Below are 57,671 nucleotides of genomic sequence, written 5' to 3' on the forward strand. Positions count from 1 at the left end.
CGCCGACGGGCTGAAAGTGCCGCTGAAGGAAAACACCTGGCACTTTGTCTCGAACTTCCTGAGCGACATCCACACCGCCAGCGAAGACGAGATCATCGCCGCGATGAAGATCACCTGGAAATACCTGCGCATCGTGATGGAACCCAGCAGCGCGGTGCCTTTGGCGACCATTCTGAAGAACCCCGACGCCTTCAAGGGCAAACGCGTCGGCGTGATCATCACCGGCGGCAATGTGGATCTGGACAAACTGCCCTGGGCACAGGGTTGAGGAGGACAACATGAACAAACCCATAAACATCGAGCAACTCGAAGTCGGCTACGACATCCCCGCTGCCATCGGCATGGACGCATCCGAGATCCAGACCCCGGCCCTTGTGCTGGATCTGGACGCACTGGAGCGCAACATCAAAAAAATGGGCGATTACGCAAAGGCCCACGGCATGCGCCACCGGGTGCATGGCAAGATGCACAAATCCGTCGATGTGGCGCGGCTGCAGGTCGAGATGGGCGGGGCTTGTGGTATATGCTGTCAGAAGGTCTCGGAGGCTGAGGTCTTTGCCCGTGGCGGTATCAAAGATGTGCTTGTGTCCAATCAGGTGCGTGACCCGGCCAAGATCGACCGTCTGGCGCGGATGCCCAAGCTGGGCGCGCGAACGATCTGCTGTGTCGACGATATCGACAATGTTGCCGACCTGTCCGAGGCCGCGCAGCGTCATGGCACCCAAATCGAATGTCTGGTCGAGATCGACTGCGGCGCAGGCCGTTGCGGTGTCACCACCACGCCCGAGGTCATCGCCATCGCCAAAGCCATCGACGCGGCACCGGGTCTCAAGTTCGCCGGCATTCAGGCCTATCAGGGCGCGATGCAGCACATGGACCTGTACGCGGACCGCAAAGCCAAGATCGACATCGCCGTGGCGCAGGTGAAAGACGCCGTGGATGGATTGAAGGCCGAAGGGCTGGAGTGTGACATCGTCGGCGGTGGCGGCACCGGGTCATACTACTTCGAGAGTACCTCGGGCGTGTATAACGAACTGCAATGCGGCTCTTACGCCTTTATGGATGCCGATTATGGCCGCATCCTTGATCAAAACGGCAACCGCATCGACCGGGGAGAGTGGGAGAACGCCTTCTTTATCCTGACCAGCGTCATGAGCCACGCCAAGGCAGACAAAGCCATCGTAGATGCAGGGCTAAAGGCGCAATCCGTCGACAGCGGCCTGCCGGTGATCTTTGGCCGCTCGGACGTGGAATACATCAAATGCTCGGACGAACATGGGGTCGTGTCGGACCCGGACGGGGTTCTGACGGTTAATGACAAGCTGCATCTGGTGCCCGGCCACTGTGATCCGACAGCCAATGTCCACGACTGGTATGTGGGCGTGCGGGGCGGCAAGGTCGAAACCCTCTGGCCCGTGTCCGCGCGCGGCAAGGCGTACTGAGGCGAGGGAAGGATCATGAAAGACATGACAGATAAACCCCTGCTGATCGTCGGAGAAGAGCTGTGCCAGAAACTGGTCGGCCGCTCCGAAGCCTTCGACGCCGTGCAAAACGTCTTCGCCGCCATGGCGCGAGGTGACGCCTATAACTTCCCGGTCATCCGCGAGGCCATCGGCTATGCCGACGCGCTTTACGGCTTCAAATCCGGTTTCGACCGCGCTGGTCAGGTGCTGGGCGTCAAATCCGGTGGCTACTGGCCCGGCAATATCGACAAGGGGCTGACCAACCACCAGTCCACCGTCTTTCTGTTCGACCCCGATACCGGGCGGCTGTCGGCGCTGGTCGGCGGCAACTACCTGACCGCCGTGCGTACCGCTGCGTCCTCGGCTGTATCCATCGCCCATCTGGCCCGGAAAGATGCCAAGGTTCTGGGCATGGTCGGCGCGGGTCATCAATCGACCTTCCAGCTGCGCGCCGCCGCAGAACAGCGCGACTTTGAAAAAGTCGTCGCCTGGAACCCCCACCCCGAAATGCTGCCGCGTCTGGGCGCGGTCGCGACCGAGCTCGGGTTGGAATTTGAGGCCGTCTCGCAACAGGATCTTGGCGCGCAGGCGGATGTCATCATCACCATCACCTCGGCTTTCGAGCCGCTGTTGATGAAAGACTGGATCAAACCCGGCACGCACCTGGCCTGCATGGGCACAGACACCAAAGGCAAGCAAGAGGTCGACGCGGCCCTAGTCACCGAAGCCACTGTATTCACCGATGAGGTCGCCCAATCCATCTCGATCGGCGAGGCGCAGCACGCCGTTGAAGCAGGTACCCTGACCGAGGATCAGATCACGCCCATCGGGGCCGTGATTAACAGAACCCATCCGGGTCGCAGCAGCGATGACCAGATCACCCTGTTCGACGGCACCGGAGTCGGCCTGCAAGATCTGGCAGTGGCCTCTGTAGCGGCCCGGCTGGCACAAGAGGCGGGGTTGGCAGAGCAAGCCACGTTGTAACGCCCCGCTGACGCGTCACTCGGCACTGATTTCTCCCGTCGGTGCCGGGTGCTTGCTGATCTGCCCTCCGGATAAAACCAGCCGCTATACAAACAGCGAAACCTGCGCCACTAATAGCCTCCGGACGACCTGAGCCAAGAAGGAGCGCAGTATGAAGCTTTTACGTCACGGGCCAAAAGGCGCTGAAAAGCCCGGTCTTCTGGATGCCAATGGCACAATCCGCGACCTCAGCGGTCATGTCGATGACATTGCCGGGGCCACGCTTGGCGACGCGGAACTGAACCGGGTGCGCACTATCGATCCGACCAGTTTGCCCGCGGTGGACGCAGGCACACGTATCGGCCCCTGCGTCGGACAGGTTGGCAAGTTCATCTGTATCGGCCTCAACTACGCCGACCACGCCGCCGAAGCCGGAATGGACCTGCCCGCCGAGCCTGTGATCTTCTTCAAGGCAACCTCGGCCATTGCAGGACCGAATGACGACATCGAAATCCCCCGCGGATCAGAGAAATCGGATTGGGAGGTCGAACTGGGCGTCGTGATCGGCAAAGAAACCAAATACATCTCCGAAGCCGACGCCTTGAATTACGTGGCGGGTTATTGCGTGGTGAACGACCTGTCCGAACGCAACTTTCAACTGCATCGCTCGGGCCAGTGGGTCAAAGGCAAATCGGCGGATACGTTTGGCCCCATCGGCCCCTGGCTGGTGACACGGGATGAGGTGCCGGACCCTCAGAACCTGCCGATGTATCTTGAGGTCAATGGCCATCGCTATCAGGACGGCTCGACCCGGACGATGCATTTCGGTGTGGCCACGGTGATCGCACACCTGTCGCAATTCATGTCCCTGCAGCCCGGCGATATCATCTCGACCGGCACGCCTCCGGGTGTGGGCATGGGTCAGACGCCACCGACCTACCTGAAACCCGGCGATCGTTTAGAGGCCGGGATTGTCGGGCTGGGTGTGCAAAGACAAGTCACTGTTGCGGGATAAGGGCTACGACAACAGTTAGGCATCGTGAAGACAGGCCAAAAAGAGTACGCTGCCAACACGCCTTGATCTCAGCTTGCAGGGACCGACCGTGACAATCCGAATGCTGCGCACCCTTGTGGCGATTGCAGACACAAAAACCTTCAGCGCGGCGGCGGACGTTGTGCATGTCACCCATGCCGCTGTCAGCCAACAGATGCAGACGCTTGAGGCGGATCTGGGCGTGGCACTGTTTGATCGCAGCACAAGAACGCCGGAACTGACCCCTGTTGCCCATCAGATCGTCGAAAAAGCCCGCAAGATCATCGCGGATTACGACAATCTGGTGCCGTCAGTGATGCAGGAAGGCGAATTGCACAGCGTGATCCGGCTGGGCGTTCTGCGTACAACGCTGACCGGGTTGGCGCCTCAGGCCCTGGCGCAGCTGAAAGCGCATCATCCCGGTATGGGATTACACCTGAAACCCGGATTGACCGGCGCTTTGTTGGCAGACCTGGCTCGCGGAAATCTGGATGCGGCTTTGGTGACCAAGCCCGCCGTCATGCCGCCCGGCGTCATCTTCCGGACGCTGGTCGAAGAACCGATGCAACTGATCGCCTCGCTGGAAGAACCCGAACTAGACCCGATCACCCTGTTGAAAACCCGACCCTTTATCCGCTTCAACCGCAGCGCGGTGGTCGGGGCCCTGATCGACAACTGGATCCTGTCGAAACGCATCCGCGTCAATGAGGCGATGGAGCTGGACGGGCTTGAGGCCATAGCCAGCATGGTTCAGGCCAATCTGGGCGTCTCGATCGTGCCGGACCTTGCCGTTCCGCCGATGGATCCGTTGCCGCTCAACCGGTTAAACCTTGGTCCCGATGCGCCCCGCCGGACGCTGGGTCTGATCTATCCCGAGACCCAAAGCAAGATGCGGGCCATGGATGCGCTTTTCAATGCGCTGGCCGGCGTGATAGCTGCATCCAAAAGCACCGGACACACGCCTGCGCATGACATTTGAAACGGTTTTCTATCTGATCCTCGGCGCGGCGGCGGGTGGCTTTATCAACGGGCTTGCAGGCACCGGAACCGCGTTGTTTGCGCTTGGGTTTTATCTTGTTGTCCTGCCACCGGTAACAGCCGTGGCGATTGTTGCCCTCATGTCGGTTCTGGCCGGGCTGCAAGGGTTGTGGATCGTTCGGGCCGACATTCTGGCGCAGCCCCGAAGGTTGCTGCGCTTTCTCGTGCCCGGCCTGCTTGGGGTGCCCATTGGCCTTGCGCTGCTGAACCAGATCGACGCCAGCACGTTGCGGATCGGTGTTGCGGGTTTTCTGATCCTCTATGGTGGCTATTTCGGTTTTCGCGCAACCCTTCCCGCGTTCGAGCGTCGAACGCCCTGGCTGGATACCGGGGTTGGCCTGACCGGAGGCATTCTGGGCGGGGCCGCCGCCGTCTCGGGCGCGATCCCGGCCATGTGGCTGTCGCTGCGGCCCTGGACCAAATCCGAGACGCGCGCGGTTTTGCAGCCGTTCAACGTGACCATTCTCAGCACCACGATCTTCCTGCTGTTCTTGAAAGCCGCTTATGACAGCGTGGCTGTGAAAGCACTGCTGGTGACTGTCCCTTGCGGTCTGATCGCGGCGCAAATCGGCATCATGGTGTTTCGCCGCCTCAGCGACACTAGCTTCCGACGGCTTTTGATCTTGTTGACGCTGCTGGTGGGGCTGGGCGTAATGGCAAGCGAGGTTCTATAGTCCAATCGCAAGACCAATAGAAAGGGCCGACCGGGATGCTTGTATTCTACTATTCCAAAGGCTCCTCCGCGCTTGCTGCGCACATCCTTTTGGTCGAGGCCGGGGCGGACTTCACGGCGGTCGAAATCTCAATCCCCGACGGGGCGCATCGCAGCCCGGATTTCTTGCGGAAAACCCCAAAGGGACGCATCCCGGTTCTGGAAACGCCCGAGGGGCTTCTGACCGAAAACCCAGCCATTCTGGAGTATATTGCGGCCACCCATCCAAGGGCGGGTCTGATGCCCAAAGGCGACTTTGCGCAGGCACAGGCGCGGTCACTCTGCGCCTATCTCTGTTCGACCGTACATGTCGGATTTGCCCATCTCAAACGCGGCAGCCGGTGGGCTGATCAGAACGCCTCACTGCAGGATATGTGCGGTGTCGCGCCACGCAACCTTGCGGCCTCAGCGAAACTGTTGGAACAGCAATTGGAGATGACCCCTTGGGCGATGGGGCCGCAATTCAGCTTTTGCGACCCGTATCTGTTCATGCTGCAGCACTGGATGGCGGCAGCCGATCTGTCACTGGACCCTTATCCCAAACTGGCCGCACATAACAAAGCCATGCGCGCCCGACCGGCAACGCAAACTGTTCTGGCCCTGTACGGGTCACCGTAAAGCGGCCTTAGATCACTTCATCCCGTCGATCATCGCTTTCGCCGTAGCGCTTCATGACGGCAGGTTTCGTGCCCTCATAGACCTGTTCGATAGTCTCGGCGATCTTGGCGTTTTCGCGTTCGAACAGACAGTCTCCGTTCAGGTCCGAGGCCACGATGAATGGCCCCATCCGCTTGCACCGGATCACCCACATCGCCTGTGCCAGACCGAGTTCTTCGTTCCAATGCACAGCCTCGACGTTTTCCACGCCGCGCCCCAGCAATGCGCCTGTACCGTAGCCCACGGTGGACAGGTACACGGCACCGTTCGGCACGAAATACTTTTTGTAATCCTTCGAGGACATACCGCCCTTGCCAACGATCAGTCGCGCCCCGGTCTTGGCAATCCATTCCGGCAACCATTTGGCAAAGCGAAACGACGCTGTCGCCGTCACTGCCCCCATGTCAAACGATCCATCCGCATTGATCCGCGCCGCGGGTGAGCAATGAAAATTGGCAGCACTGTCCGAAGGTAATTCCATCGGGATATTCGCCTTATCCTCCAGCGCGCGCATATAGACACCTTCGCGGGCGGTATACATCAGCCCAGTCAGGTAAACGATATCCCCAAGCCGAAGATCGGCGATGTCTTCGGCATTTGGCGTCGTGGACAGCTCAATCTCGCGCAAACTCATTCCGCGGCCTCCTGCACCGGGTCCCAGTCCACTGTTTCGCGGCGCTGATACGGCGTGAACCAATCCGGGTCGGTGCGGTGCTCGACCCGGCCATCCGCGTGGATGCGCGCGACGGCCCGGCGCGACGACAGGCAGAACGCGTGGACCGACATGGGCATGCCCCCCGTGTGGCAATAGCCGACCTCGATATTGCAATCTATCACCATGTTCTTGCCCACAAACCCCATGGCCCCCATGCCGATGGAGTTGCCCAGTTCCTTGAACTCCTCCTCCATCTCGGCAATGCGCGGGTCCGAATTGCGGCTGCCCACCACACGCAGGGTCGAGGCGCGTTTGCCCAGCGTCATGCAGATATCCTTGGACCCACCCAGCCCGATCCCGATAATCGCAGGCTGACAGGCCAGACCGCGTTTCCCGAAGGCCATCAGGCTGTCGAGGTAGAAGCGTTTGATCCCCTGTATCCCGTCCGAGGGGAACAGCATCCGGTAATCGGTACCGAACAGCCCGCCTTTATGCACGGTGATCAGATCGATCCACGCGCCTTCGGGCTCGAACCCGTATTCAATCTCGGGCGCGCCGATACCGACATTGTTGTCGTGATCCGTGCGCCACAAAGGATGCACCCTATTGGGGCGCAAAGGTACGCCATTTGTGGCATTTGCCGTTGCCCGCCTGAGAGCCGCTTCCAATGCAACCATGCCGCCTTCGACCTGCGCCTCATTGCCCAGTTTGACAAACCAGCGCGGCACGCCTGTGTCGCCGCACATGGCCCGGCGGTCCTCTTTCGCGGCTTCGTAGTTCTCAAGCATGGCTTTCAGGACAAATGACGACAGATCGCCATCCTCGGTCTTTGCCGCCGCTTTCAGCCCATCGAGGTAATCTTGCGGGATCTCAATCGCTGCTTTGTCCATCAGCGTTTCGGCCGTGGATTGGATAACAGAAATGGGGATCATGTCTTCTTCACCAATCGATGTGTGTTCTTTTCAAGCAACCCCCAGCGTTCCAGTTTATCCGGGTTTTCCCTATGGGGGTCGTTGGCGTCGCGTTCGGACGGGGATTGTTGGAATGCGATGGCACCGGATCGCACAAGCAGTCGGCGCAGCTCGTCATCCTCGAACCCCCGGATATGCGACTTGATGGTGTAAAAGCTTCGCAACTCCCAGCCCTGGCGATCCAGCAAATGGATGATCGCCGCCTCGGTCGAGGTTTCAAGCTTCAACTCTTCGCGTATTCTGACATGCTCGTGCCGCGATTGGTAATGCGCGGTGAGATAGGCAACGACGATCGAAGCAAGGATCGCGACGAACCATTGATTTTTCGAAAGCCACTCCCAAACGGTGTTTAGCAAATCCATGTGTTCACCTTCTGCTACTGCGCCACCAAAGTCTCAGGCTCGCCCTTTGGCAGGATCGTTTCTCCGGGCTTCACAATTGTGAATTGAACAGGCTCCTGCGAAACTTCCACAGCCCCATCGACCTGTTTGGCAACCGTGAATGCGCTGTCTTCCATCGCGCCCGGCTCGGGGAAATCTTCGCGGTAATGCGCCCCGCGAGAGTTTTCGCGCGCCAGCCCGGCCCGGGTGATGACCTCGGATATATCACAAAGCGAGCGCAGGTTCAGCCAGTCATGCCAGGTCAGGTTGAAGGCCAGATTGCTGCCCTCGACCCCCACATCCATCAGCGCGTCGGACACCTGCGCAATCCCTTGCAGGCCGCGCGACATACCCTCCTCGGTGCGCATCACGCCCACATCTTCCCACATCAGGTTCTGCAATTGTTTGCGCAGCGGCAGAACAAGGTCGGGTTTGCGTGACAGAGGATGGATGGCGCGGTCAAGCTCGGTTGTCAGGGCTGCCTCGTCCGGGTCGCGCAGGGACATGGCCCTTACATCCGCGCCCATCACATCCCCCGCAATACCGCCATAAACCGTTGAATTTGCAACGCCATTGCCGCCCAATCGGTTCGACCCATGCGCGCCCCCGGCATCCTCACCCGCAACATACAAGCCTTCCATCGCCGTGCGTGTGTCCACATCGACAACCACGCCGCCCATGAAATAATGCGCAGTTGGCACAACCTGGACCTTGCCCGCCGCCAGATCGAAGCCGCTGTCAGCACAGCGTTTCACCATGCCTTTGAACTTCTGGCGCACAGTCTCGGGGCCCAGATGGGACATCGAGATAAACACCCCCTTCTGCCCCGGATCGTTGGTCTTGCGCATCTCGGCATAGATGCCGCGGCTGACCACATCCCGCGTGGCCCGCTCACCCTTAGGGTCATAGTCGAACATGAACCGCTGACCCGCGTGGTTCAGCAATTGCCCGCCCGCGCCCCGCAAGCCTTCCTCTAGCACTGTGCCGGTCATCCGCGTATGATCCCCCGCCAGCAGGCCGGTTGGGTGAAACTGCACCATTTCCATATCGCGCAGCGGGAGGCCCGCGCGCAGCGCCATGGCCAGCCCGTCCATTGTCTTATCCCCGGATGGGGTGTGATAGCGGTACATGGTCGGCCCGCCACCGGTGGCCATCAACACGCATTTGGCGCGGACAAAACGGAAGCGACCCGTGCGCATGTCGATCATCAGAACACCCGACAAGGCGCCGCCGTCCTTGCTGGGAACCAGCCCGATTGCGCGATGTTCCTGCAGTTTTTCGACGCCGCTTGCCAGCACCTTCTCCATCAGCCGGTTGATGATCTCGATCCCGGTCAGATCACCCTTGTGCACCGTTCGGTCCGCAGTCTGACCGGCGAAGGCTTTCTGGTGCAGCGAGCCGTCGGGGTTGCGGTCAAAGAAACACCCGACCTCGTTTTCCAATTCCCGAATGCGCACCACCGCCTGTTCGCACAAACGCCAGGCCATGTCCTGATTGGGCAGCCATTTACCGCCATGGATGGTGTCCATAAAATGCCGCTCGACCGTATCGCCGCCACCCAAGGCGACATTGTAGCCACCCTGCACCATCCGCGTGCAGCCGCATTTCCCGATCAAGCCTTTGACGGCGATGGTGATCCTGGTGCCCTCGGGCGCGGTTTGTTGGGCATGCAGCGCGGCAAACAGCCCCGCGCCCCCGCTGCCGAGGATCAGAATGTCGGTATCGTGCCGGTCGATCTCGGAGTGCCGCATCGCTAAATCGCCCGCATGAAAAACAGCCCGGCCACGAGGAACGACATCGCTGCCGCCCCGGCTGCCAGCGTCTTCTGCGATGGGCGCCAAGGCAGCCATTCCAGCGCCATCAGGCGCAGGCCGCCGAACATATGCACGGCCAGCAGGAATACGAGGCCGAATTCGACCAGCTTCACCGCGCCGGACTCGGTCATTGCCAGGGCCGCATCCAACCGCGCGGGACCTGTCAAAGCCATGGCCAGAACCCAGAAATGGATCGGCAGAAACAGCGCCAGGGCAAGCCCGGATAAACGATGCAGAACATAGGCCAGCCACAGCGGATGGGTACGAGGGGGAATCACGCGGGAGGCCCTCATCCGCCCTGCCCCATGGCAAATGTGACGGTCCATACCGCGCGTGCACCTAAAGCGAACAGCGCCAGCCCGGTCGCCCACATAAAGACGTCCAGTGCCCGACCCGTCAGGCCACCCCATTCAAAGGCAATGACCCGCAGACCAATGGCCCCGTGAATGGATACCGCAACAACAAAAAGCCCGTAGAACAGGAACCAGATCAGTGAACCCTGCGTTCGCCCCAAAATCTCGGCAGCGGTCAACCCGCCCTGAATGGCGTAGATCATCACCGCCAGATGCCCCAGCACCAGCGGGGCCATTACCAGCGCCGTCACCCGTTGCAGCATGTAAAGGCGCAAATCCAGCATCAGCGCCCCTTTCGAAACAGGGATCTCAGCGTCTCGCGTTTCAGACCGGCGATTGCTGACATCGGGTCCAGCTCGTTCGGGCAGTAGGCCGTGCAGGATCCCATCGAGTGGCAATTGTGGCACCCGCCCTGCCCTGAGGCTGCCTGCAGTATCTCGGTACGCCCGGCATCCCGGCTGTCATTCACAAGGGTCCAGGCCCGTTGCAGCGCGGCGGGTCCCAGATAATCCGGATGCGCCGACACCGTATCGCAGGCCGCATAGCAGACCGCGCAGTTGATACACTCGATCCCTGCATTGGCCGTGACCCGTTCGGGGGTGGTTTCGTAGACCGGAGTAATCGGATCGTCTCGCGTCGATACGCCATGGTGAACGCCTTCGGCCGCGATCCATTTGTCAAAGAACGGATCCATGTCCACGACCAGATCCTTGATGACCGGAAGGTTGCGCAGCGGGCCGATGGTCACGCCATCCCCGTCCAGCACCTTTGAGATATGGGTCCGGCACGTCCAGCGCGGCACACCGTTGACCATCATGGCACAGGACCCGCACATCCCCACGCGGCAGGCAAAGCGATAGCTGAGCGTTGGGTCGGCGTTCTGCTGAATCCACGAGACAACGTCCAGCACGGTCTGATTGTCGTAGGCCGGGACCTTGAACGCCTCAACGCGATCCGCGCCCCGTTCGATCCGAATGTTTAGCTGTGCCGCTGAATTCATACTCAAGCGTGTCCAGATGCTGTATGGCTGGATCAAAGCTTAACCGACAGTTTGCCTTAATGAACGCGAAAAAATCTTAAGCTTTGTGTAAGACAGAGTTTCGAAAGAGGTACCGCCGTGGCCGATCTCCCAACTTCCGATCTGCAAGCCGCCCTGCGCGCCCGGTTCTCGGATGCGCCTGAAACGGTGCCCGACGCGGCAGCGCCGTTGTACCCCATGGCGGCCCGAGGGTCGTGCCGCAGTTTCCGCGATCAGGACATTCCCGCTGACCTGCTGGAAACACTCTGCGCCATTGCCTTGGCCGCGCCGACCAAAAGCGACCTGCAACAGCGGGATATCATCCTGCTGCGCTCACCCTCTCAGCGCCGGAAACTGGCCGATCTGATCCCCGGTCAGGATTGGATTGCAAGTGCCCCGATGATCCTGATCTTCTGCGGCAACAATCGACGTCAGAGGCTGCTGCATGATTGGTCAGAGACCCCCTTTGCCAATGATCATCTGGATGCGTTCTTCAACGCGGTCGCGGACGCCGCCATCGCGCTTGGGGCCTTTGTCACAGCGGCCGAGGCCACAGGGTTGGGCTGCTGCCCGATCAGCGCGGTGCGCAATCAGGCCCGTGCGGTCAGCGACCTGCTGAACCTGCCGCAGCATGTGTTCCCGTTGGCCGGTCTGGCACTGGGCTATCCGGCATTCCCTGCCCCCATTTCCCAGCGACTGCCCTTGCGCGTGACATGTCATGAGGATGAATACCGCGAAACCAACCTGCGGGAGGCGGTTGAAACCTACGCGCAGGAACGCGCGGTTGCGCAGCCCTATACCAGCCAAAGGGACCCGGATCACCAAAGTACGAAACCGGGCTATACGTGGATCGACGACAAGACCCGGCAGCACAGCAAGCCGGAACGCGAAGAATTTGGCGACTATGTCCGCGCGCAGGGGTTTCGACTGACCTAGGTGCAATCCGTTTTCCCGTGTTTGTGGGCCATTGGGCCTCAGGCGGTTCAACACCTCATCCAAGCATCGACAAACCGCTCAGGGCGGGCCAAGCTTGGGCACAGCGTTCGGGCCGAAGCAGGGGGAAGGGATGACCGAATATCGCCAGACATGCAGGATCACGGCACTTTGCGCCCTTCTGTTTGTGCTGCTCAGCCTGCCTTTGCACGCCCAGACTGCCCCGAACCCGCAAGAGGTGAAACGCATCGTCGATCACCGCTGCGTTGTCTGCCATAGCTGCTATGACGCCCCCTGCCAGTTGAAACTCACCTCGCCCGAGGGGTTGGCACGCGGTGGCAGCAAGCTGGCGGTTTATCACACCGAACGGCTGAAAGATGCGCAACCCACACGCCTTGGCATCGATGCCCAGACGGTGCCCGAATGGCGTGCGCTGGGGTTTCACCCGGTCATGGATGACCCGTCAGGACCAGCAGATGATCCAAGCCTGTTGGAGCGATACCTCGAACTCGGTCGCCAGAACCCGCTGCCTGCCGATGGGCCGGTGCCCGAGGTTCTGGACCTCGCGCTGGATCGCGCTTTGGCTTGTCCGACGCCCGGTGAGTTCGACCAATACCGGGACACAAACCCGCTTGCCGGTATGCCTTACGCCGCCGCAGCGCTAAGCGACGCCGAATACGCAACGCTGATCACCTGGGCGCGCAGCGGTGATGCCCTGCCAGCCGAAGCCACCGAAATCCCTGACGCTATTGCGGACCAGATTACCGCGTGGGAGGCGTTTCTGAACTCCGACGATCTGCGCCACCAATTGATGAGCCGGTATCTCTATGAACATCTCTTTCTGGCGCGGCTGCATTTCAGCGACGGGCCGGACAGGCTGTTTTTTCAGATGGTACGATCCACCACGCCTTCGGGGCAAGAGATCGACGTAATTGCCACCCGACGTCCTTTCGACGATCCGGGCAGCGACCGGTTTTATTACCGCCTCCAGCAAATCTCCGAAACCATCGTGCACAAAGAGCATCTGGTCTACGCGTTAAGCCCCGCACGAATGGAGCGGTACAGCCAACTGTTTCTGACGCCCGACTGGACGCTGGACAGCCTGCCCCCGTTCGGAGATGTCGAAGGCGGCGACCCGTTCAGCACTTTCGCCCGGATACCCGCCCGCAGCCGCTATCAGTTTCTGCTGGACGAGGCGCTGTTCTTCGTTCGCAGTTTCATTCGCGGCCCGGTCTGTCACGGCGAAACCGCTGTGGACGTGATCGAAGACCGGTTCTGGGTCAGCTTTCTGGACCCCGACGCGGATCTGTCTGTCACCGACCCCAGCTACTTGCAGGACAGTGCCGCCGCGCTCGATCTGCCGGTGTCAAAGGTGGACGATGGCGCGTTTGGCGATCTGCAAGGTTTCTCGCACCAAAACCAGATCAGATATCTTGAGTTCCGAGACGCCCGATACCGCAGCAGCCCGGCGCATCAGACCGGGTTCGGGTACGACGCCATCTGGGACGGGGACGGGACCAACCCCAATGCGCTGATCACGGTGTTTCGTCACTTCGACAATGCCTCGGCCATGACGGGCCTGCATGGTGACATACCGGAAACGGCCTGGGTGATCGACTACCCCATTTTTGAACGTATCTATTATGACCTCGTTGCAGGCTATGACGTGTTTGGCCGGGTCGAACACCAACTCGCCACCCGGCTGTATATGGATGAATTGCGGATGGAGGGTGAAGATACGTTTCTGGCCTTCATGCCCAAAGACGACCGGCGGCAGATGCACGACACTTGGTACCGGGGCGCGTTGGCCAAGGTGCACACCTATTGGCACCAGCGCCGGGTCGATGACAGCTTTCCAACGGGTATCGCGTATAAGACCGACACCCCGAAGCAGGAGTTCTTCGACACCTTATTGGCCCGCGGCAACGGGTTGTGGCCCCTGCAGGATCCGATCAATCGGTGCACTGATGACACCTGCGCGCAGGGAACGGGCGGCGCGCTGCGTGCGCTGGCAAGTCAGCGCGGCGACTGGGTCCGCTACCTGCCCGACCTGTCCGTGCTTGCGGTGGAAGGCCCGGATGACAAGGTCGCGTATTTCACCCTCGCCCATGACAAGGCCCACGACAACGTGGCCTTCCTGTTTCACGAGGCCGCCCGGCGCGACCCTGCCGCCGATGTACTGACGATCATTCCGGGGTTCTTCGGCAGCTATCCGAACTTCTTTTTCCGCGTCAAATCAGACAACCTGTCTGCATTCATCGACGGCATGACCGACATCCGGTCCCAGTCGGATTATATCGCGTTTGTCACCCAATTCGGCATCCGCAGAACCAGCCCCGAATTCTGGGCACTCAGCGACAGGATGAGTGCCGAGTTTCTGCGGCAGGCTCCGATTCAGGCCGGACTCTTTGACCTTAATCGCTACAAGGATCCCCGGTCTGATCAGGACCCGACCTGACCGCTGAAATGCAAAGACCCGGTGATCTGCCTCACCGGGTCTTTTTCATTCAGCGTGATGTTTGAATTCAGGCAGCCTCGGGTTCCGGCTGACCCGCGTGAATATTCACTTCGCGCAGGATCAGCGACACCTGCGCTTTCAGCGCATCCGCGACGTCCTCCATCGCGTAGTGCCGGGCGCCTTCTTCCCACCGCTGGTCCTCGGGCTTTTCCGGCTTCGATGTTTTGGGCCGGTAAGCCGACAGCCCACCATGCAGGTCCTGCAGATGCTTTTGCACATCCTTGGCAAATTGCGGCTTCTCCTGCTCGGGCAGGGTGTCAATGATCTCTTCAAACTTGAATGGATCGGATTTGCACAGGCCGTGCAACGCTTTCATCGGGGTATCGATGTCCGGTGTCAGGCAACTGTCCTTGGACAGGCGCGGATAGGCCTTGGTTGCGGCGGCGCGTTTGAACTTCAGCCACGAAGTCAGCGTCAGATCCGGGGTTCCGGGATGCCAGTCCGACACTTTGGGCACACTGCGCAGGACCACGGGGTCTTCGCTGTAAAGCGTCTCGAAATACTTCACCACCTTCAGACACACATCCTTGTCCGAGGCCAGGATTTCCGGCGTCAGGCCACAATTCCGCCCGACCTGAGCGGCCACGGGGTCCCCGACAATGGCGATGCCATAGGCCAGAACACATTTGGCCAGGGTCGAGTTCCACGCAATCGCGGTTCTGGCCGCCTTGCGGTTTCCGGGGTTGTTGCGGGCATCGACATACAGCTTCCAGCCGCGCAGGATTTTGGCCTGATCATACATCTTGTAGCCATAATCCGTCAGCGCCTTGGCCATCGAGGTTCCCGCCGCAATGCCCGTTGCTGCGCCCGTTACATCCCCAAGACGTGTGCCCTGAGACACAACCCCCAGAACCGAGAAGAACGCATTGAAGGATTTCTGGCTGAGTTGAACGCTGGAGTTTTCCAGCCGTTCCTTCACCGCAGCCTCGTAGACTGATCCGCTGGCCGAGGCTAGGGCCGCGTTCTTGCGCCATGTGTTCAGCTCATCGCCTTTCCGCAACAGGGCAACAGCATCGACGCTGAGTTGGCGCAGTGAATCCGCCAGACCGGTTACCGGGAACAGCCGGGTCAGGACCTTGGTGCCACCGGCCGCAATGGTCTCGATCAGCTTGATCTTCATCTCCGACGCCTTGATTTCGGCGACCAGCGCATCCACCGCCTTCTTCGATTTTTCAACTGCCGCCTCATCCTTCGGGTCTGCAGGTGGGGTGGCGGCGGCAATGACGTCTTTCAAATGCTGAAATTCGGCATCGGCCTCTTCTTCGATGCTGGCCAGAAACTCTTCACGGCTGCCCTTGTCGGCCAGTTTCGCTTTCAGCGCATCCAGTTCCTTGCCGGTCTTTTCCGCTTCAAGCTTCTCGGTGGCCTCTTTGGTCTTGCGGGCGATGGCTTCATTGGCCCCCGGTTTGGCATGGTTTTCATTCAGCGCCTCAACCATCGATTTGATCGACGAATTGACGTCGGCGAAATAGCTGGCATAGCTGAAGGGCGCAAAGCCCGCCTCGCCTGGCGAAAGCTGGAAGGCCGAGCCGGACACATCCAGCCGCTGTTGCAAAAGTTTCTCGATTGACTTGTCCTGCAAATCCTCGGCTTCCGAGTCCGACAGCAAGGCCTTTTCCGGGTAAAGCGCCATCTCGCCATTCACAGTTGCGGACGAGGCCCCGATATGCGCCAGACCGGCGGTCAGATGACCTGCGAGCATTTTGAAATCCGGGTTCGGCTTGGCCAGTTCCTTGCACGCGCCGCCGACATTTGCGGTCATGATGAAAAAGGCACGGATGCTTTCGGAAACAACCCCGGACAGATAGGGGCGTTCGTCAAATTCCTTGTCTACTTCATGGCTGCCGATGCTTTCGTCGCGGTGCTTGGTCAGATCTGAATCCGCCAGTCCCGAATTTACCTCGCCGCCCACCTGGTTCGTGGCGGCGGCGGCCTCGGCCAGAGTGTCACCCAGCGACGACAGGATGCTCATGACCGCCTTTTCGCGCGCCTCGGGCGTCTTGGCCTGTGCGGCCAGAAGGATTTTATCCGCCAGCTTGTTTCCATTGATCAGTGCGGCCAATGCACCCTGACCGGCGCTGAACCCCTGACGGTGATCATGAGTATTGCCGCCGTCTTCATTCTGCGACCGGTCCGCAGTGGCCGCCGCGCTGAGTGCGGCGGTGACAACACCGCTCAGCACGTCATTTGCAGCGTCGGATGCGAAATGCAGGGTCTTGCCCACGTCTTTCTCGGGCTTTTCGGCAAAGCGAACGCCCTTTTCCGCAACCGTTAGACTGGTCGTTGCAAGGCTGGTGGCGGCCACGCGCAGCAACTGTTTCCCGGCGACCCAGCGCGGATCGGAAAATTGTTCTGCGGACAGCGCGGCGCGGGCGGCGTCTATGTCGTTGAACTCGGTCACGACGCTGGCAAGTTCGGGGTTTTCCTTTGCCTTTTCCAACACGGTCAACGTGCCTGCGTCGTCCGGCAGTTCCAGCTTGGTGCGTGTTTCGTCGATCAGCGCGTTTTGCTTTGCGCCCAGAACGGCGTTCTTGGCTTCCAACTCACGCCCGTCCGCCCGGCTTCGGCCGGTGATATCGAAATCGGCAAATGTCATTGAGGATGCGGCAATGGTCGAGGCCATCGTGATCGTGTCCTTGGCAATGCCCATGACCCTGAAAACGTCCTCGAATTTCGAGGCGGTGTCGGAATACTCATCCAGCTTGGCATCGTAAATTTCCGAGGCACCGTCGAACATCTTTTTGAATTCGCTGTAGGCGTCGGGTACGATGTTCGACGGGATGATCCCTTCGCGCACCAGGGGGGCCCATAATTCGCGGGCGATGTCTTCGTCGCTGAACAGGCCGCTGTCCTGCATCTCGTGCTGGCGGTCCAGAATCTTGGCCAGCGATTCACTTGCCGCCTTCATCACCTCGGGGGTGACACCGGTTGCTTCGGGCAGGTCGGCATAGCTGTCCACCTCGGACGTCATCTTGCCGTTCAGCCAGTCCATCTTGCCCTTGCCCGGCAGTTTGAACACGCCCGCATGACGCGCCATCGAGACCTTGAAATCCTGTGCCTCTTTGATGCCCTGCTTGTCCGCATCCAGTTTCGTCAGGATATCGGTCAAGACCGCCGCTTTCTGGGCCGTCGCCTCGGCGCTTTTTTCAAAGTCTTCGGCCTTGCCCTGTGCGGTTTCCAGCCATTTGATCTGAGTGTCTGTAAAAGCCATGTCTATTCCTTGTTCCGGTCTTTACGCCGGTCTCATCAAATTCAGGACGCCAGTTGCAGCAGCCGGACTTCCAGTTGGGTCAGTTCGTCAACGGCGATGTGAAGTTTGTTCTGAACGCTGGTGAACGGGTGGTTGAGGTAATGCTGGATGCCCGCATTGCCCCGGATCTGAGCCAGCAGCGGGCGCACCTGCCGCAGGGCTTGTTCGCGCGCCTGTTTCCGGGCGGCAAGATCCTGATCCCGATCCGCGATGATGTCCGTGTGGGTCTTCAGACCCTGTAGGACCAGTTGCGAAGAAATGTTGTTTGCAAACCGCTGCAAGGCCGCCTGATCCACCACATTCTGCCCGTCGCCTTTCAGCGCATCGACCTGAGTGACAAAATCGTTCCGCACGAAATCGGCCGCATCCTGAAGGGTTCCGATGCACCGTTCGGCATAGGTGGTCAGACCCTGCGCCAGATCGTCCCGGAAACCGGTGATCTCGCTGCGGATGAAGTCCATGCTTTGTTGCAGGTCGTTGAAACGCTCTTTGTTCTTGGCGAACTCATCCTTGGTGATCGAACGCTTTTCCAGAACCGTCAACTCATCCCGAAGATCCCGCAGCCGGGACAGATCAAAGGTTTCGGGATCGACACGGGAATGGCCCTTGAACTTGTCCAGAATACGCTTGAGGCTGACCTTGTCGCGCAGCATGGCGTCCAGTTCGTCTTTCAGCGGTTTGGCCATGGCCGCAAATTCCTTGGCCCTGTCCTTGTTGTTCCGCCGGTCTTCCTGATCCTTGAGATAATCAGATGTGATCTGATCCAGCTTCTGCTGATCGTGGTAGTTCAAATCAGACGTCTGCTTCAACTTCGCAAGATCATAGAGGATTTCAGCCTGCCGGGCGGTCTTTTTCTTAAGGTCGCCCATCTTTGAAAGGGCGTCGGACATATCCTCTTTGGTCAGCGCGTTTTTTGCCAGTTCAAGCAGGTCTTCATGCTCGATCTTCAGCGGTCCTGCACCTTTGGACTTTGCGAGCCGTTCGAAGAACGGGATTTTGTCATGCGGAAGAACCGCCCGGATCTTTGAAACCAGATCATCATTCACAAGCGCCGCGACCCTGTCCAAATCCTTGATCACCGCCGCGCTTTTGGCTTCAAAATCCTTCCCGGTCTTCTCAGCCTCTTTGGCGTTTGTGTGCAGCTCTTCGAAATCGGTGCGCAGCAGCTGCGAAAACTCGGTTTTCGCAGTTTCGATTGGCATCGTGGTGTAGCCCGCGCTCAGCTTGCTGACCTTTTCAGCCAGGCGCAGCCTTTCCTCGATGTAAAACCCGGCGGTCCGGCCCGAGGCCAGTTTGTCGATCTTATCCGACAGATCGGCCAGCTTTTTCTTCAGTTTGGCATAGTCACCGGCGTTGTTTGCAATCCCATCCAGAATGCCCTTGGCCTTTTCCAGCTCTTGCTTGGCGATGCTGTCCACGCCCTTGACGCCCGAGGCGTGCAATTCATCCAGAAACTCGAGCGAATCCAAAACGGCCTGCACGGTTTCCCGCGGGACCTTCTTGTTGCCCCGGCGCGGGATCTGGACGTAAACATCGTGGTCCAGATCCTTGTAGGTCCCGGCCTTGCGCTCGACATGTGTCTTGTCGTCTTTTGTTTCGATCCGGCCAAGGTCGTCGCGTTTGATCAGCTTATCGAACTGCTCACGGACTTCGGCCGTCACTTTCCCAAGCTCCGCGTCATCCCATTCCTTGCCTTTGGCTTGCTCTTCATATCTCTCGGCGCTGGATTTGAGCAAGTTGAGGTCGCTGACAGTGCCCAGAACGGTACGGCCTTCGCGCGCCTGAATGGATGCCAGTTCGGTTTCGATATTATGCGCCCACTGATCGAACCCTTCCTTGTCCAGGCTGTTGCGAATGACGCGGATCCGGTCGCTGGTCTTGGTCAGAACGCCGATGGCCTTGCCGGTTTTCTGAACCTCGTCTTCCAGCATTCCCCAATAAGCGTGTTCTTCGGGCGCGACCTCCTGCGACAGGTCTTTCAGCTTGGCCTCAAGGGATTTTGTCAACCCGACAAATTCGATCTGACGCAAGCTGCGCGCGGCCTCTTGTGTCTTGCTTGTCAGGGCTTTCAGCGCGGCCGAAGGTTCCGGCGCGGGTTGCGAAACCTGCGCCGCCAAACGAGCCGTGCGAATGTCGGACAGATCATGTTGCACATCGGTCAAGGTGGACTGCGCTTCGTCGAAACCGCCCAGTTTCGCCTGTGCCTCGGCAATCTCCAGCTTCCGGTCGCACAGGGCCAGCATCTCTGCAAGGATGCCTTGAGTCCTGTCATCAAGACCGGATGTCGGGATCAGCTTCCCTTCGGCCTCGCGCTGCTTTTTGATCAACTTCACCTGCGACTGGATAAGATCGACCTGAGATTTGTTCTGCGGCGCAGCCTGTGCATCGCCGTCCTGCGCGCGCAACTCCTCTTGCAATTCGGCCAGTTCTTCATGGGTGGACTCGGCGTGCTCAAGCTCGCTGGCGATCAGTTGAACCGTGAACTCGGCCTGCACCTGATCCACGATTTCGCGAACCGGCTGTTCGGCTTGCGTATCGGTTTCACTGGAAGTTTCCACCGACGCAGCGGGTCCGGCGTCGGGAAACGCCCATCCGCGCAATTTGTAATAATTCTGAACCCAGTCCAATTGCTTTGGGTCCATTGTCGGGAATTCCATTGTTTCCGGCATTTAGGCTCTTACCCTTTACATATCCAGATCTTTAATTTGGAACGCAATGTGAAATAGATTACACAACTTCAGAGAGTATAACCTTTTTCACCACTTTCCTTTTCAAGACCCATACGCAGTCATCAATACGTGCCTGCCCCGATTCCAAATGCGGATCGGTTTCGGCTAAATAACCCGTAGACTGTATTCCGAGGGGGATTCAACTAAAGCAATTCAAAGTTTTCGTGTGGTTTGTTACCAAGGCAGCGAAGGCTTGAACCGCATGCCACGCAGGGGTTTACGTAACCTCGAAAAAGGTAAAACAATCCCGATCAAAACGGCAGATTTGCTGTCCGTTTGGTCAAATACAAACCCAAACTTTATCAATTTTTCCGAAGCCAGCCCCGTTTCAGACCTGTTGATCAAAAAACCTGTAACCAAATACACGCAAATGTATATCAGGTTTAATTGTGCAGCATCGCCTCATATGCTCTTAGATCGAACTGTATGAGTCTCGGCACCCGAAAGTGCCGTAATTTCGTCCGGTGTGGAGTGATCACTGTGGATAAAGCGCAGATAAAAGAATTAAAGGCCAAATTGGCAATCGCGAAAACGAAACCGCTCAATTTCGCGTTTGCCCCGGCCAAGGCGGTCGCCGACAGTGCGTGTGAACTGCACGCAACAACCAAGGCAGAAAAGCTTCGCAAGACGGTCAAGGCCGACGCGGGGGTTTCAGACAATAAGGCGGTTGTGTGGGGCGTTGCCAAACTGGAAGACAAGTTTCTTGTCATCACCTGCGAGGATGAACCCAAGCGCCCGTCCGTCAAGGCGTTGCGGCAGTTTCTGAAAGCCGCCAAGCTAAGCTTCAAGGTTCGCATTCTGGATTCCAGCGGCAAGGTGCTGGATGACGAACTTGAGGATGAAGATCAGGACACCGCCGATCAGGGCGCTGTGGCTGACGCTCCAGCTGATGAGGCCGACGACACCCCGGTTTCCGATGACCTGGGCGAGTTGCAGAAGAAATTCGAAACGCTCAGCCGCATGACCAGCGCCGTTGCCGAGCAGAACCCTGATCGGGCGCAGGCCTTGCTGTCGGCGCTGCAAACCATCGGCGGTCTGGTCGAGGCCGGGGATCAGGACAAGGCCCGCGCGGGGATGGCCCGTCTGGCGGCGGCGTTGAAAAAGCAGGGTTCGGCCGACCAGCCAAAGACGGATGCCAAGGCGGTCAGCGCGACCTTCAAGAAACTTGTGCAACTTCGGTCTGACACCAACGCGAATTTCGACAAGCTGATGACCACCCTTGCCCAGCAGCCGGACCCAAGGATCAGCCGCATCGCAAATGACGACTACAAAAGCGTCTTTGGCGGGGCGACCGGCCTGCTGGACAGCATCGAAACGGATCTGTTTGCGGCGGCGGGCGTCTGGAACCAGACACAGGGCGCTGAACGAAAAGCTGCCGAGGCGGAAATCCGTCACTGCATCCAACGTCTGCGCAGCCATCTGGACGGCAATGCGCTGATCGCGCTTCTGGAGGACAACCCGTTTGTATCCAGCTTGAAGATCAAGGCCCCTTTGCTGGCCGTTCTGAATGAGCTTGACGGCCAACTTGCCGCCTGATTGCTTTGGCCAGACAAAAGCCCGCCCAATCAGGGCGGGCTTTTTTTGTGCCTGAAACTCGGGTCAGCCCGATCGCTGACCCTTCGGTTTACAGACCAATCGCGCGGGACAGGCTGATTTCAGCAGATCCAACAGCTGCAACCAACATGTCGATCTGTTGCCGCTCGACCCCTGCCAGTTCCGGATCGCTGGCCCGGATCAAAGTGATGGCCTTTCGGATTTCCGTCTGCGCAGTTTGAATGGCAGCGCGCGCCTGATTGACGGCATCGCGGCGAATGGCGTCCCGCTGGGCCGCTGTGGTGGCAAGCACCAGACGGCGGTTCGCCTCATCCCCGGCGGCGCGGATACCTGCGCTGGCGTCGCGAATGATGTCGCCGACCTCTTCCAACCCCGCCGGAAGATCATTGGCAATCGAATCCAGTTCACCGGCAAAATCGTCCAGAGCTTCGGCCAGACAGTCCAGATACTGGGTCAGGCCCTGATCCGCTGCCTCACAGCTTGCAATCGCGTCCTCAAAATCGGCCGAGACATCCTCGACAATATCGGTTGTCCTTGTGGGGCCAACACCGGGGTTTACGGCAGTTCCCCCACCGCCGGTGTCATCGGTGATATCCGTATCGACGGTTGGTGTGACATCCACGGTGGGAACCGGCGGCAATTGCGGTGGAACAACACTGCCGGGGCCGCCCGGAATGCCGATTGCGGGCGCAATCGTGGCACTACCGCCAACGGCGACAACACGAAACGCCTGTCCGTTGGCGCTGTTCAGGTTGCTGGTATCAACGGTGAATGTCGTGGGGCCCACGTTCTGGCTGGCAAATGTCAGCGACTGAAAGATCGGAGAAGTATTCAGCGTGTCAGGGTCAGGTCCAAAGCGAAACTGCGACGGCCCGCCAGAAACTGTCCCGGTTGTGGTCGCTGCCGCCGTCTGACCCGCAATTGCTGTGGTCGGATCGGGAATGGCGAACACCACTGGCGAGGTTGAATAGTTCGCAGGCAAGAACCCGGCTGATCCCGGCGCCCAGACATTGGTGAAATCCCACCCCTGTGCGGATGCCAGGTCAAAGAATCCTTGCGTGTCCTGAAACTGCGCCGTCGTCAGGGCCGTTCCGCCATCGCTTGTCGTCAGACCCGATGTGACCGCATCCCAGAACGAGGCAGTGACGATCCCTGTCGCGACCTGGTCCGTAAACGGAATGCGCGAGTTGTTTCCGATCAACCCGCCAATCTCGGCGGTGTTGGACCCTGTCGTTGTCACGGCCCCGGTCGAGTAAGAGTTGACGATGGTGCCACCCGCATTCGACCCGGCCAAACCGCCCAGAGCCGTTCGCCCGGCTCCGGCCAGCGCGGTGACATCACCCAAGGCATAGGAATCCTGTGCAAGGCCAAGGTTAAAGCCAATCAGCCCTCCGCCGACCAGCTCTCCGAACCCGGTTTCGTCTTCGACCGTGACGTTGCCGGTGCTATGCGACCGCACCACATTGCCTTCGTTTTGACCCACGACGCCGCCGGCAATTACAAACGCGCTTCCTGAATCAATCGGCAGGAAGGCGTTGACGGACGCGGTCGAGAAACTGTCGACAACGGTGCCGGTGTTGTTGCCGACCAGACCGCCGACAATCGCGCCACCAAGATTGTTGTTTGCCGTTATGCTGCCGGATACGGCGACGCCGGAAATCTCTCCGGTGTTGAAACTGGCGACAATGCCACCGGTGCCCACTGTCACGTTTGCGTTGGTCAACTGGAACTCGGTCAGCACGCCGTCGTTTGTATCTACAAAACCGCCGGATCCTGTTCCCTGATCGATCACCAGCCCGTCGATGCTATTGCGGTTGCCATCAAGCGTGCCCGAGAAGTTGCCGATGGGATCAAACCCGCCCGTCCATCCGGCGGTGACCGAAGCGTCGATGTTGTTGGCCAGCTCATAGTTCTGGGATCCGCGTCCCGCGCTGCCGATGCCCTGCAATCCGTAGACATCCGTCAACTGGAACGGGTTGGCCGCAGTGCCATCCCCGGCCAGTGCCCGCAGAAAGCTTGCCCCACTGCTGATCGAAAAATCCGCCGCCGCAAAGGACGGAAGCGTGCCCGATACCTGTTCCCACGACCCCGCCAGCAGCGAGAATGCACCCACGTCGATGGTGCCCCCTGCCCCGGTCGAGATCAGCCCGATCCCGTCCACCGCCCCAAGGGCGTTCAGGGTCAGGCTACCGTTGGGTGCATTGATCGCGCCGTTGAATGTGATGGCGTTGTCCGCATTCAGCCTCAGGTCCGAGGTCGATATCCAGTCGATATCGGCGTTGATCGTGATGTTGCCGTCATCCGTGCCAACTACGTCCGAGGTATCCAGAATGACATTGCCCAGATCCAGCTGCGCCTCCAGCCCGGCTTCGGTCAGCGTGCCGGGTATGGTGATGTTCTGCGGGTCCAGCAGAAGCGTCCCCACCTCACCCTTCGGCGCGCGCAGATCGGCAAGTCCGCGATAGCGCAGGTCAACAAGGCCGGACACCTCGGCAAAACCACCGTCACCACCATTTGCCCCACCCCGGGCCGAGATGGTGCCGTTGAAATTGGTGAAGTCATCCGACCAGACGATGACCCGACCGCCATCACCCCGGTCGCCTGCATCCGCCGACAGGGTGGTGCCTGCGTCAACAAAGGTGGTCTGCGCGGTCTGCAAATCGCCGCCGCCCTGATAATCGCCCCCTACCCGGATGGTGCCGCCGTCGCCAGCGCCAAGCCCGTCGGCCCTGAGCGTCGCGCCGGTCAGGGCAATCGCTTCACCCGTGATCGTGATGCTGCCACCCGAACCGGGCCGCGCAACAGGTCTGGGAGAGCTGGCCACCTGCGCCACCGATGCCGATGTGTCAATCGTTCCACTGACCTGCACGCCACCACCGCTGCCACCCAGCACCACCGCGCCGGACCGGCCCGAGACCGAGCGCGCCTCGATCACGCCGGACATATTGATGACCTGACGCGCCGCGTTTCTGGCGCTGGCGGCCTGAAGATGCACGCTGCCGCCATTGGCCTCGATCCGGCCCGAGTTCGACACCAGCGCCTCCATCAAGGCGTCATCCGTGTCCGAAGGCACTGCGACCTGCAAGAACCCGTCGCCGGAGACGTCCAGCGTCACCTGCTCGCCAGCGCCCAGACCGACCTTGCCCAATGGCACCCGGATCAGGCCCGAATTGCTGACCCGCCCACCGATCAGGGCCGCATAGCCCCCCGGCACGATCGAGATCGTCCCCGCATTCTCGACCGCTGCCGAGTTGCCGTTGCCCGTGTAGCGATAGGTGCCGTTCAGAAAATCCTCGTTCGAGATGTTCAGCGAGGATGCCACAAAACCAGCCGTGCTGACACTGCCGTTCGGGCCGATGAAAATACCGTTCGGATTGACCAGATGCACCTGCCCGTTGGCGTTCAGTTGCCCGTGGATCTGGCTGGTGGTGTCACCGGTCACACGCCCCAGAAACACACTGGCAGCGCCGGGTTGGTTGATGTCGACCCGCGCGCCTTCACCGATTGAGAAGCTGTTGAAATTGACAATGGCCGCGTTCGAATTCTGATTGATGTTCAGCTGGGTATTGCTGGGCTGGCTTAGAGTCGCGGACCCCGCAACCACCGATCCACCTGTGGGCAATGCCTGCGCCAAGGCGGTCGTCGCCCATAACAGGGCGGTTGCCGAACACCAGAAACCTGTCGTAATCTGTTTCATGACGGTGCTAGAACCTGCGATTGAAAGTGATGTTGAACCGGTTGCCGTCTTCGCCAAAGTCATCGCGTTCGCCTCTTCCATATTCCACTCGTACCGATGCCGACCGATAGGCCGAATTCTCAATTGTAAAAACGTCCAGACCGACGCCATAGGACGACGCGCGGGTTGTGCCCTGCTCAAGAACCGTGGGCTGTTCAACACCCAAAACGCCATACGCGCCGAAAACGTAGGGTTTGATGACCAGCGGCAGGGCTGCCACCGCCGTCTGCTGGCTGCGCCCCAGCTCAGCCCGCAGAACCCAGCCGTCATCCCCACGCAACTCACCCGCATCGAAGGTGGACAATTCGCTGGGCCCGGCGATGCTGAATTGTTCCGACGTCACCAGCGGATCGCCAAAGCTGGTCTGAATCCGCCCGCTCACCGAGAGGGACCAGTTGCGGTCCAGCGGACGGTCGTAGCGCGCGCCCAGAACCAGCTTGGTAAAGACCGCGCTTGCGCCCTGCCGCGACAGCGGCGTGTCATCCGGCCCGACCGAGGCGCTGGCCCCGAAGGCGTCCAGGCCCCGCGACAAGGTGGCGTTACCCGTCAAGGATGACCCGTTCTCGAACTGCCACGTGCCGTCCAGCGAGGCGCGCAGAATGCTCAGATCATCTTCAAAGATCGGCAGGGACGCCGCACCGATGACTAGATCCTGCGAATCGCTTACCCGGTCCAGAACAAGCTGCGACGACAGGTTGACCCGGCGCGAGCGTATCCACGGATAGAAAAGCCGCAGCGACAGGCGGTCAAAATTGCTGCTGCTGGGCAGAAGATCCGCGTCCGGAAGTGTGTCGCTTGTCGTCACCTCGGCGTTGAAGGTCAGACCATTGATCCCGATTGGGATAACCGCCCCGGCGGCCAGAATCCGATATTGCGAGTCGGTCGAGAAAAACCGATCCGGCGCGCCGCCCGCGCGGAAATAGAAGGTCTCGCCCAGACCCAGCAGGCCGTTAGCCTCGACCCCTGCATTCAGATTGACCGGTCCTAGCGTGTCCGATATCGAATTGTCGAACCCGAAAGACCCGGTGAAGGTGCGAAACTCACCATCCAGCGTCAGAACAGTGCCGCCCCGGCTGTCGCCTTGTGACAGGGTCGAAGACAAACGGATGCCAAAGGTATCCCCGGCCAGCAACAAGGCGCGTTCGATGTCGTTCAGCAGGATACCGCGCTGTCCGATCAGCGGGTTTGTCACCGCCTGAACCCGCGCGCGGGCGGGCTCTGGAACGCGGGATGCATCGATACGCTCGACAAAACCGTCGATCACCACGATCCGCAACGTTCCACCATCCAGCAGGGTTTGCCGCGGCAGGACCACGCGGCTAAGCGCATAACCTGCAGTTGTATAGGCGTTTTCCAAACGTCGGGTGGCACCGAATATCTCGGATACGGCAACACGCTTCCCGCGCAGGTTTTCGACGAAGGCCTCATTCGCGCCGGATAGCTGAGGCAACGCCCCTTCGATCTCAACCTGCCCAATTGTGACAAACAACTGATCCGCACCCGCCGGTGCCGGGGCTCCGGGATCGCGGGCAACGGTGACCGGCCCCGTGCTGCGATGATTCTGCGGCTGAAAAGTGGATGGGGCAAGGTTGGATGCAGTCTGCGCCAGCGCGGTACCGCCCACCCAAGCCACCATCAAACCCAGGGCCGCAGCCCCCAAAACCGAGGACCGTCGCCTGATCACCCAAAGGCGCAACGCCTGTATACTTGTTAAAAACATCATCATGAATGACCCAATCGCGCGGATCGTACACCGGTTGCAACCCTCGCAAGATCAACACGCCGAGAGCGAGTTGTCACAATTGACCCTTGCTGAAATCCAAAGACGGTAACCGCCAATCACGACCACGTCAGGCGTCTTTCATCTGATCGACAATCGACCCAAAGCTTTGGATATACGCATCCCGGTACAAGTTTCAGGAGTCCTGGTAAGGTGGAAGCTACATCGACAATGAGCCTGCGCGACAAAGCCCGTATATTTGTCGAATTGCCGGTGGTCACGAATGTCATTCTCGGCCTGATCATTTTCAACGCGATCACGCTAGGGTTGTCCACGTCTGACTGGGTCAAGGACAGTGTCGGCCCGGCGCTGGCGCTGCTGGACAAGATCGTCCTGTTCATATTCGTGGCCGAATTGGTGCTGAAACTCTTTGCCTATCGGCTGGAATTTTTCCGAAACGCCTGGAACATCTTTGACCTGGTTGTGGTCTGCGTCGGACTGCTGCCGGAACGCGAGGGCCTGTCCGCCCTGCGGGGGCTGCGCGTCATCCGGGCGATGCGTCTGCTGTCAGTCATTCCGCAGATGCGGGCCGTGGTGAAAGCCCTTTTGGACGCGCTGCCGGGTATGGGCGCGGTGATCATCATGATCTCGATTGTGTTCTATGTCTTCGCGGTCATGGCAACACTGATGTATGGACCGGATTTCCCGGAATGGTTCGGAACGTTGGGGCGGTCTCTTTACACGCTGTTCCAGATCATGACGCTGGAAAGCTGGTCCATGGGCATCGTGCGACCGGTGATGGAAGAACACCCGATCGCCTGGATTTTCTTTGTGCCCTTCATCGTCATCACCGCGTTTTCGGTTCTGAACCTGTTCATCGGTCTGCTGGTCAACACCATGCAGTCGGCGGTTGAAGACGAAGCAGGCCAGGAATTCTCGCGCCTGCGCGAGCTGGTCCGCAGTGAAACCGACATCGTCGACAGGAACGTGATCGAGCTGCTGGCTGAGGTGAAGAAACTGCGCACAGAGGTCGCGGCACTGAAAGATGACGGCAAATAGATTGGGTGACTCAGTTCGGTAATCCCGATCCCGCGAGGGAAATCCGCTTACCAGGACTTCCCGCTGTAAGGCTCGTCTTCAACATATTTTCGCAAAGCGTCGATGTCCGAGATCTCGGCGTGGTTGCGATTGATTTTTACGCCCACTGTCTTGAGCCGCGAAAAGGCGCGGCTCAGGCTTTCGGGCTTCATTCCCAGACGGCCCGCGATCAGCATTTTGTCATAGGGCAAGGACACATCACATTCGCTGGCATCGCAATCACACAGGTTCAGCAGAAATTCGGCCACGCGCTGCGCGCCGGTCTGCGCCTTCAGTTGTTCAAGCTGGGCCACCAGTGAATGCAGATGCGTAAAGGTTGACGCCAGAATCGAGATTCCGATTTCGGGATCCTCTTTCATCAATGAGATCAGGATCGGGCTGGGAATATGCATCACCTCGCAGGTCGAAACAGCCTCGGCCGAGACCGGGTACGGCACGTTGCGCAGGGCGACGGCCTCGCCAAAACTGTCGCCGCGTTTGAAGACGCTCACGACCGCCTCGGCGCCGGTGGGGGTCATGCGGAACAGTTTGACCCATCCGGCCAGTACCACGTGAACGGCCTGCGCCGTCTCTTCCTGCAAAAATATCGTCTCACCCCGATCATACTGACGCCAGATCGCGTGGCTCAGCAGTGTTTCCACATGCTGATCCGGTAAACTGCGCAGCAGCAGCGACTGGCGCGCGATTGCCTTTTGTGGCTCATGCGACATGAATATACCCCGTGTCTTTCCCGCCGCCCTTCAAGCACGGCCAGATCACCCTGTCCTTAAGCTATATCAAACTGGGCGCGGGTCTGCTCTGTTAAAGCCTGCGCCACTTGACAATTGTCATGTTGCGGTACGCGACGCTGCCTTACGCTTGATCCAAAGCCAGTAATCCGGGGAGCCCGCAACATGGACTACGAGCGATTCTTTACCCAGAGCCTTGATGACCTTCGGGACGAAGGCAACTATCGCGTCTTCATCGATTTGCAACGCCGCTGCGGGTCTTTCCCGAATGCGCGCCAAACCGATGGGCCGGTCCAGCGGGACGTACGGATCTGGTGTTCGAACGATTATCTTGGAATGGGCCAGCACCCGGCAGTGATTTCGGCAATGCACGATGCCCTGGACCGCTGCGGCGCGGGCGCGGGCGGGACGCGGAACATATCCGGCACCACCCATGATCATGTGCTGCTTGAGGCCGAACTGGCCGATCTGCACGGCAAGGAAGCCGCGCTGCTGTTTACCTCGGGCTATGTGTCAAACTGGGCCGCGCTGGGGACGCTGGCGGCGAAAATCCCCGGTCTGATCGTGTTTTCGGACGCGTTGAACCACGCTTCGATGATCGAAGGCATCCGCCATTCACGGGCGCAAAAGGTGATTTGGAAACATAACGATCTGGAGGATCTCGAGGCGAAACTGGCCGCCGCTGATCCGGATGCGCCAAAGATGATTGCCTTTGAGTCGGTGTATTCGATGGATGGCGACATCGCCCCGATCAAAGAGATTTGCGATCTGGCCGACAAATACGGCGCGATGACCTATCTGGACGAGGTGCACGCCGTTGGTTTGTACGGTCCGCGCGGCGGTGGAATCGCTGAACGCGAAGGCCTGATGGATCGCCTGACCGTGATCGAAGGGACGCTGGGCAAAGCCTTTGGTGTGGTCGGCGGGTACATTGCGGCCTCAGCCGCGCTGTGCGATTTCGTGCGCAGTTTTGCCAGCGGATTCATCTTTACAACCGCTTTGCCCCCCTCGATTGCCGCCGGGGCTGCGGCCTCGATCCGGCATTTGAAACAATCGAATGCCGAACGTGACATGCAAAAGGCCCGCGTGGCGCAGGTCCGCGCGCGGCTGGATGCCGAGGGCATTCCACATCTTCCCAACCCCAGCCACATCATCCCGGTGATGGTGGGCGATCCGGTGAAGTGCAAGTTCATCTCGGACACGCTGCTGGAGGAGTTTGGCATCTATATTCAACCGATCAACTATCCCACGGTCCCGAAAGGAACCGAACGTCTGCGGATCACGCCGTCACCGGTCCATACCGATGAAGATATCGACCATCTGGTGGGGGCGTTGTCGGCCCTGTGGCAACGCTGTCAGATCGCGCGGATGCCGATGGCAGCCCAATAAACAAAGCCTCCCTTTGCTTTGCAGACTGCCGTCCCTGTCGGGGGCGGCTTTTTTCAGATCAGGTAGAGGCCGAAGATCAGTACCGAGAAGATGGTGAGAACCATGGTGAACCCGCGTAGCCAGTTTGGGCTGTGGGCCAGGTCCAGGTATTGCGCGAGGATCAGCCGCGTTTTGATCAGGGCGAGAACCAGCACACCGGCAGCCGCTATCTGGGGGGAATGCAGGAGCGTTAACAGCGCTGACGTCAGGCTGAGCGCCAGCAGGCCAAGCCAGGCGCCGGTGAGTGGGTCGGGACGCCTCCGGCGGCCGTATTTGGAACGAGAAGAAGACAGGGGCATCGCGATCATCCCAGCAGGTAGATCACGGGGAACAGCATGATCCAGACCAGATCGACCATGTGCCAGAACTGTGCCCCCGCCTCGATGTTGTTTGGATCATCGCGCCAAGCGACCAACAGCAGAATCGCGACCCCCGCCAGGACATGGGCGGCGTGAAAGCCGGTCAGCAGATAGTAGAACAGGAAGAACGGGTGGGTTTCATAGGTGATACCCTGCGCGGCCTTGCCGGTGTATTCCACGCCTTTGATGATCAGGAACACGATCCCCAGCGCCGCAGCCCCGGTCAGGGCAAGCCGGGATTTGATGCGGCGTTCGGCGCGGCGCCAGCGCAACGCCAGCGCGGCCAGATAACCTGAGGTCACAAGGACCACGGTATTGAAGGCCGCGCCAGTGCGATAGAGATGCGATTGCGCCTCGGCAAAGCCTGCCGGGTCGGTCAGGCGCACGCCCATGAAGGCAATCAGGCCCGCGCCGAACACCAGCAGTTCCGAGATAATCAGCACCCACATCAGCAACTCGCCCGGAAGCTCGTCGATCAGAGAGGCGTCGCTCATGCGCCGACCAGTTGGCGGTAGATCTGCGGCAGCGCCATGGTCAGGCGGTGCGGGTCGGGGATGACCGCGAAACCACCCTGTCCGAACATGCGTGGGAACCAGCTTTTACCGGTTTTGTCGATGGTGACGCCAAAGACCGAATGCCCGGCCCGGCGCGCCTCGCGCACGGCCATGCAGGTGTCTTCGATCCCGTGGCGGCCTTCGTAATGGTCCAGATCGTTGGGTTTGCCGTCGGTGATGACCAGCAGCAAGCGGCGTTTGCGCGACTGCGCCGCCAAATCGGCCGAGCAATGGCGGATCGCCGCGCCCAGCCTGGTGTAGTGGCCCGGGCGCAGCGACGCGATGCGCTGTTCGACCTTGGTGCCCATCGGCTCATCAAATCGTTTGCAACGCTGGACGTAGACTCGCTGGCGTTTCAGCGAGCTGAAGGCGTGGATGGCGAAATCGTCTCCGCAGGCATTCAGGCCCCAGGCAAGCGCGGCCAGTGCTTCACGCTCGATGTCGATCACGGCGCGGCCAGTGACGGCGCTTTCGGTAGATCGGCTGACATCCAGCAGGATCGACACTGCCAGATCGCGCGCCTCAGGGCGGGATTGCATCCAGACACGTTCGTTGCCTTCGCCACTGGCATGCCGGTCCGCTTGCGCGCGCACGGCAGCTTCGATGTCCAGCTGGTCGCCGTCCAGATGGCCGCGTGTCATCACGCGACCGGGGCGCAGCGCCTCGAACTGGCGTTTGACGGCGCGGATGCGGCGGGCGGTGGCGGGGTCTTTGCCGAACTCGGCGGCATCCTCGCGAATATCGGCGTCCGACAGCAGGACGTTGACGTGATCCGGCAGGTATTGCCCGGTGCGTACATCCCATTCAGGGTATAAGATACGGCCCGACAGACGCTCGCGGTTCACATCCTCCGGAGCCAAATCCAGATGCAGTTTCAACCGCGTTGGCGGCGCTTTGGAGATCTGGCCCAGCCCGATCTCTTCCTGATCGTCGGCGGCCTTTTTGGCGTTGTCGGGGTCGTCATCGTCGATGCGCCGGTTGATGTTCAGGAACTCGGCCCAGCTGAGGATCGCCTCGAACTTGTGCAGGATAAAACTGTCGCTGCGGCTCGCCTGATCGGATTTGCGGCGGCGGGCGCGGTGGGTTTTCTCGCCCGATTCCTCGGGCGGGCCTTCGGTTTCGGGGTTTTCGACTTCGTTATGTTCGGAAAAGCCGACAGCGCGCAGTTCCGGCCACAGGGGCACCGGGCGGAACGACTGGTAACCGCGCGGGGCGGTCAGATCGGCGTCCAGCGCCAGCAATTCCTTGGCCCTGTCGGACAGGGGCGCGGGATCGCCCAGCATGTTGCGGATCAGGTCTTCGACTGCGGCTTCAACAGGCGGCAGGTCGGGGACGTCGCGGTGATGCAGCAGACCTTTGCAAAGCTCGACGTATAGCGGGCGCAGGCCCGGCGCGTCCTCCAGTGTCGCCTCATTCATCTGTTGTGCAGCGGTCAATGCGCGCAGATCGGCGCGCAGCGGATCTTCCTCGTCAATGCGGGTTCCGGCATGGGCCGCCGCAGCGGCCAGCCAGACATAGAGCGCGCCATTGGCCTCGCGCGCGGGGAAAACCGACAGGCTGTCGGGCAGGCGCAGAACTTCACCGTCGAATGAGGCGCGCGGCATCATCTCGGCCTCGGTCGCCAGACGGCGGCGCCAGTTCAGACGGTGGTGTGAAATTTCGGGTGAGACCGGGCGCAATTCAACGCCCGGGCTACCCCCAAGTCCCCGAAAGAGGACGGCCAGCCGCCCCGCGACCTCTGAGAGGTCGACCGCGGCTCCAACATGCACCTGGGGTGCATCGAGGCGGCTGGCAAGGGTGTGCCACAGTTTCCCGATCGTTTCTTCGGGTTCCCATGGCTCAAAATCGATCTTGACCATCGGCCGGCCTCACCCAAAGACAGCCGTGACAAGATCGAGGAGCCCGCGTTTGATGTCCTCGTCATCAGTCAGAGGTTCAATCATGGCGGCAAGGATGGCGCGGTCGGTGGACATGCCTTGCGCAATAAGCGTCGCGGCATAAACGACCAAACGGGTGGAGACGCCTTCCTCAAGGTCCTGACCCTTCAGCCCGCGCAACTTGCCGGCCAGTCGGACCAGCGGCTTGCAGCGTTCCAGCGGCAGGCCACTTTCCTGTGCGACGACCTCGGCCTCCATCTGAGGCGAGGGGAAGTCGAACTCCAGCGAAATGAACCGCTGCCGGGTCGAGGGTTTCAGGGTTTTCAGGATATTCTGATATCCCGGGTTGTATGAGGCCACCAGCATGAAGCCGGGGGCGGCTTCAAGCTCTTCGCCGGTGCGGTCGATCGGCAGGATGCGCCGGTCGTCGGTCAGCGGGTGCAACACAACGGTCACGTCCTTGCGGGCCTCGACCACTTCATCAAGGTAGCAGATCGCGCCCTCGCGCACCGCCCGGGTCAGGGGGCCATCGACCCAGACGGTCTCGCCACCTTTCAGCAGGTAGCGCCCGATCAGGTCGGCGGCGGCAAGGTCATCGTGGCAGGCCACGGTGTAAAGCGGGCGGCCCAGACGGGCGGCCATATGGGCCACAAACCGGGTCTTGCCGCAACCTGTCGGGCCTTTCAGCAAGACCGGCAGATCATTCTTGTAAGCAGCGCAGAACACATCGCATTCATCGCCTTGAGCGAGGTAGAAGGGGGCGTTTGCCACCCCCTCGTTCATTTTCATGGAGCCGTCCATATCCATCACTCCGCAGGGGTTTCGGCCGCGCCGGGTTCAATGATCTCTTTCCGGGGGACCCAGATCGAGTAGATGAACAGCAGCGCACCCAAGACGACCACCACACCAGAGCCAAAGCGCATCCAGTAGAAGATCGCGATCTGGTCTTGGACATCCATGAAGTAATCTCCGACCACGCGCTGCATATGCGTCTGCACGGTTCCGCCGAAGGTCAGGACAAAGGTCATGAAGACCATGCCGCTGGTCATCAGCCAGAACGAGCCCATGTTCAGCACCTGATTATACGGATCACGGTTCTTGAGGATCGGCATGGCATAGCTGAAGATCGCCAGGTTGAGGCAGACATAGGCACCATAGAAGGCCAGGTGACCGTGTGCGGCAGTGATCTGCGTGCCGTGGGTATAGTAGTTCACCCCGTGCAGCGTGTGCAGGAAGCCCCAGACACCGGCCCCAAAGAAGGCGAGCGTGGCACAGCCCAGCGACCACAGCAACGCGGCCTTGTTGGGGTGGTCCCGGCGGCCCTTCCAGACCATGACGAAGGCAAAGGCCATCATCGCGAAGAACGGGATCACTTCGAGGCTTGAGAAGATGGACCCGATCCACTGCCAGTACGCAGGCGTACCGATCCAGTAGTAGTGGTGGCCCGTCCCAAGGATGCCCGAGAACAGCGCGGCGGCGACGATGACGTATAGCCATTTTTCGACCACCTCACGGTCAACACCGGTCAGTTTCAGCATCAGGTAGGCCAGGATCGAGGCCATGATCAGCTCCCACACGCCTTCGACCCACAGGTGGACGACATACCACCAGTATTGCTTGTCCAGGGACAGGTTGCCGGGGTTGTAGAAGGCAAACAGGAACAGCAGCGCCAGACCCCAAAGACCCAACAGAAGGATGTTGGTAATTGCGGTTTTCTTGCCTTTCAGAACGGTCATCGACACGTTGTAAAGGAAGATCAGCGCCGCCACGACGATACCGGCCTTGACCCATTTGGGCTGTTCAAGGAACTCGCGCCCCTCTTTGCCCAGCAGCCAGTTGCCTTCGAACAGGTTGAACACATAGGTCACAACCACACCCAGCGTACCGACCACAAGGATGATCAGCTGCAGATAGGCCAGCTTGGGCGAATGGATCTCGCGTTCGGCTTCTTCCGGGATCAGAAAGTAGGCCGCCCCGAAGAAGCCCAGGATCAACCAGACGATCAGAGAGTTGGTGTGCAGCATCCGCACGATGTTGAACGGCAGAAGCTCGCTCAGGAAGTTGGGCGACACATAGATCAGACCGGCCAGAAGGCCGCCCAGAACCTGTATCGCAAACAGGGCCATGGCTACTGCAAAGTAGGCATAGGCGATTTTTTGGGTTTCGTATTTCATTGCTCCGTTCCCTTTCTCAGCCCGCCTCGTTGGGCGGCCAGCCCTGAGCGTCGATATTGTCCGTCCAGATCAGGAAGTTGGTCAGGTCACGAAGCTCTTCGTCGCTGAGGTTGAAATTGGGCATCTGCCGACGACCGGGAATTCCGGTCGGCTGCGCCTCCATCCAGCCCTTGAGCGCCTCAAAGGCTGATTCCGGGTCGTCCAGCACGCCCCATCGGGTCATCACGTTCGCAACTTCGGGCGCAAAGTATGCGCCCTCACCCAGGATCGTGTGACAGTTGATACAGGCGTGTTTTTCCCAGACGTGCTTGCCCCGCACCACGCTTTCATCAAGCTTCGCCGCGTTTTCGGATCGCACGATATACAGGTGGGAATGGGCCGACAGGGCCAGAAAGATGAGGATGAAGAACAGGGACCCGCCATAGAAAATATTGCGGGCCATGCTCTTTGTCATGACTTCTCGCATCGCGCTCTCCTTTGCGCAGATTAGCTAGTCTGGTCACAATGGCGGTAAGGGCGCGGTGGCTCCTTAACGAAAGTCAAGACTATGGAAAGGAAGTCGGATCAGCCTGATTTGGCGGCCTTCGGGCCGGTCAGTGCGGGCCACATGGCGACAAGATACAGCGCAAAAGCCGCGACCCAGAGACCGTCGGACAAAAGCATCGCCACCAGATACCCGGCGTTCAGCTCGGCCCCGACCCAGCGCGACAAAGCAGCCACCGCCATCAGCCCATAGGCCACAACCATCGGCGCAGGCGCAACCAGCGCCCGCCCGCTATGCCCCAGCGCGGCGCGGCTCATGACCGCAAGGGTCATGCCACCGACGCAGCCGATGCCCAGAACATGCAGGGCTGCGACCTCGTTCCCAAGACCCACAACTGCCAGCCCCCAAAGGATCAGACCCAGCGCCAGCATGGCCAGCCCCAGATGCAGCGCCAGCAGAATCGGTTGCCGGGCCGCCCAGACCGCGCGCCAGCGGGCCATGCGCAGAATCTGCACAACGCCCAAAACCAGCGCCAACCCGCCCGCCACCGGCCCGACCCCCAGGATCAAGGCACAGAGCGGCACCAGCAAGGCCAAGGCCATTCCCGCCTTGTCGAATGCCGGGGCCGAGACCGGCCAGTTGACCTCGGGCACGCCTGCGCGCTTCATCGCGTTGCGCGTGAAGGCCGGCGTGATACGCCCGCCCAATATGGCGATCATCGCACACAGGGTCAGAAGCCCGGCCCGAAGCCCAGTTTGCAGCGTGTCGTTGGTGATCCCCATCCATTCCAGATGAGTCATCAGATCGGCCACCCAGATCAGGCTGAGCAAAACCAGAAAGACCATGTTCTGCGGTTTCGGACGTTTGATCAGCTGCGTCAGGATCTTGGCGGCCAGAATCGGTACAAAGACCAGATCGACCACAGCCACCAGTGCCGCAGGCAGAGCCCCCGAAAACCACATCGCCATCCGACCGGCCAGCCACAGACCTGCGGCCAGCGTTATGAACCGCGCGCGCGCGTCCGGCGCGCCGGTCCAGTTCGGGACGGCGGTCAGGAAAAACCCGCCAAGCGCCGCCGTTGCATAGCCAAAGATCATCTCATGCGCGTGCCACATGGGCGGCGTCATGCCGTATTCCGGCGCCAGATAGGGCACTGTCAGCCACAGGCCCCAGACCAGACCGACAAACAGGCCATAAAGACCGGCCGACAGAAAAAATACACGGAACCCTTCACCAAATACGCGTGTGATGATTGCGGGCATTGCTGCTCTCCTTGGTGTTTTCCAAGCCCTAGCAATGCGCACCTGACCGCGACTTAACCAAAATCAAAAGCTGCGGAAAATATGACCCTCAGACACAGGTTTTTCAAAGTGCCTGAGGGGCCCCTTTTTCCGCTTTTGTTTACGAAATGCCGGGACAGCGTTGACTTTCGTCAAGGATGACAAACGCGTGATGTCCCACCCTTGGACCTGCCTCACCAGCAAATGGAGAGTGATCATGTCACTTGGAATCAGCTACAACAAAACTGGCCGCGCCTTCGGGGTCGGTTTGGCGATGCTGCTGGGCAGCGTCGCCGCGCCAACCTTCGCTGAAGGCCCGACACTTAGCGACGAAGCCTTCGAGTCTTCCAAGCAACTTTACTTTGAACGCTGCGCCGGTTGCCACGGCGTGTTGCGCAAGGGTGCCACCGGTAAAAGCCTTGAACCGTTGGTGGAAACAAAGAATGCCGATGGTACCGTGACCGAATCCGGGACCCTGAAACTGGGTCAGGACCGGCTTGAAAAGATCATCGCATGGGGCACCGAGGGCGGGATGAACAACTTCTCGGACGTGATGTCCGAGGATGAGATCCGCGATATGGCGACCTATATCCAGATGGAGCCGCCCAAGCCGCCCGAGATGTCGCTTGAACAGATGATGGCGACCCGCAAGGTCTATGTCGAACCCGAAGATTACCCGACCGAGCCGCTGCATGGCCGCAACTGGGAAAACTTCTTCGTGGTCATCGAACGTGACGTGGGCAAGGTGGCCGTGATCGACGGCGACACCAAGGAAGTGCTGGCCCATATTCCGACCGGTTACGCGGTGCACGTGCTGAAAGCGTCCGAACACCACAAACTGGAAGAGCCGGAAAACCCGGGCCGCTTCTGGTACACCATGGGCCGCGACGGCAAGATGACCAAGATCGACCTGTGGCAGAACCCGGAAAACATGCTGGTGGCCGAAGTGACCATTGGCTATGACGCTCGCGACGTGGCCGTGTCGGGTGACGGTAAATACGTGATCGGTGGGGCCTATTGGCCGCCGCATTTCGCCATCGTCGACGCCGCTACAATGGAACCGAAAAAGGTCGTTTCGACCCGTGGTTACAACGTGGACGGGGATTATGTGGAAGAGGCCCGCGTGGCCGCAATCTACACCACCCCGAACGAGCCCACATGGATCGTGGCGGTCAAGGAACTCGGTCAGTTGTGGCAGGTGGACTATACCGACCTGGACAACCTGCGGATCGACAAGATCGACAGCGCCAAGTTCCTGCATGACGGGTTCTTCGATCCAACCGGCCGTTACTTCCAGATCGCCGCAAACGCGTCGAACAAGATGGTTGTGGTCGACACCGAGACCCACAAGCTGGAAGCTCTGATCGACACCGCGCCGCTGCCGCACCCCGGCCCGGGCGCCAACTGGGATGACCCGAACTGCGGTCCTGTTGCCGGAACAACCCACCTGGGCGAAGGCACGGTCACCGTTTGGGGCAACGACCCCGAAGGCCACCCAGATCAGGCATGGCAGACCTGTTATGAGGTCGAAACCGACGGACCCGGTCTGTTCATCCGGACGCACCCGGAATCAGATTACATCTGGGCCGACCAGACCAAGCACCCCGAGCCTGAGATCCAGCAATCGGTGCAGGTCATCGACAAGGCAACCGGTGAGATCGTGAAAACGATCCAGATCACCGAAGAGGAAGGCAACGTCGCCGTCCACTTCGAGTTCAACCAGGACGGATCCGAGGTTTGGGTTTCCAAGTGGAACCGCTCGACCTCGAAAGAACCGAACGGTGAGATCGTGATCTACGACGCCAAGACACTGGAAGAGATCGGCCGCGTGAAGGGGCTGTTTGCTCCGACCGGGAAGTTCAACGTCTACAACCGCTCGAACCACGTCACCTGACGGGTTCGCAGCCCAAATCGGAAAGGGCGGGCCCCTCGCCCGCCCTTTCTTCGTTTTCCCCATCAGCTAAACGCGCCGGCCTGACACGCCGGGCCAGTTAGAACAGCCAACGGAGCCCGGATATGACCTCCGAACCTGATAAAAAACCACCGATCTGGCGCCGGTATTTCCTGTGGGGGATGCCCGTGGCCGGTATCGCTGCGGCCTTTGCCGCTGGCATTATCTTCTGGGGCGGATTCAACACCGCCATGGAAGCGACCAACACCAAGGAATTCTGTGTCTCGTGCCACGAGATGCGCGATTTCGTCTATGAGGAATACACCGGCACGATTCACGACGTGAACCGATCCGGCGTCGGCGCGGTCTGTTCCGACTGCCACGTGCCCAAGGACTGGACCCACAAGATCATCCGCAAGATCAAGGCCTCGAAAGAGCTGTATGGCAAGATGGTCGGCACCATCAACACACGCGAAAAGTTCGAAGCCAAGCGCGTGCATCTGGCGATGAACGAATGGGAACGGATGAAGGCCACCGACTCGCGCGAGTGTCGCAACTGTCACGATTTCGAATCGATGATGCCCGAGTTCCAGAAACCCCGCGCTCGTCAGCAGCACCTGAACGCCATGACCGTTGGCCAGACCTGTATCGACTGTCACAAGGGGATCGCACATTCGGACGCCCGCGACCGGGCCGACGAAGAGTATCTGGAAGAACTCGAAGCCCCGAACCCCGCATTCATTCGCGAAATTCCGGCCGAATACCTGGCCAGCCTCGAGCGGATCGAAGCCAAGGAAGCCGCCGAAGCCGAGGCCGAAAAAGCCGCGCGTGTGGCTCAGCAAGAGGCGGTACAGGCTCAGATCGCGGCAGCGGTTGACGCGGCGGTTGCGGAAGAACGGGCCAAAGCTTCGGGCGAAGAAGCGGCTGCACCGGCCGGTGGCGGTAGCGATGTCGGCACGAATGTCGATTGGGCTGCGGTTCCAACTGCGGATATGAAGCTGTTCTATCCCGGTCAGGCCTCGTTCGAATGGGTCCAGAACGGCAGATCCCACGGCGGCGCACGGCCTCTGACCAAAGGTGGGGACAAATGCACCACCTGTCACGCCGCCGAACTGGATGCGATCGGCAACAAGATCGTGGCTGGTGGCGAGCTGGAACCAACGCCGATCCCCGGCAAACGCGGTGTGATCGACGCAACCGTTCAGGCAGCGCATGATGATGAAAATCTCTACATCCGCCTGCAATGGCCGGATGCGGGTCACAACCCGGCGCCGTTTGTCGACGGTGGCAAGATGGACCCCGACAACCAGATCAAGGTTGCCATGATGATCACCGGCACCGGGATCGAGTTGGGTGATCAGGTGGGTTGCTGGGCCTCGTGCCACGCCGACAACAGCTATATGCCCTTTGATCCGGGTGCCGAGGCGATTGCCGCTAACGGGGATGTCTCGGGTCGTCTGACCGCACAGGACACTGTGACCAAATACATCAGCGAAAGCCGGACCGAGGTCGAAATCAAAGGCCGTCGCGGCAAGGCGCTGGGTGGTTGGGACAAGCTGCAAGCGGCAGAGCAGATCGAGCAGTATCTGGCCGATGGCACCTATCTGGACCTGATGCGCGTATATGCGGACGGCAGCGCCACCAATGGCTATCTGCTGGAACAGCGCGTGGTCAATGACGGTGACATCGCCGCCTCGGCCAGCCTCGACGCTGGTATGTGGACCGTGATCTTCACCCGTCCGCTGAACTCGGGCGCAGCCGGTGATGTCCCGCTTGAGGCCGGGCAGACCTATACCGTCGGCTTTGCCATCCATGATGACTTTGCCGCCGCACGGTTCCACCACGTGACGCTGGATACCAGCCTGGCGCTGGACGACGACAGCGCCTTCATCAACGTGGTCAAACAATAATGGACAGGGGCCGGATAATCCGGCCCCTTCCGCTTAGAAGAGGAGATTTGGACGATGAAACCCCAACACCTTCTTCCCGCGCTGCTGCTTCTGGCTGCGCCCGCCTGGGCCGATGACACTGCCGAACTGTGTGCCGAGGCCGAAGACCGCTATGTCGAGCTGTTCGGTCAGCCCTCTTCCGCTGTCGAGGATGCCGAGGTGGTGCTGATGTATAAATACACGTTCTGCCCGGTCGAGTTGACGGTCAAGGCAGGCACAACGGTGCGCTGGGTGAATGTGGACAAAAGGACCAGCCACTCCGTGTTGCTCAAAGACGGCAGCGCGCCCGAAAGCGATCGTTTGTTCCCTGAGGAATCGGTTGATCTGACCTTCCTCACCCCGGGTCCGCAGGACTATCTGTGCGGCCCGCATTGGGAGACGCAGAACATGATCGGAATGATCACCGTCGAACCCTGAGGCAGGACTACAGGCAAGAGAAAGGAGCGCGGGCGCAAATCCCGCGCTCCTTAACTTTAGTCAAGGAGGTTCTTTTTTGGTTGCGGCAGTCTTGGCGCATGACACGCCCGGCTGACCCAGCAACGTCACCAGATCGCGCAGGAAAACCTGGGTTCCGAAGACATTCAGACCAAGCGAGTTTGCACATGAGCGGTAAGGTTTTTCTGATTGGCGCAGGCCCCGGCGACCCCGAACTGATGACCCTGCGTGCGCTGCGGATGCTGCAAGAGGCAGATGTGGTGGTTTATGACCGTCTGGTCTCGGCCGATATTCTCGATTTGCACGCTGACGGCGCGCGGCTGATCCCGGTCGGCAAAGCGCCCAAATGCCATACGGTGCCGCAGGACCGTATCAATGAAATCCTGGTTCAAGAAGCCCGCGCGGGCCACACGGTTGCACGGCTGAAAGGCGGCGACCCGATGATCTTCGGGCGCGGCTCGGAAGAGGCCGCCTATCTGATGGCCCATGGCATCGCGGTGGAATACGCGCCCGGCATCACGGCAGCACAGGGGGCGTCCTGTTCCACCGGTGTGCCGCTGACCCATCGCGGGCTGGCGACCTCGGTGCAATATGTCACCGGGCACCGGCAGGCCGACAAGGTGCTGGATCTGGATTGGAAACGTCTGGCCGACCCCGAGACAACGCTGGTTGTCTATATGGGCGTGGCCAATATCGGCCAGATCGCCATGGGGCTGATGACCGAGAATTTGCCCGGATCAACCCCTGTTCTGGCCGTTGGCAAAGCGACCCTGCCCGATGAACGCCGCCTTGTATCCCGGCTGGATCGGCTGGCCGCAGATGTGCGCGAGGCCGGGCTGAAAGCCCCCACGCTGTTCATCATCGGCAAGGTGGTTTCGCTCTATGCGGAACGGCCTGTGGCGGAGTTGTTGGAGCAGGCCCATGGCTAAGTTTGGACGCAGAAACGTTGCGCCCGGTGGCGCCGCCGGGCAGCGCCCGACCGCCCCCCCGGGCGGGCGCTTCTCGCCCACCCGCGGCCGGTCGCTGCCTTCAGTTCTACTTACATCTGTCGTGCTTGTGGCCACGACAGCATTCGCTGCTGACACGCTCGACCCGAACGCTCTGAAACGCCTTGTCCATCAGGATTGCGGTTCCTGCCACGGGCTGTCGCTAAAGGGCGGCCTTGGCCCGGATCTGCGTTCGGAAACGCTGGACCACTACGACCCTGAGGTCCTGACCGGAGTTATCCTCGACGGCATCCCCGACACCGCGATGCCCCCCTGGCGGCCCCTGATCAGCGAAGAAGAAGCCGAATGGATCGCCCGCTATCTGCTGGAACAGGAGGAATAATGAGACATCTGATCCTGACCCTCGCCGCCACCCTGATGATGACCACCGCGCAGGCGGAACCCACCGCAACCGGAGATCTTGGCCTCGTGATCGAACGCGCCAAAGGCTCGGTCCTGTTGGTGGATCAGTCCGACCGCGCGGCGCTGGCGCGGATCGAAGGGCTGGGCGATCTGTCCCATGCCTCGCTGGTTTATTCGCCCGATGAACGGTTTGCCTATGTGTTCGGGCGAGACGGCGGATTGACCAAAGTCGATATCGTCACTCGCCAGATTGCAAACCGTGTCGTGCAGGCCGGTAACGCCATCGGCGGCGCGATTTCGGATGATGGCAAGCTGGTCGCCGTGTCGAACTATGAACCCGGCGGCGTACGCGTGTTCGATGCCGAAACGCTCGAGATGGTCGCCGACATTCCCACAGGCAGCAAAACCATCGGTCTGGTCGATGCGCCGGGCCGCCGGTTCGTGTTCACCATGTGGGACACGGGCGAAACCTGGATTGCCGATTTTGCCAAGGGCAACCCCGCGATCACCAAGATCCCCGAAATGGGCAAGAACCCCTATGACGCCCTGATCACCGCCAATGGCCGCACCTATATCACCGGCCTGTTCGGCGAGGACGGCCTGACCGCGCTGGACCTGTGGGCCGAAACCCCGGAACCGATCCGCGTGCTGCCCGATTACGGTCGCGGGCAAGAGGAAATGCCCGTCTACAAAATGCCCCATCTGGAAGGCTGGGCCCTGACCGGGCGCGAGTTCGTTTTGCCTGCGGTCGGCCATCACGAGGTTTTGTGGATCGACGCCGACACCCTGACCGAAACCGGGCGCACCAAAACCCACGGCCAGCCGGTCTTTGCCATGGCGCGGCCTGACGGGCGGCAGGTCTGGGTGAACTTCGCCCACCCGCTGAACGACACCATTCAAGTGATCGATTCCGTGACCAAAAAGATCGTCCACGAATTCAAACCCGGCCCGGCGGTGCTGCATATGGAGTTCACACCGCGCGGGCACGAGGTCTGGCTCAGCGTGCGCGATGCGGGCAAGGTCATGGTTTACGACACGCAAACGTTTGAAAAACTGCGGGAAATCGAGGCCGACAGCCCATCCGGCATCTTCTTCACCGCCCGCGCGCACAGAACGGGGCTGTAAGCGATGCAACATATCACCGATCCGATTGATTGCCGCCTGCTGGACGATTTTCAGCGCGATTTTCCCATCGCCGAACGCCCGTTTCAGGTTCTGGCTGACGCTCTGGGGCTCGACGAGGCCGAAGTGCTCGACCGTCTGGCGCGGATGCGCAAGACCGGGCGCATCACGCGGGTTGGCGCAACCATTGCGCCGGGCGCGGTTTCGGCCAGCACCCTGGCCGCCGTCGCCGCGCCCGAGGAACGTCTGGAAGAGGTCGCCAGCCTAATCGACGCGGAACCCGGCGTGAACCACAATTATCAGCGCGAGGATGACTGGAACCTGTGGTTCGTGGCCACCGGCCCGGACCGGGCGCATGTCAACGACACGCTGGCCCGGATCAGCAACCAAACCGGATTGCGCGTTCTGGACCTGCGTCTGGTGCGGCCCTTCAACGTCGATCTTGGGTTCCGCATGTCCGGCAAAACCCGCAATGTTCCCGGCCCGCGAAAAGTGGATCGCGCGGCCATGCGCGACGGGGACCGCCCTTTGTTGCAGGCGCTTAGCTCTGGCCTGTCGCTGGTCGCTGAACCCTACGCCGCGCTGGCCCGGAGCCTGAACCGCGATATGGGCGAGGTGATGGCCCGGATTGAGGCCCTGCACGGCGCCGGAATTATCTCGCGCCTTGGGGTTATCGTGCGGCATCGGGCGCTGGGATGGTCCGCCAATGCGATGGTGGTCTGGGATATGCCGGCCGAGCAAGTCAGCACTGCAGGCCCGGCGCTGGCAGCGCATCCCGGTGTCACGCTGTGTTATGAGCGTAACCCGGTCGAGGATGTCTGGCCCTATCGCCTCTATTCCATGATCCACGCGCGCTCGCGCCCCGAAGCAATGGAAGTTTTGGCAGGGGCCGCCGCCCTGCCGGAACTGTTTGGCGCGCAACGCAAAGTGCTGTTCTCGACCCGCTGCTTCAAACAGACCGGCGCATTGATCCAACCGAAAGAGGCCGCCGCATGACGCTGGACGAAACAGACCGCGCGATCCTGAACCGGATGCAGGACGACCTGCCGTTGACCTCGCACCCCTATGCCGCCGTCGCCGACGAGTTGGGGATTGCAGAAAGCGATCTGCTGGCCCGCCTGTCGCGGATGAAAGAAGACCGCATCATTACCCGCTTTGGCCCCTTCTTCGACGCGGCTGCCATGGGTGGCGCATTCTGCCTGTGCGCCATGGCCGTCCCGCCCAAGGATTTCGAAACCGTCCTGACCAAAGTCAATGCACACCCTGAGGTGGCGCATAATTATGAACGCACGCACCGGCTGAACATGTGGTTCGTGTTGGCCACCGAAACGCCCGAGGGGATTGGGGCCGTCGCCGATGCGATTGAACGGGAAACGGGGATCGAAGTGCTCCGTTTCCCCAAATTGCAGGAATTCTTCATCGGCTTCCGGGTGGCGGCATGATCGACGCATCAGACAGAGAGATTATCGAGGCGCTGCAAGGCGGTCTGCCTCTTGTGTCCGCGCCATATGCGCAGGTCGCGGCAGATCTTGGCATCGACGAGAACGCCTTGTTGGCCCGCCTTGCCGACATGAAATCGCGCGGCGTGATCCGCCGTATCGCGGCCGCTCCGAACCACTACAAGCTGGGGATGACATCGAACGGCATGACTGTCTGGGATGTTGACGACGGCTGCATCGCTGAACTGGGCGCTCATATCGGCGCGTTGCCCTTCGTCACCCATTGCTACGAACGCCCACGCGCCCTGCCGGGCTGGCCTTATAACCTGTTTGCCATGGTCCACGGCGCCGACCGGGACGAGGTCGAGGAAAAGCGCGCGCAGATCGCCGCGATTCTGGGCGATGCCTGCCGGGCCAAAGACATCCTCTATTCCACGCGCATCCTGAAAAAGACCGGGCTGCGCCTGAAAAAGAAAGGCTGAGACATGTTCCGCCTGACCGAATACATGCACCAACTTGTAAAACCGACGCCAGTGCGCAAACGCCGCCCCGGCCCGGTGAAACCGGTGGTGATCTGGAACCTGACGCGGCGCTGTAATCTGAAATGCCGCCATTGCTATACCGTCTCGGCGGATGTGGCCTTTCCGGGCGAGCTGAGCCATGAGCAAGCCATGGTCACGCTTGAGGATCTGGGCCAGTTTCGCGTCCCGGCCCTGATCCTGTCGGGTGGAGAACCTCTAGACCGGTTCGATTTCTTCGACATCGCCAGACGCGCGCGCGAGTTGGTGCCGATGCTGGCGCTTTCGACCAACGGCACGCGGATTTACGACGAAACCGCAGATATGATCGCCGATGTGGGCTTCAGCTATGTTGGCATTTCTCTGGACGGGATCGGGGCCACGAATGACTGGTTCCGCGGGGTCGAAGGTGCCTTTGCCGACGCCCTGCGCGGCGTGCGCGAATGCAAAAAGCGCGGCATCAAGGTGGGGCTGCGGTTCTGTCTGACCGAGGGCACCCAGCATCACCTGCCCGACCTGTTGCAGCTGTGCGATGACGAAGGTGTGGACAAGTTCTATCTGTCCCATCTGGTCTATGCCGGGCGCGGTGACAAGAACCGGGGTGAAGATGCCGAACATCTGCGCACCCGAAAGGGGCTGGACCTGTTGCTGGAGCGCGCGTGGGAGGCCGCCTCGGGCGGGCGTCCTCTGGACATCGTAACTGGCAATAATGATGCCGATGCGGGGTATTTCTTGAACTGGGTGCGCGCGCATTTCGATGACGCCAAGGCCGCCCATGTGCGCGAACACCTGGCCGCCTGGGGTGGCAATTCCAGCGGGTTGGGTGTGGCCAATATCGACAATCTGGGGCGGGTGCATCCCGATACCTACTGGTCCGATTACACGGTCGGCAATGTGAAGACCCAGCCATTTTCCGAGCTTTGGACCAGCGACGATCCGATGCTGGCCATGCTGCGTACCCGCCCACGCCCGCTGAAAGGGCGGTGTGGGGCGTGTCAGTTGAAGGATGTCTGCGGCGGCAACACCCGTATCCGCGCCCTGCAACTGACCGGCGATCCCTGGGCCGAAGATCCGGCCTGCTATCTGTCAAATCAAGAAATCGGTGTGGATGATGCAGGTGAACGTCTGCAGGTCACGCCGTTCCAGGGGAAACGTCATGATCCGGCGCATCAGTTCTTTTGATACCGTTTTCTCAGCTCGCCCGGCCCCTGCGCGGGTGGTGAATGCAGGAGCCTCCGGCGGGAGTATTTTTGAAAAGATGAAGATCGGGGTTTTGTGTTCGATCCTGAGCGTGGGCGCGGCCTGGGCTGATGCGCCTGCGGATTATGCGGAACATTGTGCCTCGTGCCATGGGGAAAACAGGCTGGGCGGGGTTGGGCCTGCGCTGATCCCTGAAACGTTGAAGCGGATGCGGGGCCCACGGGTAGCGGCGGTGATCGCCGAAGGGCGCGCGGCCACGCAGATGCCGGGGTTCTCGCATGAGTTGGACGCCTTGCAGATTGAGGAACTGGCGGGCTGGTTGAAATCTCCGCTGGAGACCGACCCGGAATGGGGCGAGGCCGACATCATGGCCAGCCGGTCTCTGGACGAGGATTATGTGCCGGTCGATGCGCCCGTCTGGGACAGCGACCCGATGAACATCACTTTGGCGGTCGAGACCGGGGATCACCATGTCAGCGTACTGGACGGCGATACGTTCGAGGTTCTGGACCGGTTCGAGACCCCATTTGCCGTGCATGGCGGGCCGAAATTCAGCCCCGATGGGCGTTATGTGTTCATCATGTCCCGCGATGGCTGGGTGCAGAAATACGACATCTGGGCGCTGCAACAGGTGGGCCGCGTGCGTGCGGGCCTGAACAGCCGCAACATCGCCATGTCGGGGGATGGCAAATGGGTGGCGGTGGCGAATTACCTGCCCAACAGCCTGACCCTGCTGTCGACCGAAGACCTCTCGGTCGCCAAGGTCATCGAGGTCAAAAGCAAGAAGGGCCAGCCCAGCCGCGTCTCAGCCGTGTATCAGGCACCGCCACGCGAAAGCTTTGTGCTGGCCCTGAAGGACGTGCCCGAGATTTGGGAGGTCTTTTACGGGGCCAATCCGCCGCAATTCGGTTTGGGTCATGATTTCCGCATCGAAGGTCAGTTCAAGAACCCCGACCCCTTCCCGGTGCGCAAGATCACCACGCCCGACTATCTGGACGATTTCTTTTTCGACCAGAGCTATGAATACGTGATGGGCGCATCCCGCGACGGCAAGGGCGGGCAGGTGATCGATCTGGTGATCGGACACAAGGTGGCGGATCTGGACCTGCCGGGGATGCCGCATCTGGGCTCGGGCATCACGTGGAAACATGGTGATACGACCGTGATGGCAACACCGCATCTGACCGATGGCACCGTGTCGGTGATCGATATGGAAAGCTGGGAAACTGTTAAACGGATCAAGACGGAAGGGCCGGGTTTCTTCATGCGCAGTCATGAGAATTCGCCTTATGTCTGGGCCGATGTGTTCTTTGGCCCGAACAAGGACGCGATGCATGTGATCGACAAGCAAAGCCTTGAAATCGTAAAGACTCTGCGCCCTGCCCCCGGCAAGACCGTGGCCCATGTGGAGTTCACCAAAGATGGCAGTCACGCGCTGGTGTCGATCTGGGAAGATGACGGCGCGGTGATCGTTTATGACGCGCAGACGCTGGAAGAGGTTCGCCGCCTGCCGATGCGCAAACCGTCTGGGAAATACAATGTCTGGAACAAAATCACCTTCTCGGAAGGCACCAGCCACTGACGGGCGATGGCCGGTCTGGAAACTGGCCATTCTGCTTTACCCGGCCACGATGCTGACCGTGGCCATCAACCTGTTTCTGTTGGGCCTGATCCTGCACAGCGCGGGCTTCAGCGCAATCGAACCGGTGCCTGCGATCCTGTGGTCGATTCCGCTTGGTATTCCGGCAACTTGGCTGGCCGGGCGCTGGGTGCGCGGGTTGATGGATGAGGCGGATGGGTAGGTCAGAATTTTTCAGACACCTGACCTAAGTCAAGTGTCGGCCTGAGAGAATCTCATAGGTTTTGGGAACGAACGCCGAGTTGGATTCTCAATGCTCATCTGCCGCCCCCCGCATACCTTTCTTGATCGCGTGTCCCGTGCGGCGTGCGGTGTGGTGGGCATTTTCCTGTTGCTTTTGCAAATGCTTGGCCCGGCGCTGGCGAGCGCCGGGGACAGCACATGGATCGAAATCTGCTCGGAGGGCGGCGCGGTTTGGGTTGAGGTGGATCTTGAAGAAACCGATGACCCGACCGCGCCCTGCCCGAAATGCGCTGACTGCGCCCTGTGCGCCGTCACCTCGGCGGCTCCTGTGCCCGAACTGCCTGCCGTGACACGGTTCGGATTTGTTCAAACCGCGCGCTGCGAATACCGTGATCAGGTCTATGTATACGATGTGAAACGATTGTGGCCCGAAACCCGCGGCCCCCCGTTGGCGCCCAAAGACACAACTGAACGCGCCCTGCGCGCGTCCATGGCGTTCACCCAAGTTACCGGAGGTGCGCCGTGGTCGTAAGTCGCGCAATCCATGCCCTGCTGGCCTTTACCCTGTCCTGCCTGATGGCGATCAGCGCCCATGCCGACAGCCTTGCCAGTTTCCTGCCCGATGTCACGCCTGCCGATCTGGTTCCCGGTGCCGATGCCTTTGGCCCGGTGCGCGATGACGTACCCGTTGCCCCGGTTCTGAAGGGCGGTGAAACGGTTGCCTGGGCTTTTCTGACATCCGATTTCGTGGGTACCACCGGATATTCCGGCAAGCCCATCCATGTGGTCGCCGCCATCGACAGTGACGCGGTTTTGACCGGTGTGAAACTGGTCAAGCATTCGGAACCCATCGTTCTGATCGGCATCCCCAATTCGCGCATGGTTGAGCTGACCGAAGGCTATGCCGGTCTGGATCTCAAGGTTGAGGCCGAGACCGGAGGTGAGGGGCATGACCTCGACATCATCTCGGGCGCGACCGTCACGATCATGGTGATCGACGACAGCCTTGTGCGCGGCGGGATCAAAGTGGCCCGTACGTTGGGTCTGGGTGGATTGTCCCCCGTGCTGGCCGATGGGCCGAAGCGCGAAGTCGATATGGCGCAGGATGCGGTCTATGACTGGACCACGCTGTCCGGCGACGGCTCGGTCCGGCGGCTGACGCTGGATATCGGGCAGGTCAACGCGGCGTTCGAGGCCACGGGCGATCAGCGCGCCATCAAACGCCCCGAACCCGGCGAACCGGATGACACCTTTATCGACATGCTTATGGCGTTGGTCTCGGTCCCGTCGATCGGCAAATCGCTGCTGGGTGAGGCCGAATACCAGAACCTTGTGAACTGGCTGGGCGAAGGCGAACAGGCCATTCTGGTGCTGGGGCGCGGGGCGTACAGCTTCAAAGGCTCGGGCTATGTGCGGGGCGGGATTTTCGACCGGATTCAGCTGATCCAGGGCGACAGTTCGGTGCGGTTCTTTGACCGCCAGCAGCGTCGTCTGGGTGAAGTGGCCGCGCCGGATGCGCCCAGCTTTACCGAACTCGACATCTTCAAAATCCCCGCTGATGCCGAGTTTGACCCGGCTGAACCCTTCCGCCTGCAACTGCTGGTGCAACGGGCCGTAGGCGCGGTTGAAAAGACCTTTCTGACCTTCGATCTGGGCTACAAACTGCCGGAACAGTATCTTCTGCCGGTCGCCACCCCTGTCGTGGTCGACGACGCCACCGGCGAGGCGGCCGCCAAAGCCGCCCTGTGGCAGCGTATCTGGAAGGACCGCACGGTCGAGATCGTGGTTCTGGGCGTCATGCTGCTGGTGCTGACCGCCACGTTCTTCTTCCAGTTCCACGCGACCATGAATGCACGGGTCTTCTACTGGTTCCGCATCGGATACCTGACCATGACCCTGTTCTTCATCGGCTGGTACGCCAATGCCCAGCTGAGCGTGGTCAACCTGATGGCGCTGGCAGGCAGCCTGCGCACAGGGTTCTCGTGGGACGCCTTCCTGCTGGACCCGCTGGTCTTTATCCAATGGTTCGCTGTCGCCGCCGCCCTGCTGTTCTGGGGCCGGGGTGCCTATTGCGGCTGGCTGTGCCCGTTCGGCGCGTTGCAGGAACTGACCAACAAGATCGCACGTGCGCTGAAGGTGCCGCAATGGACCCTGCCGTGGGGCCTGAACGAGCGTCTTTGGCCTGCGAAATACATGATCTTCCTCGGTCTCTTCGGTCTCAGCTTTGTCTCGATCCCGCTGGCCGAGAAATATGCCGAGATCGAGCCGTTCAAGACCGCGATCATCCTGAAATTCATGCGCGACTGGCCCTTTGTCGTCTTTGCGCTGCTGCTGCTGGGGATCGGGCTGTTCATCGAACGGTTCTACTGCCGCTACCTCTGCCCGCTGGGCGGGGCGCTGGCGATCCCCGCCCGTATCCGCATGTTCGACTGGCTGCGCCGCTATCCCGATTGCGGCAGCCCCTGTCAGACCTGCGCCAACGAATGCCCCGTTCAGGCGATCCACCCCACTGGTGAGATCAATCCGAACGAGTGCGTCACCTGCCTGCATTGTCAGGTGCTCTACCAGTCCGAGGACAAATGTCCCGTCGTTATCCGCCAGTTGAAACGGCGGGCCAAGACAGGGTCGGTCAACCTCAAGACCCCCCTCGGACAACCACCGGCGAACCATCCGAACGCCAAACCGCAATCCGTTTCCTAAAAGGAGGAACGATCATGTCGGAACATGATAAGAAACTGAATATCACACGCCGTGGAATGCTGGGGGCAACCGCCACCGGCGCGGTGATTGCCGGGACCGGTCTGGGCTCAACCCTGATGACCGCGCGCGAGGCAAGTGCTGCTGCGAATGCGCATCTGGAACCGGGTGAACTGGACGAATATTACGGCTTCTGGTCCTCGGGCCAGACCGGTGAGCTGCGTATTCTCGGTGTGCCGTCCATGCGCGAACTGATGCGCGTTCCGGTGTTCAACCGCTGCTCGGCCACCGGTTGGGGCCAGACCAATGAATCGCTGAAAATCCTGACCGAGGGCCTGCTGCCCGAAACCAAGGACTATCTGGCCGCAAACGGCAAGGTCACTTACGACAACGGCGACCTGCACCACCCGCATATGTCCTTCACCGATGGCACCTATGATGGCCGCTATCTGTTCATGAACGACAAGGCCAACACCCGCGTGGCCCGCGTGCGCTGCGACGTGATGAAATGCGACAAGATCATCGAGATCCCGAACGCGCATGACATCCACGGTCTGCGCCCGCAGAAATACCCGCGCACCGGTTACATCTTCGCCAATGGCGAACATGAGGCGCCGCTGGTCAATGATGGTCAGATCCTCGACGATCCGTCGCAATACGTGAACATCTTCACCGCCATCGACGGCGACACGATGGAAATCGCGTGGCAGGTGATGGTGTCGGGCAACCTCGACAACACCGATTGCGACTATCAGGGCAAATACGCCTTCTCGACGTCCTATAACTCGGAAATGGGCATGAACCTGGCCGAGATGACCGAGAATGAGCTGGACCATGTGGTCGTGTTCAACCTCAAAGGCATCGAAGAGGCTGTGGCTGCCGGGAACTATCAGGAACTGAACGGCGTCAAGGTCGTAGACGGTCGCAAAGAGGCCGGTGGCAACCTGACCCGCTATATCCCGATCCCCAACTCGCCACACGGTGTGAACGCAGCACCCGACAAGAAACACATCATGATCAACGGCAAGCTGTCGCCGACCGTTTCGGTGATTGATGTGGAAAAAGTCGATGCGCTGTTTGCCGACAACGCCGATCCGCGTTCCGCCATCGTTGCCGAACCACAGCTGGGTCTTGGCCCGCTTCACACCGCGTTCGACGGCAAAGGCAACGCCTACACCACCCTGTTCCTGGACAGCCAGGTGGTGAAATGGGACATCGCCAAGGCCATCGAAGCCTACGCAGGTGCCGATGTTGATCCGATCCTCGACAAAGTGGACGTGCAGTATCAGCCGGGCCACAACTCGACCTCGATGGGTGAGACTGCTGAGGCCGATGGCAAGTGGCTGATTTCGATGAACAAGTTCTCGAAAGACCGCTTCCTGAACGTAGGTCCGCTGAAGCCTGAAAACGAGCAGTTGATCGATATCTCGGGCGACAAGATGAAGGTGGTCCATGACGGCCCGACCTTTGCAGAACCGCATGACTCGATCCTTGTGCACCGGTCCAAAGTGAACCCGGTCAATGTCTGGGATCGCAACGACCCGATGTGGGAAGACGCGCGCAAACAGGCCGAGGCAGATGGTGTCGATCTGGATTACGGCGCGGAAGAGCCGATCCGGGATGGCAACAAGGTCCGCGTCTACATGACTTCGGTCGCGCCCGTGTTCAGCATGGAGAAATTCACCGTCAAACAGGGTGACGAGGTTACGATCTATGTCACCAACCTGGATGATGTGGACGATGTGACCCACGGGCTGTGCCTGTCGAACTTTGGCATCGCGATGGAGATCGGGCCGCAGGCCACCGCCTCGGTCACCTTCATTGCCGACCGTCCGGGCGTGCACTGGTACTATTGCCAGTGGTTCTGCCACGCGCTGCACATGGAAATGCGCGGCCGGATGTTTGTTGAACCCCGGAGTGCATAAAATGCGTTGGTCCCTGCTCATACCGTTCCTGCTCGGCTCGCCCCTTTGGGCGGCAGACTGGGATGTGCCCAACCGGGCGGGGGCCATCAATGAAATACTGGCGCAGGCGGCGGATGGAGATACCCTCCGCCTGAGCCCCGGTGTTTACACCGAAACACTGGTTCTGGACCGGCCCATCACAATCGATGGGCAGGGCTTGGCCACCATTGACGGACAAGGCGAAGGTAGCGTCATCACCGTAACCGGGCCGGGCGTGACCGTGCGCGGGCTGACGGTGATCGGGTCCGGCTTGGACCATGACGGTATCGACAGCGGTATCCAACTGACCAAGACGGCCCATGCGCCGGTGGTCGAGGACAATGTGCTGCTGGGCAATCTCTACGGCATCGACATCCATGGTGCGAAAGACAGCATTGTGCGCCGCAACCGGATCGAGGGGCGGCAGGACCGCCACATGAACGCGCGCGGCAATGGTGTCTATGTCTGGAACGCGCCGGGTGCGCGGGTTGAATCGAATGATATTCGCTATGGCCGCGACGGGATCTTTGTGAACTCGTCCAAGAAGAACACTTTCACCGGCAACCTGTTCCGCGATCTGCGTTTTGCGGTTCACTATATGTATGCCGACAACTCGGTCGTCAGTGACAATGTCTCAATCGGCAACGATCTGGGCTATGCGGTGATGTTTACGACCAATGTGACCGTGGCCAACAATGTCTCGATCGGCGACCGTGAACATGGCGTGATGCTGAACTACGCCAACAAAAGCACCATCACCGGCAATGTGGTGAAAGGTGCGAAAGAGAAATGCACATTCCTGTATAACTCGAACAAAAACGAATTCACCGACAACTGGTTCCAGGGCTGCGGCATCGGCATCCACTTCACGGCGGGTTCCGAGCGCAATCGCATCCTTGGCAACGCCTTTGTCGGCAACCGGACCCAGGTGAAATACGTCTCGACCAAATGGGTCGAGTGGTCCGAAGACGGGCGCGGCAATTACTGGTCCGATTTCGCCGCCTTTGATGTTGATGGCAATGGCATTGCCGATGCCCCCTATCGCCCCAACGACTCGATGGATCATGTGCTGTGGACCCAACCCGCAGCCAAATTGCTGCTCGGCTCCCCCGCCGTGCAGCTGGTGCGCTGGTCGCAATCGGCCTTCCCGGCGTTGTTGCCGGGCGGCGTGATGGACAGCAACCCATTGATGCAAGCCCCTGAACCCCCAGCAATGAAAAAGGTGCCTCATGACGGATAAGGCCCTGTCAATCGACCATGTTCTCAAGGATCGGGGTAAAACCCGCGTTCTTGACGATATCACCCTGTCTCTTGCCCCCGGCCAGCGCGTTGCGCTGCTGGGCCATAACGGCGCGGGCAAGTCGACCCTGATCAAATCCATCCTCGGCCTGACGCCGATCCATGGCGGAGCCATCCGGATCGGAAACGCCACCCCCGGCAGCGCGCAGGCGCGGCGGGAAACGGCGTATTTGCCCGAGGCGGTGTCGTTTCATTCGGCGCTGACAGGCCGCGAGCAACTGACCTTGTTCGCACAGCTATCGGGCGCGAAGGCGGATGTGCCGGGCCTGCTGGAACGCGTTGGCCTCAGCGATGCACTGGATCGCCGGATCGGCACCTATTCCAAAGGAATGCGGCAAAGACTGGGTCTGGCACAGGTTCTGCTGGGCCAGCCGAAAGTGGCGCTGCTGGATGAGCCGACCTCCGGCCTTGATCCGATTTCGCGACAGGACCTCTATGCCATTATCGACGAGTTGGCCGCACAGGGCACCGCCGTCCTGATCGCGTCCCACGCACTGACCGAGGTCGAGGCCCGTACCGACCGCATAGCGATCATGCGCAAGGGCCGGATGGTGGCCGATGACACGCTGAACAACCTGTCGGCGCTGGCCGGTCTGCCGATCCGCCTGAAGGTGCGCGCCAGCAACAACCCGGATGCCTTGGCCGCCGAACTGGGCGGCAACCGGATCAATGGCGCGTCGGTCGAACTGCTCTGCACCCCCGACGACAAGATGAAAGCCCTGCGCCGGATCGCCGGTCTGGGCGACGCGGTAGCGGATGTCGAGATGACTCCGCCCAAGCTGGAAGACCTCTATCGCCATTACGCACAGGAGGATTTGCAATGACCCGCTTCCTCGCCATCACCCGCACCGAAATGCTGATCCTGCGCCGCAACCGCTGGCTGCTGGTCGCCACGCTGATCATGGTGCTGTTCGCTTTGGCGCTGACCTTTGCAGGCAGCGCCCCAACCGGCACGCTGGGCGTCGATATGCTGACCGTCTCGGTCGCCTCGATGACCACGCTGTCGGTCTACCTTGCGCCGTTGCTGGCGCTGATGATTTCCTTCGACGCCATCGCCGGAGACGTAGACCGGGGCAGCCTGTCCCTGCTGCTGTCTTACCCTGCGGGACGCGGAGAAATCCTGTTGGGCAAATTCACCGCCCATCTGGCCGCATTGGCCTTTGCCATGACCATCGGCTTCGGCACCGCAGGCGCGGTGGCAGCCTTCTTTGGTGGCGCCGGGCCGGAAAGCCTGATGGCGCTGGTGCGCCTGATCCTTACTTCCATCCTGCTGGGCGCTGTCTTTCTGGCGCTGGGATACCTGCTGTCCGCCCTGGCAAAGGGGGCCACGGCGGCGGCGGGTCTGTCGGCCGGGCTCTGGCTAGTCTTTGTCGTCCTCTATGATCTGGGCCTGTTGGGGGCCGTCGTCATGGACAAGGGCGGCAGCTTTACCCAATCCGTCTTTCCCTGGGTGATGGTAGCCAACCCGGCCGACGCTTTCCGTCTGTGGAACATCGCCGCGACCGAGGGCGTCGCCATGGCATCTGGCATGACCGGGGCCGCGCAGGCCTTGCCGGTCTGGGCCGCACCTGCATCCTTGCTGATCTGGCCGGTGATCACCTTCGCCCTCGCCCGCCTTGCCTTCCGGAGGGTTGAGCCATGAAACACCTTGCCCTAATCGCCCTGATCGCGCTGACCGCCTGCAAGGAAGAGGTGGCCGAGGCCCCCGACCCGGTCGATCTGGCCCCGGACGCGCTGAGCTTTTTCTGCCAGATGAACATCGCCGAACATGGCGGCCCCAAGGGGCAGATCCATCTGGAAGGCTACCCCACACCGCTGTTTTTTGCCCAGGTGCGCGACATGGTGGCCTATCTCAAAAGCCCTGAACGGGACGCCAGAATCACCGCCGTCTATGTCAGCGACATGAGCGTCGCCCCCAGCTGGCGGCAACCCGGAATTTCCAACTGGATCGACGCCGAGGGTGCCAGCTTTGTGGTCGGGGCCAACGTCGCCGGCGGCATGGGCGCGCGCGAAGTGGTGCCCTTTGGCGATCCCGCCGCGGCCGAGGGCTTTATTGCAGAATATGGCGGTACTGCGCTCCCGCTGTCTGACATTCCTGACACCGAAGTTCTGGGGCCTGTCGATCTGGACCTCGCGCTGGAGACACCCGCATGACCACCCTGACCCGTCGCCGCTTTCTGACCATCTCAGCCGCTTGCGCCGCGTTTCCGGCAAAGGCTGCGACCGATCGCTTCGCCGAATGGCGCGGCATCGCTTTGGGGGCGCAGGCCAGTATGCGCCTGAATGGGCTGGACAAGGCCGACGCCGCCCCCATCTTCGACGCTGTCACCGCCGAAGTGGCCCGGCTTGAAAATATCTTCAGCCTGTACCGCCCCGAGTCAGAGCTGTGCCGTCTGAACAAGGACGGGCGCCTTTCGGCCCCGTCGCCCGAGATGCTGCAATTGCTCGGCTTGTGTACGGCCCTGCACACTGCGTCCGACGGCGCATTTGACCCCACCGTTCAACCGCTGTGGGTGGCCTTGGCCAAC

General features: G+C 60.4%; 51 protein-coding genes (2 of these 51 running past the window's edge). 32 read left to right on the forward strand and 19 right to left on the reverse strand.

Features of this window, described 5'->3' with window-relative positions:
* The 7 genes from bhcB to ACR0LW_RS05215 all read left to right on the forward strand — a co-directional run.
* Nucleotides 1-268: the final stretch of a beta-hydroxyaspartate dehydratase BhcB gene (bhcB, locus tag ACR0LW_RS05185; RefSeq protein WP_480881794.1), read on the forward strand. Its footprint begins 707 nt before the window's first position; 268 of the gene's 975 nt are visible here — the last part of the coding sequence; its start codon lies beyond the left edge, outside the window; its stop codon occupies nt 266-268.
* A 10-nt stretch (nt 269-278) separates the two neighbouring features.
* Nucleotides 279-1,442: a 3-hydroxy-D-aspartate aldolase BhcC gene (gene bhcC / locus ACR0LW_RS05190; RefSeq protein WP_480584395.1), complete on the forward strand. Its 1,164-nt coding sequence runs from the start codon at nt 279-281 to the stop codon at nt 1,440-1,442.
* A 15-nt stretch (nt 1,443-1,457) separates the two neighbouring features.
* Entirely contained in the window at nt 1,458-2,447 is a 990-nt protein-coding gene (bhcD, locus tag ACR0LW_RS05195; protein ID WP_480881795.1) for an iminosuccinate reductase BhcD, read from the forward strand.
* Nucleotides 2,448-2,598: 151 nt separating this feature from the next.
* Nucleotides 2,599-3,441: a fumarylacetoacetate hydrolase family protein gene (locus tag ACR0LW_RS05200; protein ID WP_480881796.1), complete on the forward strand. Its 843-nt coding sequence runs from the start codon at nt 2,599-2,601 to the stop codon at nt 3,439-3,441.
* Nucleotides 3,442-3,541: 100 nt separating this feature from the next.
* Complete coding sequence (locus tag ACR0LW_RS05205; protein WP_480881797.1) at nt 3,542-4,438, forward strand: LysR family transcriptional regulator; 897 nt, start codon at nt 3,542-3,544, stop codon at nt 4,436-4,438.
* Entirely contained in the window at nt 4,428-5,171 is a 744-nt protein-coding gene (locus ACR0LW_RS05210) for a sulfite exporter TauE/SafE family protein (RefSeq protein ID WP_480881798.1), read from the forward strand. The genes ACR0LW_RS05205 and ACR0LW_RS05210 overlap by 11 nt, the downstream gene beginning before the upstream one ends.
* Before the next feature lie 35 nt (nt 5,172-5,206).
* Nucleotides 5,207-5,827 carry a glutathione S-transferase family protein gene (locus tag ACR0LW_RS05215; protein WP_480881799.1) on the forward strand — a complete coding sequence of 207 codons (621 nt, stop codon included), beginning with the start codon at nt 5,207-5,209 and terminating at the stop codon, nt 5,825-5,827.
* Nucleotides 5,828-5,834: 7 nt separating this feature from the next.
* Here ACR0LW_RS05215 and ACR0LW_RS05220 read toward each other — a convergent pair whose 3' ends face one another.
* The 7 genes from ACR0LW_RS05220 to ACR0LW_RS05250 are packed head-to-tail and all read right to left on the reverse strand — an operon-like array spanning nt 5,835 to nt 11,039.
* Entirely contained in the window at nt 5,835-6,500 is a 666-nt protein-coding gene (locus tag ACR0LW_RS05220) for a fumarate hydratase C-terminal domain-containing protein (RefSeq protein WP_480881800.1), read from the reverse strand.
* Entirely contained in the window at nt 6,497-7,453 is a 957-nt protein-coding gene (locus ACR0LW_RS05225) for a fumarate hydratase (protein WP_480881801.1), read from the reverse strand. The genes ACR0LW_RS05220 and ACR0LW_RS05225 overlap by 4 nt, the downstream gene beginning before the upstream one ends.
* On the reverse strand, nt 7,450-7,854 hold the full coding sequence (locus ACR0LW_RS05230; RefSeq protein ID WP_170622447.1) for a hypothetical protein: 405 nt from the start codon (nt 7,852-7,854) through the stop codon (nt 7,450-7,452). The genes ACR0LW_RS05225 and ACR0LW_RS05230 overlap by 4 nt, the downstream gene beginning before the upstream one ends.
* A 14-nt stretch (nt 7,855-7,868) precedes the next feature.
* Nucleotides 7,869-9,623, reverse strand: a complete 1,755-nt coding sequence (locus tag ACR0LW_RS05235) for an L-aspartate oxidase (RefSeq protein WP_480881802.1) — start codon at nt 9,621-9,623, stop codon at nt 7,869-7,871.
* A 2-nt stretch (nt 9,624-9,625) separates the two neighbouring features.
* Nucleotides 9,626-9,964, reverse strand: a complete 339-nt coding sequence (sdhC, locus tag ACR0LW_RS05240; protein WP_480881803.1) for a succinate dehydrogenase, cytochrome b556 subunit — start codon at nt 9,962-9,964, stop codon at nt 9,626-9,628.
* 11 nt (nt 9,965-9,975) lie between these two features.
* Nucleotides 9,976-10,323 (reverse strand): succinate dehydrogenase, encoded by a 348-nt coding sequence (locus ACR0LW_RS05245; RefSeq protein ID WP_480881804.1) that lies wholly within the window; start codon nt 10,321-10,323, stop codon nt 9,976-9,978.
* Nucleotides 10,323-11,039 (reverse strand): succinate dehydrogenase/fumarate reductase iron-sulfur subunit, encoded by a 717-nt coding sequence (locus ACR0LW_RS05250; protein WP_480881805.1) that lies wholly within the window; start codon nt 11,037-11,039, stop codon nt 10,323-10,325. Before ACR0LW_RS05250 ends, ACR0LW_RS05245 begins: the two co-directional genes overlap by 1 nt.
* Nucleotides 11,040-11,156: 117 nt before the next feature.
* On the opposite strand from ACR0LW_RS05250, the gene ACR0LW_RS05255 reads away from it, so the two are divergent.
* Both ACR0LW_RS05255 and ACR0LW_RS05260 read left to right on the forward strand, forming a co-directional pair.
* The gene (locus ACR0LW_RS05255) at nt 11,157-11,993 is read left to right on the forward strand and encodes a nitroreductase family protein (RefSeq protein WP_480881806.1); all 837 of its coding nucleotides are present in this window, start codon (nt 11,157-11,159) and stop codon (nt 11,991-11,993) included.
* Between the two features lie 130 nt (nt 11,994-12,123).
* On the forward strand, nt 12,124-14,448 hold the full coding sequence (locus tag ACR0LW_RS05260) for a fatty acid cis/trans isomerase (protein WP_480881807.1): 2,325 nt from the start codon (nt 12,124-12,126) through the stop codon (nt 14,446-14,448).
* Between the two features lie 67 nt (nt 14,449-14,515).
* On the opposite strand, the gene ACR0LW_RS05265 is transcribed toward ACR0LW_RS05260, so the two are convergent.
* Together ACR0LW_RS05265 and ACR0LW_RS05270 are read right to left on the reverse strand one after the other, a co-directional pair.
* Nucleotides 14,516-17,719 carry a hypothetical protein gene (locus tag ACR0LW_RS05265; protein WP_480881808.1) on the reverse strand — a complete coding sequence of 1,068 codons (3,204 nt, stop codon included), beginning with the start codon at nt 17,717-17,719 and terminating at the stop codon, nt 14,516-14,518.
* A 41-nt stretch (nt 17,720-17,760) separates the two neighbouring features.
* Nucleotides 17,761-20,427, reverse strand: coding sequence for a DUF2408 domain-containing protein (locus tag ACR0LW_RS05270; protein WP_480881809.1), 2,667 nt, complete (start codon nt 20,425-20,427; stop codon nt 17,761-17,763).
* Nucleotides 20,428-21,003: 576 nt separating this feature from the next.
* Here ACR0LW_RS05270 and ACR0LW_RS05275 point away from each other — a divergent pair.
* Nucleotides 21,004-22,023 carry a hypothetical protein gene (locus ACR0LW_RS05275; RefSeq protein WP_480881810.1) on the forward strand — a complete coding sequence of 340 codons (1,020 nt, stop codon included), beginning with the start codon at nt 21,004-21,006 and terminating at the stop codon, nt 22,021-22,023.
* Nucleotides 22,024-22,111: 88 nt separating this feature from the next.
* On the opposite strand, the gene ACR0LW_RS05280 is transcribed toward ACR0LW_RS05275, so the two are convergent.
* Both ACR0LW_RS05280 and ACR0LW_RS05285 read right to left on the reverse strand, forming a co-directional pair.
* On the reverse strand, nt 22,112-25,738 hold the full coding sequence (locus ACR0LW_RS05280; protein WP_480881811.1) for a two-partner secretion domain-containing protein: 3,627 nt from the start codon (nt 25,736-25,738) through the stop codon (nt 22,112-22,114).
* 7 nt (nt 25,739-25,745) lie between these two features.
* Nucleotides 25,746-27,500, reverse strand: coding sequence for a ShlB/FhaC/HecB family hemolysin secretion/activation protein (locus tag ACR0LW_RS05285; protein WP_480881812.1), 1,755 nt, complete (start codon nt 27,498-27,500; stop codon nt 25,746-25,748).
* Nucleotides 27,501-27,728: 228 nt separating this feature from the next.
* Between ACR0LW_RS05285 and ACR0LW_RS05290 the strand changes: the two genes are divergently transcribed.
* On the forward strand, nt 27,729-28,556 hold the full coding sequence (locus ACR0LW_RS05290) for an ion transporter (protein ID WP_480584358.1): 828 nt from the start codon (nt 27,729-27,731) through the stop codon (nt 28,554-28,556).
* A gap of 47 nt (nt 28,557-28,603) precedes the next feature.
* On the opposite strand, the gene ACR0LW_RS05295 is transcribed toward ACR0LW_RS05290, so the two are convergent.
* A complete protein-coding gene (locus ACR0LW_RS05295) occupies nt 28,604-29,305 on the reverse strand; it encodes a Crp/Fnr family transcriptional regulator (RefSeq protein WP_170622458.1) in 702 nt (233 codons plus the stop codon).
* Between the two features lie 183 nt (nt 29,306-29,488).
* Between ACR0LW_RS05295 and hemA the strand changes: the two genes are divergently transcribed.
* Entirely contained in the window at nt 29,489-30,712 is a 1,224-nt protein-coding gene (hemA, locus tag ACR0LW_RS05300) for a 5-aminolevulinate synthase (RefSeq protein WP_480881813.1), read from the forward strand.
* A gap of 53 nt (nt 30,713-30,765) precedes the next feature.
* On the opposite strand, the gene ACR0LW_RS05305 is transcribed toward hemA, so the two are convergent.
* From ACR0LW_RS05305 to ACR0LW_RS05335, 7 genes are all read right to left on the reverse strand, one after another.
* The gene (locus ACR0LW_RS05305) at nt 30,766-31,059 is read right to left on the reverse strand and encodes a cytochrome C oxidase subunit IV family protein (protein WP_480881814.1); all 294 of its coding nucleotides are present in this window, start codon (nt 31,057-31,059) and stop codon (nt 30,766-30,768) included.
* Nucleotides 31,056-31,604, reverse strand: a complete 549-nt coding sequence (locus ACR0LW_RS05310) for a cytochrome c oxidase subunit 3 (protein WP_480881815.1) — start codon at nt 31,602-31,604, stop codon at nt 31,056-31,058. The genes ACR0LW_RS05305 and ACR0LW_RS05310 overlap by 4 nt, the downstream gene beginning before the upstream one ends.
* A complete protein-coding gene (locus ACR0LW_RS05315) occupies nt 31,601-33,523 on the reverse strand; it encodes a nitric oxide reductase activation protein NorD (RefSeq protein ID WP_480881816.1) in 1,923 nt (640 codons plus the stop codon). The genes ACR0LW_RS05310 and ACR0LW_RS05315 overlap by 4 nt, the downstream gene beginning before the upstream one ends.
* Nucleotides 33,524-33,532: 9 nt before the next feature.
* Nucleotides 33,533-34,342: a CbbQ/NirQ/NorQ/GpvN family protein gene (locus ACR0LW_RS05320; protein ID WP_170622463.1), complete on the reverse strand. Its 810-nt coding sequence runs from the start codon at nt 34,340-34,342 to the stop codon at nt 33,533-33,535.
* Between the two features lie 5 nt (nt 34,343-34,347).
* Nucleotides 34,348-35,715 carry a cbb3-type cytochrome c oxidase subunit I gene (locus tag ACR0LW_RS05325; RefSeq protein ID WP_170630743.1) on the reverse strand — a complete coding sequence of 456 codons (1,368 nt, stop codon included), beginning with the start codon at nt 35,713-35,715 and terminating at the stop codon, nt 34,348-34,350.
* Between the two features lie 16 nt (nt 35,716-35,731).
* Entirely contained in the window at nt 35,732-36,181 is a 450-nt protein-coding gene (locus tag ACR0LW_RS05330) for a c-type cytochrome (protein ID WP_170622465.1), read from the reverse strand.
* A gap of 98 nt (nt 36,182-36,279) precedes the next feature.
* Nucleotides 36,280-37,461: an NnrS family protein gene (locus tag ACR0LW_RS05335; RefSeq protein ID WP_480881817.1), complete on the reverse strand. Its 1,182-nt coding sequence runs from the start codon at nt 37,459-37,461 to the stop codon at nt 36,280-36,282.
* Nucleotides 37,462-37,696: 235 nt separating this feature from the next.
* Here ACR0LW_RS05335 and ACR0LW_RS05340 point away from each other — a divergent pair, with 235 nt between their 5' ends.
* The 20 genes from ACR0LW_RS05340 to ACR0LW_RS05435 all read left to right on the forward strand — a co-directional run.
* Nucleotides 37,697-39,373 (forward strand): cytochrome D1 domain-containing protein, encoded by a 1,677-nt coding sequence (locus ACR0LW_RS05340; RefSeq protein ID WP_480881818.1) that lies wholly within the window; start codon nt 37,697-37,699, stop codon nt 39,371-39,373.
* A gap of 122 nt (nt 39,374-39,495) precedes the next feature.
* Nucleotides 39,496-41,280: a NapC/NirT family cytochrome c gene (locus ACR0LW_RS05345; RefSeq protein WP_480881819.1), complete on the forward strand. Its 1,785-nt coding sequence runs from the start codon at nt 39,496-39,498 to the stop codon at nt 41,278-41,280.
* Nucleotides 41,281-41,334: 54 nt separating this feature from the next.
* Complete coding sequence (locus tag ACR0LW_RS05350) at nt 41,335-41,736, forward strand: cupredoxin domain-containing protein (protein WP_480881820.1); 402 nt, start codon at nt 41,335-41,337, stop codon at nt 41,734-41,736.
* Between the two features lie 185 nt (nt 41,737-41,921).
* Entirely contained in the window at nt 41,922-42,683 is a 762-nt protein-coding gene (cobA, locus tag ACR0LW_RS05355) for a uroporphyrinogen-III C-methyltransferase (protein ID WP_480881821.1), read from the forward strand.
* 121 nt (nt 42,684-42,804) lie between these two features.
* The gene (locus ACR0LW_RS05360) at nt 42,805-43,083 is read left to right on the forward strand and encodes a c-type cytochrome (protein ID WP_480584498.1); all 279 of its coding nucleotides are present in this window, start codon (nt 42,805-42,807) and stop codon (nt 43,081-43,083) included.
* Nucleotides 43,083-44,228, forward strand: a complete 1,146-nt coding sequence (locus ACR0LW_RS05365; protein WP_480881822.1) for a cytochrome D1 domain-containing protein — start codon at nt 43,083-43,085, stop codon at nt 44,226-44,228. The genes ACR0LW_RS05360 and ACR0LW_RS05365 overlap by 1 nt, the downstream gene beginning before the upstream one ends.
* 3 nt (nt 44,229-44,231) lie before the next feature.
* Entirely contained in the window at nt 44,232-45,221 is a 990-nt protein-coding gene (gene ahbB / locus ACR0LW_RS05370; protein WP_480881823.1) for a siroheme decarboxylase subunit beta, read from the forward strand.
* Nucleotides 45,218-45,667, forward strand: coding sequence for an Lrp/AsnC family transcriptional regulator (locus ACR0LW_RS05375; protein WP_170622473.1), 450 nt, complete (start codon nt 45,218-45,220; stop codon nt 45,665-45,667). Before ahbB (ACR0LW_RS05370) ends, ACR0LW_RS05375 begins: the two co-directional genes overlap by 4 nt.
* On the forward strand, nt 45,664-46,146 hold the full coding sequence (gene ahbB, locus ACR0LW_RS05380) for a siroheme decarboxylase subunit beta (protein WP_170622474.1): 483 nt from the start codon (nt 45,664-45,666) through the stop codon (nt 46,144-46,146). The genes ACR0LW_RS05375 and ahbB (ACR0LW_RS05380) overlap by 4 nt, the downstream gene beginning before the upstream one ends.
* A gap of 3 nt (nt 46,147-46,149) precedes the next feature.
* The gene (gene nirJ / locus ACR0LW_RS05385) at nt 46,150-47,364 is read left to right on the forward strand and encodes a heme d1 biosynthesis radical SAM protein NirJ (protein WP_480881824.1); all 1,215 of its coding nucleotides are present in this window, start codon (nt 46,150-46,152) and stop codon (nt 47,362-47,364) included.
* 76 nt (nt 47,365-47,440) lie between these two features.
* Nucleotides 47,441-48,964, forward strand: a complete 1,524-nt coding sequence (locus tag ACR0LW_RS05390; protein WP_480881825.1) for a cytochrome D1 domain-containing protein — start codon at nt 47,441-47,443, stop codon at nt 48,962-48,964.
* Nucleotides 48,921-49,184, forward strand: a complete 264-nt coding sequence (locus tag ACR0LW_RS05395; protein ID WP_170630722.1) for a hypothetical protein — start codon at nt 48,921-48,923, stop codon at nt 49,182-49,184. The genes ACR0LW_RS05390 and ACR0LW_RS05395 overlap by 44 nt, the downstream gene beginning before the upstream one ends.
* A gap of 129 nt (nt 49,185-49,313) precedes the next feature.
* A complete protein-coding gene (locus tag ACR0LW_RS05400) occupies nt 49,314-49,736 on the forward strand; it encodes a DUF2946 family protein (RefSeq protein WP_480881826.1) in 423 nt (140 codons plus the stop codon).
* A gap of 44 nt (nt 49,737-49,780) precedes the next feature.
* Entirely contained in the window at nt 49,781-51,904 is a 2,124-nt protein-coding gene (locus ACR0LW_RS05405) for a 4Fe-4S binding protein (protein ID WP_480881980.1), read from the forward strand.
* 14 nt (nt 51,905-51,918) lie between these two features.
* Nucleotides 51,919-53,826, forward strand: a complete 1,908-nt coding sequence (gene nosZ, locus ACR0LW_RS05410; RefSeq protein WP_480881827.1) for a TAT-dependent nitrous-oxide reductase — start codon at nt 51,919-51,921, stop codon at nt 53,824-53,826.
* 1 nt (nt 53,827) lies between these two features.
* Nucleotides 53,828-55,084 (forward strand): nitrous oxide reductase family maturation protein NosD, encoded by a 1,257-nt coding sequence (locus ACR0LW_RS05415; RefSeq protein WP_480881828.1) that lies wholly within the window; start codon nt 53,828-53,830, stop codon nt 55,082-55,084.
* Complete coding sequence (locus ACR0LW_RS05420) at nt 55,074-55,967, forward strand: ABC transporter ATP-binding protein (protein WP_480881829.1); 894 nt, start codon at nt 55,074-55,076, stop codon at nt 55,965-55,967. Before ACR0LW_RS05415 ends, ACR0LW_RS05420 begins: the two co-directional genes overlap by 11 nt.
* Nucleotides 55,964-56,785 carry an ABC transporter permease gene (locus ACR0LW_RS05425; protein WP_480881830.1) on the forward strand — a complete coding sequence of 274 codons (822 nt, stop codon included), beginning with the start codon at nt 55,964-55,966 and terminating at the stop codon, nt 56,783-56,785. The genes ACR0LW_RS05420 and ACR0LW_RS05425 overlap by 4 nt, the downstream gene beginning before the upstream one ends.
* Nucleotides 56,782-57,297, forward strand: coding sequence for a nitrous oxide reductase accessory protein NosL (locus ACR0LW_RS05430; RefSeq protein WP_480881831.1), 516 nt, complete (start codon nt 56,782-56,784; stop codon nt 57,295-57,297). Before ACR0LW_RS05425 ends, ACR0LW_RS05430 begins: the two co-directional genes overlap by 4 nt.
* Nucleotides 57,294-57,671: the start of an FAD:protein FMN transferase gene (locus ACR0LW_RS05435; RefSeq protein WP_480881832.1), read on the forward strand. It continues 525 nt past the right edge of the window; 378 of the gene's 903 nt are visible here — the first part of the coding sequence; the start codon lies at nt 57,294-57,296; its stop codon lies beyond the right edge, outside the window. The genes ACR0LW_RS05430 and ACR0LW_RS05435 overlap by 4 nt, the downstream gene beginning before the upstream one ends.

The sequence above is a fragment of the Ruegeria sp. N4 genome (assembly GCF_056531425.1).

What these genes read in the sequence shown, in the direction of transcription:
- bhcC (WP_480584395.1), top strand. Translation starts at nt 279, where the DNA reads ATGAACAAACCCATAAACATCGAGCAACTCGAAGTCGGCTACGACATC.
- bhcD (WP_480881795.1), top strand. Translation starts at nt 1,458, where the DNA reads ATGAAAGACATGACAGATAAACCCCTGCTGATCGTCGGAGAAGAGCTG.
- ACR0LW_RS05200 (WP_480881796.1), top strand. Translation starts at nt 2,599, where the DNA reads ATGAAGCTTTTACGTCACGGGCCAAAAGGCGCTGAAAAGCCCGGTCTT.
- ACR0LW_RS05205 (WP_480881797.1), top strand. Translation starts at nt 3,542, where the DNA reads ATGCTGCGCACCCTTGTGGCGATTGCAGACACAAAAACCTTCAGCGCG.
- ACR0LW_RS05210 (WP_480881798.1), top strand. Translation starts at nt 4,428, where the DNA reads ATGACATTTGAAACGGTTTTCTATCTGATCCTCGGCGCGGCGGCGGGT.
- ACR0LW_RS05215 (WP_480881799.1), top strand. Translation starts at nt 5,207, where the DNA reads ATGCTTGTATTCTACTATTCCAAAGGCTCCTCCGCGCTTGCTGCGCAC.
- ACR0LW_RS05220 (WP_480881800.1), bottom strand. Translation starts at nt 6,500, where the DNA reads ATGAGTTTGCGCGAGATTGAGCTGTCCACGACGCCAAATGCCGAAGAC.
- ACR0LW_RS05225 (WP_480881801.1), bottom strand. Translation starts at nt 7,453, where the DNA reads ATGATCCCCATTTCTGTTATCCAATCCACGGCCGAAACGCTGATGGAC.
- ACR0LW_RS05230 (WP_170622447.1), bottom strand. Translation starts at nt 7,854, where the DNA reads ATGGATTTGCTAAACACCGTTTGGGAGTGGCTTTCGAAAAATCAATGG.
- ACR0LW_RS05235 (WP_480881802.1), bottom strand. Translation starts at nt 9,623, where the DNA reads ATGCGGCACTCCGAGATCGACCGGCACGATACCGACATTCTGATCCTC.
- ACR0LW_RS05245 (WP_480881804.1), bottom strand. Translation starts at nt 10,323, where the DNA reads ATGCTGGATTTGCGCCTTTACATGCTGCAACGGGTGACGGCGCTGGTA.
- ACR0LW_RS05250 (WP_480881805.1), bottom strand. Translation starts at nt 11,039, where the DNA reads ATGAATTCAGCGGCACAGCTAAACATTCGGATCGAACGGGGCGCGGAT.
- ACR0LW_RS05260 (WP_480881807.1), top strand. Translation starts at nt 12,124, where the DNA reads ATGACCGAATATCGCCAGACATGCAGGATCACGGCACTTTGCGCCCTT.
- ACR0LW_RS05265 (WP_480881808.1), bottom strand. Translation starts at nt 17,719, where the DNA reads ATGGCTTTTACAGACACTCAGATCAAATGGCTGGAAACCGCACAGGGC.
- ACR0LW_RS05270 (WP_480881809.1), bottom strand. Translation starts at nt 20,427, where the DNA reads ATGCCGGAAACAATGGAATTCCCGACAATGGACCCAAAGCAATTGGAC.
- ACR0LW_RS05280 (WP_480881811.1), bottom strand. Translation starts at nt 25,738, where the DNA reads ATGAAACAGATTACGACAGGTTTCTGGTGTTCGGCAACCGCCCTGTTA.
- ACR0LW_RS05285 (WP_480881812.1), bottom strand. Translation starts at nt 27,500, where the DNA reads ATGATGTTTTTAACAAGTATACAGGCGTTGCGCCTTTGGGTGATCAGG.
- ACR0LW_RS05290 (WP_480584358.1), top strand. Translation starts at nt 27,729, where the DNA reads ATGAGCCTGCGCGACAAAGCCCGTATATTTGTCGAATTGCCGGTGGTC.
- ACR0LW_RS05295 (WP_170622458.1), bottom strand. Translation starts at nt 29,305, where the DNA reads ATGTCGCATGAGCCACAAAAGGCAATCGCGCGCCAGTCGCTGCTGCTG.
- hemA (WP_480881813.1), top strand. Translation starts at nt 29,489, where the DNA reads ATGGACTACGAGCGATTCTTTACCCAGAGCCTTGATGACCTTCGGGAC.
- ACR0LW_RS05305 (WP_480881814.1), bottom strand. Translation starts at nt 31,059, where the DNA reads ATGATCGCGATGCCCCTGTCTTCTTCTCGTTCCAAATACGGCCGCCGG.
- ACR0LW_RS05310 (WP_480881815.1), bottom strand. Translation starts at nt 31,604, where the DNA reads ATGAGCGACGCCTCTCTGATCGACGAGCTTCCGGGCGAGTTGCTGATG.
- ACR0LW_RS05315 (WP_480881816.1), bottom strand. Translation starts at nt 33,523, where the DNA reads ATGGTCAAGATCGATTTTGAGCCATGGGAACCCGAAGAAACGATCGGG.
- ACR0LW_RS05320 (WP_170622463.1), bottom strand. Translation starts at nt 34,342, where the DNA reads ATGGACGGCTCCATGAAAATGAACGAGGGGGTGGCAAACGCCCCCTTC.
- ACR0LW_RS05325 (WP_170630743.1), bottom strand. Translation starts at nt 35,715, where the DNA reads ATGAAATACGAAACCCAAAAAATCGCCTATGCCTACTTTGCAGTAGCC.
- ACR0LW_RS05330 (WP_170622465.1), bottom strand. Translation starts at nt 36,181, where the DNA reads ATGCGAGAAGTCATGACAAAGAGCATGGCCCGCAATATTTTCTATGGC.
- ACR0LW_RS05335 (WP_480881817.1), bottom strand. Translation starts at nt 37,461, where the DNA reads ATGCCCGCAATCATCACACGCGTATTTGGTGAAGGGTTCCGTGTATTT.
- ACR0LW_RS05340 (WP_480881818.1), top strand. Translation starts at nt 37,697, where the DNA reads ATGTCACTTGGAATCAGCTACAACAAAACTGGCCGCGCCTTCGGGGTC.
- ACR0LW_RS05345 (WP_480881819.1), top strand. Translation starts at nt 39,496, where the DNA reads ATGACCTCCGAACCTGATAAAAAACCACCGATCTGGCGCCGGTATTTC.
- ACR0LW_RS05350 (WP_480881820.1), top strand. Translation starts at nt 41,335, where the DNA reads ATGAAACCCCAACACCTTCTTCCCGCGCTGCTGCTTCTGGCTGCGCCC.
- cobA (WP_480881821.1), top strand. Translation starts at nt 41,922, where the DNA reads ATGAGCGGTAAGGTTTTTCTGATTGGCGCAGGCCCCGGCGACCCCGAA.
- ACR0LW_RS05365 (WP_480881822.1), top strand. Translation starts at nt 43,083, where the DNA reads ATGAGACATCTGATCCTGACCCTCGCCGCCACCCTGATGATGACCACC.
- ahbB (WP_480881823.1), top strand. Translation starts at nt 44,232, where the DNA reads ATGCAACATATCACCGATCCGATTGATTGCCGCCTGCTGGACGATTTT.
- ACR0LW_RS05375 (WP_170622473.1), top strand. Translation starts at nt 45,218, where the DNA reads ATGACGCTGGACGAAACAGACCGCGCGATCCTGAACCGGATGCAGGAC.
- ahbB (WP_170622474.1), top strand. Translation starts at nt 45,664, where the DNA reads ATGATCGACGCATCAGACAGAGAGATTATCGAGGCGCTGCAAGGCGGT.
- nirJ (WP_480881824.1), top strand. Translation starts at nt 46,150, where the DNA reads ATGTTCCGCCTGACCGAATACATGCACCAACTTGTAAAACCGACGCCA.
- ACR0LW_RS05390 (WP_480881825.1), top strand. Translation starts at nt 47,441, where the DNA reads ATGAAGATCGGGGTTTTGTGTTCGATCCTGAGCGTGGGCGCGGCCTGG.
- ACR0LW_RS05395 (WP_170630722.1), top strand. Translation starts at nt 48,921, where the DNA reads ATGTCTGGAACAAAATCACCTTCTCGGAAGGCACCAGCCACTGACGGG.
- ACR0LW_RS05405 (WP_480881980.1), top strand. Translation starts at nt 49,781, where the DNA reads ATGGCGATCAGCGCCCATGCCGACAGCCTTGCCAGTTTCCTGCCCGAT.
- nosZ (WP_480881827.1), top strand. Translation starts at nt 51,919, where the DNA reads ATGTCGGAACATGATAAGAAACTGAATATCACACGCCGTGGAATGCTG.
- ACR0LW_RS05415 (WP_480881828.1), top strand. Translation starts at nt 53,828, where the DNA reads ATGCGTTGGTCCCTGCTCATACCGTTCCTGCTCGGCTCGCCCCTTTGG.
- ACR0LW_RS05420 (WP_480881829.1), top strand. Translation starts at nt 55,074, where the DNA reads ATGACGGATAAGGCCCTGTCAATCGACCATGTTCTCAAGGATCGGGGT.
- ACR0LW_RS05425 (WP_480881830.1), top strand. Translation starts at nt 55,964, where the DNA reads ATGACCCGCTTCCTCGCCATCACCCGCACCGAAATGCTGATCCTGCGC.
- ACR0LW_RS05430 (WP_480881831.1), top strand. Translation starts at nt 56,782, where the DNA reads ATGAAACACCTTGCCCTAATCGCCCTGATCGCGCTGACCGCCTGCAAG.